The organism is Rhodococcus sp. KRD197, assembly GCF_017168235.1.
Lineage (GTDB): Bacteria > Actinomycetota > Actinomycetes > Mycobacteriales > Mycobacteriaceae > Rhodococcoides.
Map to the genome: position 1 here is coordinate 1 of NZ_JABFAO010000016.1, position 57,671 is coordinate 57,671.

The window sequence follows — 57,671 nt, forward strand, 5'->3', positions numbered from 1 at the left end:
GCAGTGGATACCGTCGGCGGCAGATATCGACGTTGCCCGGATCACCGACTTCGCTCAGCGTGTGCAGGAGCGGCATCACGTCACGTTCGAGGACTACACGGGGTTGTGGGAGTGGTCCGTGGCGAACCTCGAGCAGTTCTGGCAGATGGTGTGGGACTACTTCGGCATCACCTCGGAGACCGCACCGACTGCGGTTCTGAGCGAGTCCGGTATGCCCGGAGCGCAGTGGTTCCCGGGCGCAACGCTCAACTACGTCGATCAGATCGCCCGACACGCCAGCCGAGACACCGCAGCCATTCGCTATGTCCGTGAGGACGGGACGCGATCCCAGCTCACCTGGAGTGAGCTGTCCAGGCAGGTGGGTGCGTTGGCGCACACGCTGCGCGGCAGTGGGGTGAGCAGCGGTGACCGTGTCGTCGGCTACCTCCCCAACATTCCCGAGGCCGTGGTGGCTTTCCTGGCGACGGCGAGCATCGGTGCGATCTGGTCTGCCTGTGGACAGGACTATTCTGCCTCCGCTGCGCTCGACCGGTTGGGTCAGCTGAACCCGAAGGTGCTGATCACGGCCGACGGTTACCTCTACGGGGGCAAGTTCCGCGACAAGTCCGAGGACGTGCGGATGCTGCGCGACGGCTTGGCCACCGCGTCGACGATCCTGGTGGGCGAGCGGGTCGCCGAGGGATCGACCGATTGGGCGACGGCGACTGCGGGGGATCACGAGTGGGCCCCGGCTGCCGTACCGTTCGACCATCCGCTGTGGGTGGTGTTCTCGTCGGGCACGACAGGCTTGCCCAAGGGAATCGTGCACAGCCATGGTGGGGTGCTGCTCGAACACCTCAAAGCTGTTGCGCTGCAGTCGGACATCGGCCCAGATGACACGTTCTTCTGGTATACGAGCCCGAGCTGGATGATGTGGAACTTCCAGGTGTCGGGGTTGTTGGTGGGTTCGACGATCGTCTGCGCCGACGGCAACCCCGGTTACCCGGCGCCGGACGCTCTGTGGTCGATCGCCGCGGAGGAGGGTGTGACCTTCCTGGGTACCAGCCCTGGATACGTACTCTCGTGCATCAAGGCGGGTTCGCACCCCGCGCGCGAGCATGACCTGAGTGCCCTGCGGGCGGTCGGGATCACCGGCTCCAGCCTCCCGGCGTCCTCGTCGATGTGGTTGTCGGACCACGTGGGAGCAGACATTCCGGTGTTTTCGATCTCCGGCGGCACCGACGTCGTATCCGCATTCGCAGGGGGTGTGCGCACCATGCCGGTGTGGCCCGGTGAGCTCTCTGTGCCGTACCTCGGAGTGGCGCTCGATTCCTACGACGAGAACGGACGGCCCGTCCTCGGTGACGTCGGAGAACTCGTCGTCACGAAGCCGATGCCGTCGATGCCCGTGCGATTCTGGAACGACCCGGACGGGATTCGCTACCGCGACGCCTACTTCGACACGTTCCCGGGGATCTGGCGTCACGGCGATTGGATCACGCGCACGGAGCGGGGCAGCATCGTGGTGCACGGCAGATCCGATTCCACGCTCAACCGCAACGGTATTCGTATGGGTAGTGCCGATATCTATCAGGCGGTCGAACTGCTACCGGAGATCGTCGAATCTCTGGTACTCGGAGTCGAGTCCGAGGACGGCGGCTACTGGATGCCGCTGTTCGTCGTCCTCACCGAGGGCACCGAACTCGACGATGCCCTACGGCAGAGGATCAACGGTGTCATCCGCGAGCACGCTTCACCGCGTCACGTTCCCGACGAGATCATCGCCGCGCCGGGGATCCCGCACACCCGGACCGGAAAGAAGCTCGAAGTCCCCATCAAGCGCATCTTTCAGGGCGGGGAGAGCGCCAAGAGCCTGGACCGCAGTGCCGTCGATGTACCTGAATTGGTGGACTGGTACATCGAACGAGGACGCGATCACGACGAGGGGCGAGTCCACCGGGCCAGGTAGGCCTTCTCCTCCGCGGTGATTCTGCGCAGGGTTTCCGAGCCGACGTCGACCATCGCCATCTGCGTCGTCGCGACCACCGCGGGCGCGGAGTCGGTGGGTGCGTCTGCTGCGCGCACCTCGTATCCGATGGTGAAATCGACCGATCGGACCCGGTCGAACCACAGGGTGATGTTCAAGGGGCTGTCGCTGTGCCGAAGTGGCTTCTTGTAGGCGATGTTGACGTTCGCGATCAACGCGCTCTTGATCAGTGATTCGTTTGCATCTTCCTCGCTCAGCAGCCAGTCGATCCGAGCTTCCTCGAGGAGGGTGACCATGCGGGCGTGGTTGATATGGGCGAAGGCGTCCATGTCCGACCAACGGACCGAGACGCGGGCGGTGTAGCCGATCTGGGGGCGTGTCACCGCACCACCGTCTCACGCCGCCGGTCCCGATACGTCCTCGTGTTCTAGAGTCCGGGTGTGCTGATCAGAAATGTGATCCTGACTCCCGGCGACTGCGCGCTCGACGTGCAGACCGTCGGTGGTGCAATTGCCGAGATTTCTCCGGTGCAGCCGAACTCCCGCGCCATCGAGGGTGATGTGCTCGACGGTCGAGGCGCCGCGCTGCTCCCGTCCTTCGTCGACAGTCATCTTCACCTGACACAGTGGGCCGCGTCGCTCTCACGTATCGATGTCTCCGGGGCGGATTCCGCAGTCGATCTGGTCGACATTCTCGCGCGATCGAACGAGCGGCACGGGCACGGGATTCTCCGTGCGCAGGGTTTCCGAGACGCCCTGTGGTCGGATGCGCCGCACAAGGATCTGCTGCAGAACGCATTGCCGGGACGTCGAGCTGCCGTGACGAGCATGGATCTGCACACACTGTGGCTCAGTCCGTCCCTTCTTGCCGAGCTCGGCATCGATCACCCGACCGGGGTGTTGCGTGACCACGACTGCATGGAGGGGCTGAACGCACTCGACAAGCTGGCCGACACCGACGAGACCGACCGGGCCACGCTGGCGGCGACGGCAGAATTGGCCAGACGCGGCATCACAGCGGTGACCGATTTCGAGTACGCCGACAATCGAGCGGTGTGGAGTCGGCGATCGGAGATCGCCGCCCCGGCGGTCGACATCGACTGTGCGGTGTGGCCGGAATGGCTCGAACACGAGCTCGTCCTCGGCGCCGCCACCGGGGACATATTCGCCGAGCACGTCGCGCTCGGCCCGCTGAAAGTGATGTTCGACGGTTCGCTCAACACCCGAACAGCGTGCTGCCACGACCCCTATCCGGGCGGCGCGTCGACGGGACTGCTGCTCGAGACTCCCGAGGATCTGCACGCGATGATGGCACGGGCTCGCGGCGGGGGTATCCGTTCGGCGATCCATGCCATCGGTGACCGCGCGAACTCGCTCGCCCTCGATGCGTTCGAGTCGGTCGGAGGGGGTGGCCGCATCGAGCATGCGCAGCAGCTGCTGCCTGCAGATGTGGCTCGTTTCGCGAGGGCCGGGGTGACAGCCTCGGTGCAGCCCCAGCACGCCATGTCCGATCGGGACGTGGCCGACGAACTGTGGGGTGATCGTCGCTCGATTGCGTATCCGTACCGTTCGTTGCACCGCGCGGGTGCGCGCCTGCTCTTCGGTTCCGATGCGCCGGTGAGTCCGCCGGCGCCGTTGGCTGCCATCGCCGACGCGGTATGGCGCACCGACGACGAGCGCGCGGCGTGGCGCGCGGACGAGGCACTTGCGCTCGACGTCGCACTGACGGCCGCCTGTGGGGGCCGAGCAGCGGTCGAGGTGGGTGCGGCCGCCGACTTGGTCCTTCTGGCCGAGCACCCGGCTCTGCTGGTCAACAACGACCTCCGCGCAGTCGAAGTCCGCGGCACGATACGAGCGGGCAGGCTCACGTTCGACGGTGAAGCGCAATGACGGCGGCCGGCTCCGAGCCGGGGGACTGGCGCATCTACGACGGCACGGCTCTCCCGGCTCCGTTGGCTGCCGCGCTGGCTGCATTCGTCGAGCAGGGGTATCACGGCACATCCGTCCGAGACATTGCCGCCCGCGCAGGACTGTCGGTCCCCGGTCTCTACCACCACTACCCGTCCAAGCAGGCGCTGCTCGTCGGGCTCATGAACGCCGCCATGGACGAGTTGCTGCGGCGCTCGGAGGACGCGCAGGCGCAGGCGGGATCGTCACCTCGCTCGCGGTTCGACGCCGTCGTCGAGTCCTTGCTTCTGTTCCACATGCACAGGCGTGATCAGGCCTTCCTCGGCTCGACCGAGATACGCAGCCTCGAGCCCGAGAATCGAGAGCGCTACGTCGGCCGTCGCGACGAGCAGCAGCGCATGCTCGACGCCATCGTCCGGGCCGGGATCGACAGCGGAGACTTCGAGTTGGACGATGCCGAGGATGCCTCGCGTGCGGTGACCACCATGTGCGTCGGGGTGGCCGGCTGGTACCGACCGGACGGAGCGTTGGAACCCGATGAGCTCGTCCGCATCTATCTCGGAATCGCGCGGCGAATCGTGGGGGTCGGTGTCGGGCCCGCCGGGTAACGTTTGCGTTCATGGGATCCTTCGCTGACACCGACGTCCGGAACTTCCTCGGCCAGGGCACGCGGACCGGCAAACTCGGCTGGGTTGCCGCTGATGGACGCCCACTCGTCGCACCGGTGTGGTTCATCCTCGAGGACGAGACGATCGTGTTCAACACCGGTGCCGATACGGCCAAGGGGCGCGCGATCGCGCGCGACCCGCGCCTGGTGTTGACCGTCGATCTCGAAACACCTCCGTATGCGTTCGTCCAGGTTCAGGGGGTGGCCGAGACGTCCGAGGATCCGCAGGAGCTGGTGCGTACCGCGACGGCGATCGGCGGTCGATACATGGGTGCCGATCGCGCCGAGGAGTTCGGCAAGCGCAACGGTGTCCCCGGCGAACTGGTTGTTCGGATCCGACCGACGAAGGTGATCGCGTCACTCGACATGACCGCCTGAGGCGGCTGGCGTTTTGGTCAACCAGAAGCGGTGCCCTGTAGATTGGACCAGTGATTGCTCGGGACGATAAGGGAAGGACCGCTCCAGTGTTCGCACGCGTGCGGCGGACGTCTCGAACCAGAATCTCCGGTTCTGCAGCGCAGCCGGACCAGCCGCTATGGCGAATTCGTTGCCACCTGTAACGATCGACCTGCTCATCGAAGATATACCGAAGAGTAACTTCAATCGTCCCGGAGTGGCAGTTCGTTCCAATTGTGACAAAGACTTAGGTTTGTGTGTTCGGTGCTCGAACGGTGTCAGTGACACCGAGCGAGGGCGTGTGATTGTGGGAAAGAGAGGATTCGATTGGACCCGCTAGGTAGGGATGAATCAGCCAACGGCGGAGCTTCGGGTCACCGAGCACCGGAGTCGTCGTTTCCGCTCTCTCCCGCACAGCTGGGCATGTGGTTCGCCCAGCACGTCGATCCGTCCGTACCTGCCAACATCGCTCAGTACGTCGAGCTTCGCGGTGACCTGGACCGGGACCTTCTGCAACGGGTCTCGTCCGAGGCTGCAATGGAGATGCAGTCCGGATTCGTCCGTATCGTCGAGGTCGATTCCGAGCCGCACCAGTTCGTCGACCCCACGCTGGAAGACCCGCTGGGATACGTCGATCTGCGGAACGAGTCCGACCCCGATCGGGCAGCGCAGGAATGGATGCGCGCCGACTACAGCGCACCGATCGACATCCTCCGGGATCGGCTGATCGCTGCCACCGTTCTGCACCTCGAGGACGACCGCTACTTCTGGTTCAACCGTGTCCACCACGTGGTTCTCGACGGATTCGGTGCCGTCACGTTCATGAATCGCACGGCCGAGCTCTACACGGCCGCGGTTCAGGGGACCGAGCCCAGCGCAAACAAGTCCTCCGACCTGCGCAAGGTGTACGAGATCGACCTCGCATACCGGGATTCCACCCGCTTCGAGAGCGACCGCAAGTACTGGGCCGAGCGCATCGCCGGCATCGAGGAGGCGACCAGCCTCACCGGACGGAGCGCCGCGCCGGCGCCCGTCAGCCAGATCGACACCGTCGCCCTGGGCGAGAACACGGTCGCGCAGCTCGACGGCCTGATCTCGTCGACCGAGAGCACCTTGGCCACCGTCGTGGTGGCCGCGTTCGCGAGCTACATGGCGCAGATGACGGGCAAGGAAGACGTCGTACTGAGCCTGCCGGTGACGGCTCGAACCACCGCCGTGCTCCGGCGCTCGGGTGGCATGGTGTCCAACGTCGTTCCATTGCGACTGGCGATTGCCTCCGATACGACGGTCCAGCAGCTTCTCACCGAGGTGACCACGGCGGTATCCGGGGCTCTTCGGCACCAGCGCTACCGACACGAGGACATCCGACGCGACGCGGGCGGTGCCAGCGGGCAGGCGTCGTTCTTCGGTCCGTGGGTCAACATCATGTTGTTCTTCGGCGAGGTTCGGCTCGGCGACATGGTCGGCGGGATCAACATTCTCTCCACGGGCCTGATCGAGGATTTCGGTCTCAACCTGTATCAGAGCGTGGCCGGCAGTACGACGCACATCGATTTCGAATCGAACCCCAACCTGTACTCCTCGGAGGAGTCGGCGCGCAATCACGCGAGGTTCGTCGAGTTTCTCGACAGGTTCGTTGCGGCGCCTCCGAGCGCGCGAGTATGGGACCTCGAACTCGTCACCGCAGCCGAGCAGAAATCGGTCCTGACGCTGTGGAACGAGACCGACCACGAGATCGCTCCGCGCACGCTGCTGTCGGACTTTCACGCCCGGGTCGACGCAGATCCGGACGCGACGGCGCTGATCTACGAGAGAACCACGCTGAGCTACGGCGAACTCGGTGCCCGGGTGAGCGCGGTGGCTCGATTGCTGATCGAGCAGGGTGTCGGGCCGGAAACGCTCGTCGGGCTCTCCATCCGTCGTTCGCTCGACCTCGTCGTCGCGATGTACGGCATCGTCGAAGCGGGTGGTGCGTGGGTACCCATCGACCCCGATCACCCGGCCGAGCGCACGGGGTACATCCTCGAATCCGCGCAACCCCTCTGTGTTCTCACGGTCGCTCGGGACGGCATCGAATTGCCGGCCGGCACCGAGGTCATCGAGATCGATCGCCTGGACTACGAGTCGATGGACTCCGCCCGCGTCGAGGACTCGGACCGGGCCGGCCCGCTGCGGCTCGACAACACCGCCTACGTCATCTACACCTCGGGTTCGACCGGTCGTCCGAAAGGCGTGGCGGTCTCGCACGCTGCGATCGACAACCAGTTGCAGTGGATGCGCACCGAGTACGCCCTCGACGCGTCGGACGTGTATCTGCAGAAGACAGCCACGACGTTCGACGTGTCGCTGTGGGGCTTCTTCCTGCCGCTCCAGGTCGGTGCCAGCATGGTGCTGGCCACCCCGGACGGCCACCGCGATTCGATCTACGTGGCCGACAAGATCGCCGAACACGCAGTCACCGTCACCGACTTCGTCCCGTCGATGCTCACCGTGTTCGTCTCCAACGCTCCCGTCGGCACCTGCAGCAGTCTGCGCCACGTCTTCGTCATCGGGGAGGCGCTGCCCGCCGAAACCGCCGCTGCCTTCCGTGAGCTCACCGACGCCGGATTGCACAACCTCTACGGTCCCACCGAGGCCGCGGTCTCGGTCACCTATTACCGAAGCGGGCCTCAGGACACCCGCACCGTTCCCATCGGTGTTCCGGAATGGAACACCAAGACTTACGTCCTCGACAGTCGACTACGTCCCAGTCCCATCGGCGAGGCCGGGGAGCTCTACCTCTCGGGTGTGCAGCTCGCGCGCGGGTACGTGGGCCGCCCCGACCTCAGTGCGGACCGCTTCGTTGCCGACCCGTTCTCCAGCGTCGGCGATCGGATGTACCGAACGGGCGACCTCGTCCGGTGGCGCGCCGACGGCACCATCGACTACATCGGTCGTACCGACTTCCAGGTCAAGTTCCGCGGCCAGCGAATCGAACTGGGCGAGATCGAGACAGTTCTGCTCGCCCACGAGGCCATCTCGCAGGCGGTGGCGCTGGTGGTTCCCACCGCAACCGGTGAGCAGCTCGTCGCCTATGTCGTGCCCGGCCCCGGGGCCACGGCCACGGCCGCCGAGGCCATCGAGTTCGCCGGACGGTCGTTGCCGTCCTATATGGTTCCCGCCTCGGTGATGGTGCTGGAGGCGCTTCCGCTCAACACCAGCGGCAAGTTGGATCGAAAAGCGTTGCCGGAACCGGTGTTCACGAGCGCGAAGACCTATCGTGCCCCGCACAGTCACGCCGAGTACGTCGTGGCCGGTGTGTTCGAGGACGTCCTCGGCGCCGACCGCGTCGGACTCGATGAAGACTTCTTCGAGCTCGGTGGCAACTCGCTGATCGCCACCCAACTCGTCACCCGGGTGGGTACCGCGCTGGGCATCAGACTCGGTGTGCGCGAGTTGTTCGAGGCCCCTACGGTGGGGGCACTCGCGGCGCGTGCCGAAACTGCGCTCGAGCAGGGCTCGTCGAGCCCTGAGCTCGTGGCGGGCAAGCGTCCGGACGTGCTACCCCTGTCGCTGGCGCAGCAGCGGATGTGGTTCCTCAACCGCTTCGACCCCGAGACCGCCGCATACAACCTGCCGTTCATGGTCCGATTGACCGGCAAGGTCGACGCACGCGCGCTGTCGCAGGCGTTCGGCGACGTAGTCGCGCGGCACGAAACTCTGCGCACCATCTACCCACAGGTCGACGAGTCGCCGCAGCAGATCATTCTGCGCACCGAGGACGTGTTCTCCGAGCTGCAGGCCACGAGCGTCGACGAGGCTGCGTTGATGCCCGCTCTGGTCGAGTTGGCCCAGGGTGGGTTCGACGTGTCGAGCGAGGCGCCCTTCCGGATCGAGCTGTTCCGACTCACCGAAACAGATCACGTCCTGGCGATGGTGCTGCACCACATCGCCGCCGACGGCTCCTCGTTCGGTCCCCTCGCACGCGACATCATGGTGGCCTACGCCGCCCGCGCGAACGGTGACGCGCCCGGCTGGGAGCCGCTGGACATCCAGTACGCCGATTACGCGCTGTGGCAGCGCCGGGTGCTGGGACAGGAAAGCGACGAGGCGTCGCTGTCCGCGCAGCAGATCGGGTACTGGTTGCGGACGCTCGACGAGTTGCCCGACCAGCTCGACCTCCCGTCCGACCGGCCTCGTCCGGCTGTCGCCACGAACGGTGGAGCCAAGAGCCGTTTCGTCATCGACGCACGAATTCACAAGGGCCTGAGCGAGGTTGCTCGGTCGCATCAGGCATCGCTGTTCATGGTCGTTCAGGCCGCCTATGCCGCATTGCTCTCGCGGCTGAGTGGTACCACCGATATCGCGATGGGTGCTCCCATCGCCGGTCGAGCGCACGAGCAGCTCGACGACATCATCGGCATGTTCGTCAACACCCTCGTCTTGCGTGCTCGCGTCGAGCCGCAACATTCGTTCGACGAGTTGCTCGATCAGGTTCGCAACACCAACCTGTCGGCATTCGCGCACGCAGACATCCCCTTCGAACGCCTCGTCGAGGTACTCAACCCGGCGCGCTCGTCAGCCCGTCACCCCCTGTTCCAGGTTGCTCTGTCGTTGGAGCGGGCCCGCGAACGCGAACTGAACTTCGCCGGCCTGCGGGCCTCCGCGGAGGAGCTGGACGTACCGATAGCCAAGTTCGATCTGCAACTGTGGCTCACCGAGAACCACGACGAGTCGGGGCGGCCAGCCCAGATCGACGCAACCTTCGAATACGCGACGGATCTGTTCGACGCCGCCACGATCGAGGGCTTCGCCGACCGATTCCTGCGCATCCTCGATGCCATCGTGACGGATTCCTCGGTGCCCCTCGGTGCCATCGACATTCTTGCGCCCGACGAGGCCGACAGGTTGACTTCCGTGCACGGCGGAGTAGTGCAATCGCAACGTTTGCTGCCGGAGTTCCTTGCCGCAGGTGTGAGCACCAATCCTGGCGGAGTGGCGGTCCGAACCGCGGACGGCGAGTTGAGCTACCGCGAGCTCGACGCGATCACCGATCGACTCGCCCGCTATCTCGTCGACCGCGGTATCGGCCCAGAGAAGGTCGTTGCGCTCGCATTTCCACGTTCGATGGAAATGGTCGTCTCGATCTGGGCCGTCGCGAAGTCCGGGGCCGCATGGGTTCCGGTCGATCCGGAGTACCCCGTCGACCGGGTGCGTCACATCCTCTCCGACTCGGGAGCGGTCGTCGGCATCACCTCCTCGGCGCGCATCGAGGAACTGCCGGGCACCTGCGACTGGTGGGCCATCGACGATGCCGCTCTCGGCAAAGCGGTGGAGAGTTACCCGGCCGAGACGGTCTCCGATGCCGATCGAACCACGCCGCTCCGGTTCGATCATCTCGCCTACGTCATCTACACCTCCGGGTCCACGGGCCTACCCAAGGGTGTCAGTGTCACCCATCGCGGGCTTTCCGGTCTGGTGGATCAGTCCCGCGAGCTCTACCGGGTGACGCCGCAATCGCGCTTCCTGCACGTCATTTCACCCAGCTTCGACCCGTCTGTGCTCGAATGGGCACTGACCGCCTCGGCCGGCGCAACACTCGTCGTAGCGCCGCCGTCGATCATCGGTGGCCCCGAGCTACGCACGTTGTTCGCCGATGCCGGTGTCACCCACGCCATCATCACCCCGGCGGTGCTCGGGTCGATGGACCCCGCCGGCCTCGACGACCTGGAACTGCTCTCGGTCGGTGGCGAGGCCTCGGCGCCCGATCTGGTCTCACGCTGGGCCCGTGGTCGACGCTTCTTCAACGCGTACGGGCCGACCGAGACAACGATCGTCTCCACCCGAGCCGAGCTGTTCGTGGGCGAGCCGATCACGGTCGGCTCGCCCGTTCCCGGCGTCGGTGCCCTCATTCTGGATTCGCGCCTGCAGCCCGTCCCCACAGGTGTCGCAGGTGAGCTCTATCTGTCGGGCGAAGCCGTCGCTCGCGGCTACTACCAGCGCGAGAAGCTGACAGCGGAGCGCTTCGTCGCGGATCCGTACGGGCCCGCCGGTAGTCGCATGTATCGCACCGGAGACGTCGTCCGGTGGACGAAGGATTTCGCGATCGAGTACGTCGGTCGCTCCGATTTCCAGGTCAAGGTCCGCGGGTTCCGCATCGAGCTCGGTGAGATCGACGCGGCCCTGGAAACATTCCCCGCAGTCACGTTCGCGGCGACGCTCGGTCACACGATGGCCTCGGGGCAGACGGCCCTGGTGTCCTATGTCCACGGATCAGTCGGCATCGACAGTGACGAGCTGACGAAGTACGTCGCGCGGATTCTGCCGAGCTACATGGTTCCGTCGTCGGTCATCGTTCTCGACGAGGTGCCGCTGACGCCGATCGGCAAGCTCGATCGGCGGGCGCTGCCGGAACCGGAACTGGGCATCAGCTTCCGCCAGTTCCGGGCTCCGACCACGCCCATCGAGGAGACGGTCGCGAACGTGTTCGGCGACGTCCTCGGTGCACCCGTCGTCGGCCTCGACGACGACTTCTTCGAACTCGGCGGTAACTCTCTGATCGCCACGCAGGTGGTCGCTCGACTGGGGGCCGCTCTCGACGCCCAGGTGCCGGTGCGCGCGATCTTCGAATCGCCCACGGTGGCTCAGCTGGCGATCCGGGTCGAGCAGGAAGCCGGCCGGGGCGCGCGCATCGCGCTGTCCAGGAGCGTTCGCCCCGAACGTATTCCGCTGTCGCTCGCGCAGCAGCGCATGTGGTTCCTCAACCGGTTCGACACCGAGTCGGCGACGTACAACCTGCCGATCGCGCTGAGGCTGTCGGGTGTATTGGACGTGCCTGCACTGCAGGTCGCGATCATGGACGTCATCGATCGGCACGAATCGCTGCGCACGGTGTTCCCCGACTCGGCGGAAGGCCCGCATCAGGTCATTCAGGACGCGGCGCAGATCGTACCGAATCTGATGCCGGTGGAGACGACGGCGCGAGACCTGCAACGTGCCATAGCGCAGATCGCCTCGGGCGGATTCGACGTCACCGCCGATGTTCCCGTGCGAGCTCAGCTGTTCGAGATCGCCCCCACTGAGCATGTGTTGACGATTGTCGTGCACCACATCTCTGCGGACGGCTGGTCGTTGGGGCCGCTGGCACGCGATGTGATGGTCGCCTATGCCGCCCGTACGGAATGGGAATCTCCGGGCTGGGTGCCGCTTGCGGTGCAGTACGCGGATTACACCCTGTGGCAGCGCGCGACGCTCGGATCCGAGGACGACGCGCACTCGTTGATCTCGCAGCAGGTCGAGTACTGGAAGAATGCTCTGCGCGGTGTTCCGGACCAACTGGATCTGCCGACCGATCGGCAGCGGCCCGCGCGTCAGTCGTTCGTCGGTGGCACAGTCGGTTTCGAGATCGAGCCGCGCATTCACCGTGGTTTGTTGGACCTGGGGCGCGAGCGAAATGCGTCACTGTTCATGGTGGTCCATGCGGCACTGGCAGTTCTGCTGGCCCGCTTGTCGGGCACCGATGACATCGTCATCGGTACGCCGGTCGCAGGCCGAGGCGAGCAAGCGCTCGACGATGTCGTCGGCATGTTCGTCAACACGCTCGTGCTGCGGACCGAGGTGGACGGGCACGAATCGTTCAACGAGCAGTTGGCGCTCGCCCGTGAGGCCGCGCTCGGTGCCTTTGCGCACTCGGACATTCCGTTCGAGCGACTCGTCGAGGTGCTCAACCCGGCGCGGTCGACGGCCCGTCACCCGTTGTTCCAGGTGATGCTCTCGTTCGAGAATCTCGGTCCGACTCATCTCGACCTGCCTGCGCTGAGCATCGACAGCGTCGATCTCGATGTCGCCGTGGCGAAGTTCGATCTTCAGTTGACGTTGACCGAGCAGCTGACCGGCAGCGGTCACGCCGACGGTCTGGCTGCCGAATTCACCTACGCCACAGATCTGTTCGACGAATCGACGGTTCGAGCCTTTGCTGATCGATTCCTGCAGATACTCGATGCGGTCATCGAGGACTCGTCGGTGCCGGTCGGAGACATCGAGCTCTACGATGCGGTCGAGCGTGGCCTGATTCTCAAGTCCTGGAACAACACGGCCCACGATCTCGATTCCAGCGCAACAGTTCTCGATGCATTCGATGCGCAGGTGGCCGCGCAACCCGACGCCGTAGCCGTGGTGTTCGACGGCGTGTCGATCACCTACGCCGAGCTCGACGCACGAGTCAACCGTCTCGGGCGATACCTGGTGACGCTGGGTGCTGGACCCGAGGTTTCGGTTGCGGTAGCAATGCGCCGTTCGCTCGACATGATCGTGGCGCTCTACGCGGTTCTGCGTTCAGGTGCCGCGTACGTCCCGGTCGATCCCGACCAGCCACTCGAGCGCAACGACTACATTCTCTCCGTCGCGGTCCCCGTGGCCGTACTCACCACCGCCCACGAGAATTTCGCTGCGCCGAGCGGGGCGGATGTCGTCGCGGTGGACCGAATCGAGCTCGGCGGGTTCTCTGCCGAGGCCTTCACCGCGAGCGACCGTCGTGCGCCGCTTCGCGGAGACAATCTTGCCTACGTCATCTTCACCTCCGGCTCGACAGGCCGACCCAAGGGTGTCGCAGTCTCACACGCCGCCGTGGTGAACCAGGTGTCCTGGCTGGTGGCCGAGTACGGCCTCGACTCGAGCGATGTCGTCCTGCAGAAGACACCGTTCACCTTCGACGTCTCGGTCTGGGAGCTCTTCGGCGCTCTCGCCTGCGGCGCGCGACTGGTGGTCGCCGAGCCCGACGGTCACCGAGATCCGGGCTACCTCGTCTCGGTCATCGAGTCCCAGGGTGTAACCGCGACATCGTTCGTTCCGTCGATGCTCTCTGCTTTCGTCTCCTCGGTCGGTGCCGGTGGGTGCGCTTGCCTGCGGTCGGTGCTGGTGGCGGGTGAGGCTCTGCCGGTATCAGTGGTGGAGTCCGCCGCTGCGGCGCTACCCGGTGCCGTCATTCACAACCTCTACGGGCCGACGGAGTTCGCGGTGCACGCCACCGCCCGCCCGGTCGCCGGTGTGGACGGATGGTCCGTCACAGGTGTTTCCGTGCCGATGGGTACGCCGGTCTGGAATGCGCGTGTGCTGGTGCTGGATTCGCGGCTGCGGCCCGTGCCCATCGGTGTCGCAGGTGAGCTGTACCTGAGCGGTGCGCAGGTGGCGCGCGGCTACTTCGGTCGGGCAGACCTGTCGGCTGATCGATTCGTGGCCTCGTTGTTCGACGATGGTGCGCGGATGTATCGCACCGGTGACCTCGTTCGATGGACCGCGGCAGGGGAGCTGGAGTACCTGGGCCGGACCGATTTCCAGGTCAAGCTGCGCGGTCTGCGGATCGAGCTCGGCGAGATCGAATCGGCGCTGAACGGGCACGATTCGATCGCTCAGGCGGTGGTGCTGGTTCGCTCGGAGCAGTTGGTCGCGTACGTCGTTCCTGCCACTGGCACGGCAATCGACACAGGCGCCTTGCAGAGCGCGGTGGGCCGCGGCCTGCCGTCCTACATGATCCCGTCTGCGTTCGTGGTGCTGGGTGCTTTGCCGGTGGGCGCTTCCGGCAAGCTCGACCGGGCTGCTCTGCCCGACCCGGTCTTCGAATCCAAAGAGTTCCGTGCTCCGCGCACACCGGTCGAGGAGATCGTCGCAGGCGTCTTCGCGCAGGTCCTCGATGTGCCGCGCGTGGGACTCGACGACGACTTCTTCGAACTCGGTGGCAACTCACTGGTCGCTACGCAGGTTGTCTCCCGCGTCGGCGCAGCCCTCGGCGCACGCGTGCCGGTTCGAGTTCTGTTCGAGGCCTCGACTGTCGAGGCGCTGGCCTCGCGCGCGGAATCGCACATCGGCGGCGGTCGAGTTCCGCTCGTTGCCGGTACTCGTCCGGACCGCATTCCGCTCTCGCTCGCTCAGCAGCGCATGTGGTTCCTCAATCGCTTCGACACCGAATCGGCGGCCAACAATCTCCCGGTCGCCATCCGGCTGTACGGGGCCCTGGACGTGTCGGCTCTGCAGGCCGCCATCGCGGACCTGCTCGAACGGCACGAGTCTCTGCGTACCGTCTACCCGGAATCGGATGGTGTTGCCGCGCAGGTGATTCTGCCGACCAACGCGGCAGTGCCTGTCCTGACGCCGGTGTCGGTGACCGAGAGCGAACTACCCGCTCGCATCGTCTCCGTCATGTCGCGAGGATTCGACGTGACAACCGAAGTGCCGCTGCACGCCGAATTGTTCGCGATCTCCGACCAGGATTTCGTGCTGGTGTTCGTTGCGCACCACATCAGCGCCGACGGTTGGTCCATGGGTCCGCTCACCCGGGATGTGATGCTGGCGTACGCGTCCCGCACTGTGGGCGAGGCACCGGGCTGGCCACCGCTGCCCGTGCAGTACGCCGACTACACCCTTTGGCAACGCGAGGTTCTCGGCGATGAGAACGACTCGGCTTCGCTGATTTCGACGCAGGCTGCGTTCTGGAAGAAGGAACTCGCCGGCCTCCCCGAGGAACTCGTGTTGCCCTTCGATCGGCCGCGCCCCGCCGTCCAATCGTTCGAAGGTGGGACGAGTCGGTTCCGCATCGACGCTGAGCTCCATCGCGATCTCGTCGCCATGGCACGCCGAACCGGAACCACACTGTTCATGGTGGTTCACTCAGCCCTCGCGGTACTGCTCGCGCGGTTGTCCGGCACCTCGGACATCGCCATCGGCACACCGATCGCGGGCCGCGGCGAGGCCGAACTCGACGATGTCATCGGCATGTTCGTCAACACGCTCGTGTTGCGGTCGGATGTGGAGAGCAGCCGAAGCTTCGTCGAGCTGCTCGACGCCAACCGCGAGAGCGACCTCAAGGCGTTCGGCCACGCAGACATCCCGTTCGAGCGACTGGTCGAGATTCTCAACCCGGAGCGGTCCACGGCCAGACACCCGCTGTTCCAGGTCGCACTCTCGTTCCAGAATCTGCCCGAGACCAGTTTCGAGCTACCGGGTTTGAAGATCAGTGCTGTCGATTTCGACGTCGACGTGGCCAAGTTCGACCTCTCGCTGCTGTTGTCCGAACACACCGACGACACCGGTGCGCAAACGGGCATCTCGGCCGAGTTCACATATGCGAGCGCTCTGTTCGACGAGGACACGGTCGAGGTCTTCGCTCGACGGTTCGTACGCATCCTGCGCGCCGCGGTCTCGACGCCACAGCGCCCGGTCGGAGATCTGCCGATTCTCGGCGACGAGGAATACGACTGGTTGACGCATGTGCACGGTGACGCGGTCACCCACGGTGGAACGCTGCCCGAGATCTTCGGTCGCGGCGTCGCGATCAATCCGGACGGCGTGGCGGTGCGCGCTGACGGCCGCTCGATCACCTACCGCGAACTCGACACGGCGTCGACTCGTCTGGCACGAGCATTGATCGCGCGTGGGGCCGGCCCGGACAGTATCGTCGCGCTCGCTTTCCCTCGGTCGTACGAGATGGTGCTCTCGGTCTGGGCCGTTGCCAAGTCCGGTGCTGCGCATCTGCCCGTCGACCCGTCCTATCCCGTCGGTCGCGTCGAGCACATGCTCGCCGATTCCGGCGCGATCCTCGGAATCACCTCCACCGAATATGTCCACGCTCTCCCGGCGACAACCGACTGGATGTCGATCGACACGACCGAATTCGCGGCAATGGTGGGCGCGCAATCCGAGGCGCCCGTCACGGACTCGGACAGGACCTCGCCGCTGGCCATCGATCATGCCGCCTACATGATCTACACCTCCGGTTCGACCGGGCTGCCGAAGGGCGTCGTGGTGACGCACAGTGGACTCGGCGGTGTTCTCGATGCAGCCACCGATCTCTACCACCTCGATGCGACCTCGCGTTTTCTGCACATCTGTTCACCGAGCTTCGACCCGTCGGTGCTCGAATGGATGGCGGCCTTCTCCGAGGGTGCAACCCTTGTGGTGGTGCCCTCGAGGATCATCGGCGGCGACGATCTCGCCGACCTGCTCAAAGCGGAGCAGGTCAGTCACACGATCATCACTCCGGCCGTTCTCGGAACGATGGATCCGTCCGGTATCGACAGCCTGAAGGTGGCCTCCGTCGGTGGCGACGTCACCACCCCCGATCTGCTTGCCCGCTGGTCGGCGGGGCGCAAGTACTTCAACGGTTACGGCCCCACCGAGACGACCATCATCTCGACATTCGCCGAGTTACGACCAGGTATGCCGATCACGGTCGGACGCCCGATCCACGGAATGTCCGCGCTCGTTCTCGACAACCGTCTCAATCCGGTGCCGGTCGGTGCCGCGGGTGAGCTCTATCTCGCCGGTGGAGCGTTGGCGCGTGGCTATCACGCACGCGAGGATCTGACTTCTTCTCGCTTCGTGGCCAATCCATACGGTGCTCCGGGAGCCCGGATGTACCGGACCGGTGACATCGTGCGGTGGACGTTCGGATCCGACGCCGTGCTCACCGACCCGAGCACAGTGAACATCGAATTCGTCGGCCGATCCGACTTCCAGATCAAGGTGCGCGGATTCCGCGTCGAGCTCGGTGAGATCGACGCGGCACTGGTGCAGCACCCGGACGTTTCCTTCGCGGCTACCCTGGGCCGCGAGCTACCCAACGGCACAACAGGACTCGTCTCGTACGTGTTGCCTGCCCGCAACTCCACTGTCGACACAGCCGAGCTCGCGTCCTTCGTTGCGCGCATGCTCCCGAGTCACATGGTGCCGTCCTCGATCATCGTTCTCGATTCGGTACCGCTGACACCGGTCGGCAAGCTCGACCGGGCCGCGCTGCCGGAGCCGGTATTCGAGCAGCAGGAATTCCGCGGCGCGAGCAACGAGATCGAGTCGATCATCGCCGAGGTGTTCGCCGATGTTCTGAACATCGAACGGGTCAGCGTCGACGAGTCGTTCTTCGCGCTCGGCGGTGACAGCATCGTTTCCATTCAGCTGGTGTCGCGGGCTCGGGCTCGGGGCATTTCGTTCACCCCGCGCGATGTCTTCGAACGTAAGTCGGTCGTCGGTCTCGCCGAGGTAGCGACCGTGCTCGGTGAGACGCTCGAACGCCCGACGGTGGAGGAATTGCCGGGCGGGGGAGTCGGCCCGCTGGCTCTGACTCCGATCATGAGGTCGATCGTGGAGGGCCCGGGAGGCTTCGGACGCTTCGCGCAGTCCGTGGCCGTCGTACTTCCCACCGGCATCGAACACGGACTGCTCACCCGAACGCTCGCAGCCGTGGTCGATCACCACGACGTGCTGCGTTCGGTGGTCGAGCGAGCAGCGGGCGGTGAGTGGACGTTCCGTGTCCGCGAGTCCGGCACCGTCGATATCGACGCCCTGCTGGTCCGTGTGACCTCGGATCCGTCGATCGACGACGCCGCACTTCGCGCACGCGCCGAGGAAGCGCTCGACTCGGCGAAGGGTCGCCTGGATCCGGAATCGGGACGGATGCTCGAAGTTGTTTGGTTCGACTTCGACGACAATGGCGGGGCGCCGCGGCCGGGAATTCTGCTCGTCGTCGCGCACCACTTCGTCGTCGACGGCGTGTCGTGGCGAATTCTCCTGCCCGATCTGGCGATCGCGTGGGGACAGGGAGCCGCCGAACAGGCCATTGCACTGGCTCCGGTCGGCACCTCCATGCGTCGATGGGCGCACGGGCTCGTCGACGCGGCGCACGAGCGCACACGCGAGGCCGAGGTCACGCTGTGGACCGAGATTCTCGCGGGCGCCGACCCACTGCTGGGTGCGCGTGCGTTCGACCCACGCGTCGATACGTTGTCGACCACCGACCGTGTCGATGTCGAACTGTCGGAATCGGTCACCGAGGCCGTTCTGACGCGTGTCCCCGGCTCGTTCAACGGTGGCGTGAACGACGGTCTGCTCGCAGCTCTTGCGCTGGCACTGACGAAGTGGCGTGCGCGCAGAGGCACCGAATTCGCCGAGGTGCTCATCAAACTCGAGGGGCACGGCCGCGAGGAGGACATGGTGCCCGGCGCCGATCTCTCCCGCACGGTCGGGTGGTTCACCAGCGCTTTCCCCGTCCGCCTCGACCTGAACGGAATCGACGTTCGCGATGCGTTCGCCGGCGGCCCGGCAATGGGCTCGGCCGTCAAGGCGGTCAAGGAACAGTTGCTCGCCATCCCCGACAAGGGCATGGGCTTCGGACTGCTTCGGTATCTCAATGGTGAGACCGGGAAGATTCTCGAATCAGCGGCGAGCCAGCCTCAGGTCAGCTTCAACTACCTGGGACGTGTTTCCACCGAGGGCATCTCGGAGGAACTCACCGGGGGTGCGTGGCTGCCGTCCAAGATTCTCGCCGACGTCGGCGCGCCGGGTGATCCCGATATGCCGGCCAACGCCGGTGTCGATATCAACTCGGCAGTGGTGGATACGGTGGACGGGCCACGGCTGACCGCGAGTCTCACCTTCCCGCAGGGCTTTCTGTCCCGTGAAGACGTCGCCGAACTCGCCGACCTGTGGAGCGAGGCTCTCACGGCACTGACCGAACACGTCGTCGGCGGTGATGCCGGAGGTCTCACGCCCTCGGACGTGCCGTTGGTTTCGGTGTCGCAGAACGACATCGACACGTGGGAAGCGAATTTCGAGCGTGTCGCGCAGTCGCGTCTCTCCGACATCTGGTCGCTCGCCCCGCTGCAATCGGGTCTGCTGTTCCACGCACTGATCTCGGCCGACTCGGTGGACGTCTACACCATGCGGGTGTTGCTGAAACTCAGTGGCATCGTCGACCATGACCGGTTGCGTGCAGCCGCGCAGGCGTTGCTCGACCGGTACGAGAATCTGCGGACCGCGTTCGTACAGAATGCCGACGGCACGTCGGTGCAAATCGTCCTCGAACGCGTCGACGTTCCCTGGCGCGAGGTGGATCTGAGCGATCGGACTGTCGACGAGCGGGAAGCGGCTTTCGACGAGCTTCGTATCCGCGACAAGGCCGAGCACTTCGATCTGACCGCTGCGCCGCTGATGCGGTTCACGCTGGTGAAGATGTCCGAGTCCGAACACCGGTTCCTCGTGTCGAGCCACCACCTCCTGCTCGACGGCTGGTCGACCCCGCTGCTGATGCGGGACCTGTTGGCGCTCTACGCCCTTCGTGGAGACGCCGCAGCGCTGCCGCGGGTGCGGTCGTACCGCGCTTTCCTGGCCTGGGTTGCCGAGCAGGACGCCGAGGCGTCCAAGCAGAAGTGGATCGACACCCTCGCTGGTGTCGAAGAACCGACAATGTTGTCCTCGGTCGATCAGAACCGCGCCGTCTCCGCCGTTGCCGCGAAGATCGAGCTCGATCTGAGCACGCAGCTGACAGCGTCACTGCAGTCGGTGGGTGCACGCCTCGGCGTCACCCTCAACACGATGGTGCAGGCAGCGTGGGGTCTGCTGCTGGGACGCTCGGTCGGCAGCGAAGACGTCGTGTTCGGCGCAACCGTCTCCGGTCGCCCTGCCGGTCTCGCCGGTGTCGAGTCGATGGTCGGGCTCTTCATCAACACCCTGCCCGTGCGGGTTCGCTACGACGGTCACGAGTCGATCGAATCGATGCTGCTGCGCTTGCAGGGTGAGCAGGCAGATCTGCTCGAGCACCATCACGTGGGTCTCAACGAGATCCAGCGAGCAGCCAACCTCGGAGCACTCTTCGACACGTTGACCGTGTTCGAGTCCTACCCGGTCGATCAGGCTGGTCTCGCCGAACAAGCGAAGAACATCGACGGCATGTCCGTCGCCGACGTGGCCCTCGAAGACGCAACGCACTACCCGCTCACGCTGCTCATCGCCGCGGATACCCGCGTGCATCTGCAGCTGAAGTACCTGACCGACGTGTTCGCTGCCACGGACGTTGCCGCCATGATGGACCGGTTGGGGCGCATCCTCGAGGCCTTTGCCTCCGATCAGAGTGTCCCCGTTGGCGACATCGATCTGTCGGGTCCGGGGGAGCGGGCGTTGGTGGCGGGGGTCAATGATACTGGTTTCGAGGTTGATGGTTCGGCGACGTTGGTGTCGTTGTTTGCTGCGCAGGTGGCGGTGTCGCCGGATGCGGTGGCGGTTGTCGGGTCCGGGGGAGCGGGCGTTGGTGGCGGGGGTCAATGATACTGGTTTCGAGGTTGATGGTTCGGCGACGTTGGTGTCGTTGTTTGCTGCGCAGGTGGCGGTGTCGCCGGATGCGGTGGCGGTGACTTTCGAGGGTGTGTCGTTGACGTATGCGGAGTTCGATTCTCGGTCGAATGTGGTGGCGCGTGCGTTGATTGCGCGGGGTGTGGGTGTGGAGTCGTTGGTGGGGTTGGCGGTTCGGCGGTCGTTGGATTTGATGGTGGGGTTGTATGGGGTGGTGAAGGCTGGTGCGGGGTATGTGCCGGTGGATGTGGATCAGCCTGCGGATCGGGTGCAGTACATTCTCGAGACTTCGGGTGTTGGGTTGGTGTTGACGACCTCTCGTGATGGTTTCGGTGTTGATGGCGGTGCCGATGATGTGTCGGTGTTGTGTGTGGATGAGATTTCGGGGGGTTCGTTTTCCGATGCTGCTGTTTCCGATGGTGATCGGATCGGTGTGTTGCGGCCGGGGAATGTGGCGTATGTGTTGTTCACGTCGGGGTCGACGGGTCGGCCGAAGGGGGTGTCGGTCAGTCATGGGGCGATTGTGAATCGGTTGGTGTGGATGCAGGAGCGGTATGGGCTGGATGCGCGGGATGTGGTGGTGCAGAAGACGCCGGTGACGTTCGATGTGTCGGTGTGGGAGTTGTTTTGGCCGTTGCAGGTGGGTGCGCGGTTGGTGGTGGCGAGGCCTGATGGTCATCGTGATCCGGTGTATTTGGCTGAGTTGATGGGTGTGGAGGGTGTGTCGGTGGCGCATTTTGTGCCGTCGATGTTGGCGGTGTTCGCGGCGGAGGAGGCTGCGGTTGGGGTGGGGTCGTTGCGGTGGGTGTTTGCTTCGGGTGAGGCGTTGCCGGTGTCGACGGCGCGGGCGATCCAGGTTGCGTTGCCGGGGGTTCGGTTGGTGAATTTGTATGGTCCGACTGAGGCTGCGGTGGATGTGACGTTCCATGAGTTCGATGGTGCGGTGGATGTTTCGTCTGTGCCGATTGGTCGGCCGGTGTTCAATACGCGGGTGTTGGTGTTGGATTCTCGGTTGCGTGTGGTGCCGGTGGGGATGGTGGGGGAGTTGTATTTGGCGGGTGTGCAGTTGGCGCGGGGGTATCACGGTCGTGCGGAGTTGACGGCGGATCGTTTTGTGGCGGATCCGTTCGATTCTGCTGGTGGTGGTCGGTTGTATCGGACGGGTGATGTGGTTCGGTGGTCGGCTGAGGGTGAGTTGGAGTAGGCGTCAACCATCGCATGGGGCTGGGCGACGCCGCCCTGATCAAGGACAACCATGTCGTCGCGGCCGGATCGGTGGTGGCAGCGCTGAAGGCGGTGCGCGCAGCTGCGCCCGATATCGAGTGCGAGGTGGAGGTCGACAGCCTCGAGCAGCTCGACGCTGTGCTCGCGGAGGACGTCGAGCTGGTTCTGCTGGACAACTTCGCTCTCTGGCAGACGCAGATGGCCGTACAACGCCGCGACAAGCTGTCTCCGATGACGCGCCTGGAATCCTCCGGCGGACTCACGCTCGATGTGGCACACGACTACGCGAGGACCGGAGTGGACTTCCTGGCGGTCGGTGGCCTCACACATTCGGTGCGGGCGCTCGATCTCGGGCTGGACATGTGAAGACCGGGTTCGCGCGCAGTTCGGCGTGATCTTGTAGGTTGGACGGTCGATGTCCGAAATGCAGAGTGTCCGCCTCGACAGCTGGATCTGGGCGGTCCGATTGTTCAAGACCCGCTCCGCTGCTGCCGCGGCCTGCCGAGCGGGACACGTTCGGGTCAACGGGACACCTGCAAAGGCCGGCCAGCGGATCGGACCCGACGACGAGATCAGGATGCGCGTCGGCGGACTCGAGAAGATCGTCGTGGTGACGCGGATAGTCGGCAAGCGCGTCGGAGCCGGCGTTGCAGCCGAGTGCATGATCGACCGGAGCCCACCACCCCCACCGAAGGAGATCCTCGCCTCTGTGCCGCGCCGCGATCGGGGAGCCGGGCGGCCGACGAAGCGGGAGCGGCGCGAACTCGACAAGCTGCGTGGCCTGGGTACCTGACCTCCGTCAGCGATTCGGGCGTTTTCCGCGGGTAGTCGTGCGGGCCTGTTTTCCCCCGCCTGTCGTCTTTTTCGCGCCGGTGGTCTTCTTCGCGGGCGCGCCCGATTTCGGCTTCTTGGTCGGCGGTGTGCTCGACGCGGTCGGGGAGGTGCCACGCGAACTGCGCACCGATCTACCGCGGACGATTCCGAAGAACTCCTCGACGTGTGCGCTGGCGCGCCCGGTCGGCCACGCGATGGCGATCGGCGAACCAGCTACACCGTCGACCGGCCGGTAGAGGAGATCCTTGCGTGCATGCAGACGCGCGATCGACTGCGGGACGATGGCGATGCCGAGACCTGCAGCGACGTACTCGATCAGCTCCTCGTTCGAACCGGTCGGCGGCAGGGGCGCAGCCGAACCGTCGGCGACCTCGGTGGCGATCGATGCCCACTCCGGCACGATCTCCGGGGCCTGCAGCAGGTGCTCGTCGGCCAGATCGACGACACCGATGCGATCGAAGGCAGCTACCGGATGCTCCTTCGGGACCACCACCACCGGAACCTCCTCGTAGAGACCGACCACGTCGAGCCCGTCGCGTTCGATCGGCAACCGCACGAAGCCGATGTCGACGGATCCGTCGTGAATCAGCTTCAGTTGGGTCCCGACCGTGGTCGGAACGAGGTCGAGAGCGACGTCCGGGAATCGTTCGTTCCAGATTCGTGCCCACTTCGTGGGAGTGACGCCCTCGGTGAAGCCGACGGTCAGAGTGTGGGTCTGCGTCGACGCTTCTGCGGCCTGGATGCGTGCACGTTCGTCGTCTTCCGCTACGAGGATCCGCGCGGAGGAGAGCAACTCGGCGCCGCGCTCGGTCAGTTGCGTCGGCGACGCTCCGGGAACGAACAGCGAGTAGCCGAGCTGCGCCTCCATGTCGATGATGGCGCCACTGAGCTTGGTGCGCGCGATGTTCAGCGACTTGGCAGCGCGTGCGAAGTGCAGTTCCTCGGCGACAGCGACGTACCAGCGGAGGGTCTGCACGTCGAAGTTCACATGGCTCACAGTAGGCGAGGAGATGGCCGTGGCGTACTTCGGCGTCGGAGCCGGATAGGCTGTCGGGGTGAGCCCGGAGAAGAAGCAACAGCACCTCAAACCCCTGACCGCGGCGAACAAGCTCGGCATCTACCTCCCTGCAGCACCGGAGGAGTTCCAGTCCACCCCGATCACCCGTGCCGAACTGGACGCCCTACGTAGTGATCCGCCGCAATGGCTGTCCGATCTGCAGCGCAGCGGGCCGTTCCCCAAGGACGCCATCGCCCGCAAGCTCGGAGTGTCCATCGCCGGTCTCGCTCGCGGCGGCGTCACCGAGGCCCTCACCACGGAGCAGATCGACGCTCTGCTGGCGGACATGCCCGAGTGGTTGGTCAAGGAGCGCCGCACCCAACAGCAGGTGCGTGAGGAAGCAGAGCGAGTCAAGGCAAAGGTCGAAGCCAGGCGAACGGCGACGAACCGGCCGCAGAAGCTGCGGTAGTACCGACTCCAATCCTCACGAGCTGCCGGCGACCGTCCCGTCGAGGTACAGCCAGCGGCCGTTCTCGCGAACGAAGCGAGATGCCTCGCGGAGAACTCCGTTGCCCTCGGGGTGTCGGTAGTACGCGCTGAACTCGACGCCACCGGTGCGATCCACCAGGCCACCGGCCTGCACACGGTGGATGTCGAGGCGATACCACCTCTGCTCGGGGTCCAGGTCGATCCCCTCCGGCGAGGTGTCGGGATGCCAGGACGCCAGCAAGTACGCCTCGTCGGCAACTGCGAATGCACTGAATCGGGACCGCATCAGCTGTTCGGCTGTGGCGGGATTCACCTCGCCGTGCAAGATCCGCCGACAGCAGTCGTCGAATTGTTCGCCGCTCGAGCACGGGCACCGGGAGCTCATGCGCCGCCCCGCGGATTCTTCCTCACGATGAAACCTCTCGTTCAGGCTGGGCTTGCCCGTCGAACCGTGGCCAGGAACGTCGCGGCGACGAAGAACATACCCGCGAACGCTCTGTTGGTCGCCACCTGTTGACGATGTGAACGCATCAGTGTGAGGACCCGCGCCGCGAGCGATGTGTAGCCGGTCATCACCAGCAAGTCCACCGCCACCATCGTCGCAGCTATGGCCAGATACTGGGGCAGAAGTGCGTCGGCCGGGGTGAGGAACTGCGGCAGCACCGCAAGCATGAAGACGACGGCTTTGGGATTGCTGGCGTTGATGAGAAAGCCCCGCCCCAGCATCGCGATTCCGCGATCGGCAACGGGCAGTCCGTCGGCGAAATCGGTGGGCGCCGCGCGCCACTGCCGAATGCCGAGGTAGGCCAGGTACGCGACGCCGAACCACTTGATCGCGGTGAACGCCAGCGCAGAGTTGGCGAGCACCGCACCCAGGCCGACCGCAACGATGGCGATCTGCAGCAACAGGCCGAGCTGCAGCCCGAAGATGTTCCAGTAGCCGCGGCGCAGACCGTAGCGCAGGCCGGTCGACATCGACGCGATCGCGCCGGCGCCGGGGGACAGGCTGATCACGACGCTCGCTCCGAGAAATGCCAGCCAAACATGCCAGTTCATGGATTCATTGAACAACGAGGGGTTGCTGTATGCCCAATGGTTTTCGCTGAATGGATCTGTCCCGATCGGGTACAAAGCAGGCATGGGTTCAATACGCAAAGTAGACATGGGCAGCCGAGTGGTTGCTCGCCAGACCGACGTCAACGCAAGCGCGGATGCACTGTTCGCCATCGTCTCCGATCCGCGCCGACATGGCGAACTCGATGGCTCCGGGACGGTCAAGGACACGGTCAAGGGCCCCGAGCGACTTGAACAGGGCGCGAAGTTCTCGGTGGGCATGAAGCAGTACGGCGTCCCATACCGCATCACGAGCACGGTCACCGATTTCCGCGACGACGACGGCTCGAAAGTCATCGAGTGGCAGCATCCACTGGGACACAGCTGGCGCTGGGAGTTCGAGGAGACGCAGCCAGGTGTGACAACAGTCACCGAAGCCTTCCGCTACGACACCGCGAAGTCGCCGAAGGCGCTCGAGCTCTTCAAAGTGCCGCAACAGAACGCGAAGGGAATCAGCAGCACTCTCGAACAGCTCGCCCTGAAGTACGCCTGAGTCGCCGCGCACGCAACCTCATCCGTCGTCTCTGGGACGTGCGGCGCTAGTCCCTGCCTCGGGCCACTATCCTGAAGGTTCGGCAGAACACCGTTGTCGAGAAGATTTCAGCTCACCGCTTTGTCGAAGGGAAAACTATGCCTGCCCGCATCGAGCTCGCCCGCGTTGATTTGCGTGGTCGAACTCCATCCACCGCCGAACTACGCGGCGCTCTCCCTCGAGGTGGAGTGGATGTCGATGCGGTGCTGCATCAGGTACGTCCGGTGGTCGACGCGGTGCGCGATCGGGGAGTGGACGCTGCCCTCGAATTCTGCGAGCAGTTCGACGGCGTACGGCCCGATCGTGTCCGCGTTCCCGCAGCCGCCCTCGTCGAGGCGCTCGACAATCTCGATCCCGCTGTGCGTACGGCGCTCGAGGTGGCGATCGAACGAACCAGAAAGGTGCACGCGGATCAGCGTCGCACCGACTCCACCACGCAGGTCGTCCCCGGCGGGACCGTCACCGAGCGCTGGGTCCCCGTCGAGCGAGTCGGGCTTTACGTTCCCGGCGGAAATGCGGTCTATCCCTCGTCGGTGGTGATGAACGTGGTGCCCGCACAGACGGCACGTGTGGGTTCGCTCGTCGTCGCATCGCCGCCGCAGGCAGCTTTCGGGGGACTGCCGCACCCCACCATTCTGGCCGCAGCGCAATTGCTCGGTGTCGAGGAAGTATGGGCGGTCGGCGGGGGCCAGGGGATCGCCCTGCTGACCTACGGCGGCACCGACACCGATGGAACCGAGCTCGAGCCGGTCGATCTCATCACCGGACCGGGGAACATCTACGTCACCGCGGCCAAACGACTGTGCCGTTCGCTCATCGGCATCGACTCCGAGGCCGGACCCACCGAGATCGCGATTCTCGCCGATTCCACGGCCGATCCGATTCACGTCGCCGCCGACATGATCAGCCAGGCCGAGCACGATGTCATGGCCGCAAGTGTGCTGGTCACCACCAGCGAGGAACTCGCCGATGCGGTCGACCGCGCCCTCGAGGCTCAGCTGGAGTTCACCAAACACGCCGAGCGTGTGCGCACGGCCTTGTCGGGGGCGCAGTCCGGCACAGTCCTCGTCGACGACGTCGATCAGGGTCTGGCGGTGGTGGACGCCTACGCGGCCGAGCACCTGGAAATCCAAACCGAGAACGCGTCCGAGGTGGCGGCACGTGTGCGCAGTGCGGGCGCGATCTTCGTGGGGGCCTACTCTCCGGTCAGTCTGGGCGACTACTGCGCCGGTTCCAACCATGTGCTGCCGACCGCGGGGTGCGCGCGGCACTCGTCCGGGCTGAGCGTGCAGACCTTCCTGCGCGGCATCCACGTCGTGGACTACTCGGAGGCAGCGTTGAAGGACGTCGCTCCGCACGTCATCGCGCTCGCCGATGCCGAGGATCTCCCCGCCCACGGCGAAGCTGTCCGGTTGCGTTTCGAGAGGCTGTCCTCATGAGCGCCGTCAGTGTTGTCGGGGGTGACACCACGCTCGCCGATCTCCCACTGCGCGAGAGCCTGCGGGGCAAGACTGCCTACGGCGCTCCGCAGCTCACGGTGCCGGTTCAGCTGAACACCAACGAGAACCCGCATCCCCCCACGCAGGCCCTCGTCGACGATGTCGCCGAGTCGGTACGCCAGGCGGCGACACAGCTGCACCGGTATCCCGACCGCGACGCCGTCGAACTGCGCACTGCGTTGGCGAAGTACCTGACCGGCCAAACCGGATTCGACGTCGATGTGTCGAACGTCTGGGCGGCCAATGGATCCAACGAAATTCTGCAGCAGCTGATGCAGGCGTTCGGTGGACCGGGGCGGACATCGCTGGGCTTCGTGCCCTCGTACTCGATGCACCCCATCATCGCCTCCGGCACGCAGACCGACTGGATCGAGGCGAACCGTCGGGCCGACTTCTCCCTGGATGTCGACGTTGCTGTCGCTGCCATCTCCGAACGCAACCCCGACGTCGTGTTCGTCACCAGCCCCAACAACCCGACCGGACACAGCATCGCGACGGGCGACCTGCGACGCATCCTCGACGTAGCACCGGGGATCGTCGTGCTGGACGAGGCGTACGCCGAGTTCTCTGCGCTACCCAGCGCGATCGGACTGATCGGGGAGTACCCGAACAAGCTCGTGGTCAGCAGGACGATGAGCAAGGCCTTCGCTTTCGCCGGTGGACGGCTCGGCTATCTCGTCGCCGCGCCCGCGGTCGTCGACGCGATGTTCCTGGTGCGTCTGCCGTACCACCTGTCCGTCGTCACCCAGGCCGCTGCCCTCGCGGCGCTGCGCCACGCATCCGACACGCTCGGTAGCGTGGCCCACCTGTCCGCGGAGCGCGATCGAGTGTCGGCGCGCCTGACCGAACTCGGATTCGACGTCGTTCCCAGCGACGCCAACTTCGTCCTCTTCGGCAGGTTCGTGGACGCGCCGGCCACGTGGAAGCGCTACCTCGACGAGGGGGTGCTGATCCGCGACGTCGGTATCGACGGCTACCTGCGAACGACCATCGGCCTCGACTCCGAGAACGACAGGTTCCTCGACGTCAGCGCGCTCCTCGTGCGAAGCGAACTCGACACCACCAGTGCAGCGGAGACAATCTCATGACAACAGCGAACACACCGAGGATCGCGCGGATCGAACGTGCGACCAAGGAATCGGACATCACCGTCGAGTTGAATCTGGACGGCACCGGCGTCGTCGACATCTCCACCGGGGTGCCGTTCTACGACCACATGCTCACCGCGCTCGGAACACACGCTCGGTTCGACCTGACCGTGCACGCGAAGGGCGACATCGAGATCGACGCCCACCACACCGTCGAGGACACCGCGATCGTTCTCGGCCAGGCGCTCGGTCAGGCGCTTGGCGACAAGTCCGGCATCACGCGCTTCGGTGATGCGTTCATTCCGATGGACGAGACGCAGGTGCACGCATCGGTGGACGTGTCGGGTCGGCCATACTGCGTGCACACCGGAGAACCCGACTACATGGTGCATTCCATCATCGGCGGATACCCGGGTGTCCCGTATGCCACCGTCATCAACCGACATGTCTTCGAATCGTTGGCGATGAACGCGCGGATCGCGTTGCACGTGCGTGTTCTGTACGGCCGCGATCAGCATCACATCACCGAGGCGGAGTTCAAGGCCGTGGCCCGCGCGCTGCGGCAGGCAGTCGAATTCGACCCCCGCGTCACCGGAGTTCCGTCGACCAAGGGAAGCCTGTGAGCCAGGCTTGACCCCGCTGCTGTCCATCAGGGGACTGCCGGCAGCAATGATGATGGGCGCTGCCGCCTTCGGTGGGTGGGGGCTGCTTCTGCCTGTGGTGCCCCTTGCGATCTCGGTCGGCGGGGGTTCGGACGCGGTCGCGGGCGCGAGCACTGCGATCTTCATGGCGACGACAGTTCTGACGCAGTTGTGGGTGCCGCGATTGCTGGTGCGGCTCGGACATCGCAAGGTGTTAGCCCTCGGCTGCGCGTTTCTGGGGCTCCCGGCCGCGTTGTTCGTGCTGTCGGTGGCGGTCGTGCCTGCGCTGACGGTATCGGCGGTTCGCGGAATCGGTTTCGGCATGCTGACCGTCGCCGGTTCGGCTTTGGTGGCAGAGCTGGCACCAACCGGACAACTCGGTCGGGCCACTGGAGCGCAGGGCATTTCCATCGCGTTGTCCCAGACGGTCACCCTGCCGCTGGGTCTCGCATTGTTCGCCGTATCGCCGGCTTCGGTGTTCGTGCTCGGTGCGATCGTGCCGATGCTCGGTCTGATCGCCATCGCCTTCCTGCCCCCGATTCACCCGACCGCACCCCCGGCACGTGCGTCCGGTGAGAACTCGGCGGCAAAGCAGCTGCTGATTCCATGTCTTGCGATCGCTGCCGCGTCGGCCTCGTTCGGTGGGCTGTCGAGCCTGCTGCCCATCGCCGAAATCGGACGAGAGACGATGATCGGCATCGCGTTGGCTGTGATCAGCGGCGCGATGCTGGTGGGCCGATACGGGGCAGGTGCGATCGCGGACCGCGTCGGAGTGGGCAGGGCGCTCGCCCCAGCCCTGATTCTCGTCTCCGGGGGTGTTGCGCTGTTCGCGTTCGCGGTTGCTGGATCCAATCCCGGCTACGTGTTCTTCGGTGCAGCTGCGGTCTTCGGGCTCGGCTACGGAGCGACGCAGAACGACAGCTTGGTCATGGCTTTCCGAGCGGCGGGACCGCGGCGCTACAGTCAGGCCAGCGCGTCCTGGAACATCGGCTTCGACGCCGGAACCGGGGCAGGTGCGATGGCACTGGGCCTCGTGGTCGGCACGGTCGGTTACTCGGCGGGGTTCGTCATGGCGTCTGCGCTCGCGGTGATGATGGCGGTGGCGGTGGCGATCGCGGCCCGTACCCGGCCCGATAGACTCCGGTCATGAAATCTGTGGCGTTGCTCGATTACGGCTCGGGCAATCTGCACTCGGCGAAACGAGCGCTCGATCGCGTCGGCGCCGACGTGACACTCACCTCCGATGCCAAGGTTGCACTGGCTGCGGACGGTCTCGTTGTGCCGGGCGTCGGTGCGTTTGCCGCCTGCATGGAGGGTCTGCTGGGAGTCAAAGGCGATCGCATCATCGGCCAACGCCTCGCCGGGGGGCGTCCTGTGCTCGGCATCTGCGTCGGAATGCAGATCATGTTCGAACGCGGCGTCGAGTTCGGTGTGGAGGCTGCCGGCTGCGGCGAGTGGCCGGGCACCGTCGAGCGACTGCAGGCGGACGTGTTGCCGCACATGGGGTGGAACACGGTGCGCGCGCCGAAGGAGAGCGTGCTCTTCGACGGGTTGGATGCCGACACGCGTTTCTACTTCGTGCATACCTACGCAACCCAGAGGTGGGAGATGGAGCCGTCCGACGTGCTCCCACCTCCGCTGCTGACGTGGGCCGATCACGGTGGTGACTTCCTTGCCGCCGTCGAGAACGGCCCGCTCTCGGCCACCCAGTTCCACCCGGAGAAGTCCGGTGACGCCGGAGCTGCTCTGTTGAAGAACTGGGTCGACTCCCTGTGACCGCAACGCTGTGACCGCCGCGCTGTGACCGCAACGCGGTGACCGATCGCGAGTTCTCGTTCGGCCGTCTGGCGGTCTTCGCACTGGGATCTGCGACGACGGTGCTGCTGCTGACGACCGTGATCGTCGCAGTGCTGGCGCCCCCGCCGGGATGGGGGCTTCTCATCGTGGCGGTCGGGATCGCCAGCGCGATCACCGCGATGGGTGTGGTGTCGACTCGAATGACGCGCCGTCTGGGCGAGACAGAGTCGGACGACACATGAGTTCGGCGCCCGCGGGCGCCGAAACACCCTGGCGGTTTCCGCATTCGTCGGTGGCAGTAGCATAAGCGCACGTGAGCCTGGTCCTATTGCCTGCTGTCGATGTCGCAGGCGGCGAAGCTGTACGTCTCGTTCAGGGAGAGGCGGGGAGTGAAACCAAATACGGATCTCCCCGTGATGCTGCACTGACTTGGCAGAACGACGGTGCCGAATGGGTGCACCTGGTCGATCTCGACGCCGCGTTCGGTCGTGGATCCAACCGCGAACTTCTTGCCGAGGTGGTCGGTGAGCTCGATGTGAAAGTCGAACTGTCCGGCGGTATCCGCGACGACGAGTCACTCCGCGCGGCGTTGGCAACCGGCTGCGCCAGGGTGAACCTCGGCACCGCTGCGCTGGAGAATCCGCAGTGGTGCTCGCAGGCCATCGGCGAGTTCGGCGATCGGGTGGCCGTCGGTCTGGACGTGCTCATCGTCGACGGGCAACCCCGCCTACGGGGACGCGGTTGGGTCAGCGACGGCGGCGATCTGTGGGAGGTGCTCGAGCGTCTCGAGCGCGATGGCTGCTCGCGGTACGTCGTCACCGACGTGACCAAGGACGGGACGCTGACCGGTCCGAACCTCGAACTGCTTGCCCAGGTGTGCGAAAAGACGGACCGGCCGGTCATCGCGTCCGGCGGTGTGTCGACCATCGACGATCTGCGGGCGATCGCCGGACTGGTGGATGTGGGAGTGGAAGGGTCGATCGTGGGCAAGGCGCTGTACGCGGGACGGTTCACGCTGCCCGACGCGCTCGCGGCAGTGTCCGGGTAGCACGCCGAAGATGAGCCTGCCCGAGGATCCACAACGGTTGCTGGAGATCGCCGGTCGTTTGCTCGACGGTATCCACGGCCGTTTCGTCACCGGAGTCGGCGCCCCCAGTGCCGTGCAGAAGGGGCCCGACGATTTCGCGACAGCGGTTGACTTGGAACTCGAGAAGCGGCTCACTGCAGAGTTGTTCGACGAGACCGGTATCGCCGTGCACGGCGAGGAGTTCGGCGGGCCGGATTTGCACGAGGGCCCGGTGTGGGTGCTCGATCCCATCGACGGGACGTTCAACTACTCGGCCGGGTTGCCCTCGGCGGGGACACTGCTGGCACTGCTCGACGACGGGGTGCCGGTGCTGGGTTTGACGTGGCTTCCACTGGTGGGACAGCGATTCACTGCAGCACGCGGTGGGCCCGTGCGACTCAACGGTGAGGCCCTGCCGAAACTGACAGAGCGGCCTCTGTCCGACTCGATGATCGGTTTCGGAGCGTTCAACATCGCAAGCCGAGGACGGATTCCGGGGCTCTTTCGGGTGCGCATCCTCGAAGAGCTCTCGCGCGTCTCCTCCCGCCTGCGCATGCACGGCGCCACCGGTGTCGACCTCGCCTACACCGCCAACGGTGTTCTCGGCGGATGTGTTGTGTTCGGCCACCGAGCCTGGGACAACGCCGCGGGTGCACTCGCCGTGCAAGCTGCGGGCGGAGTCGTCACCGATCTGTTCGGTAATCCGTGGACCATCGACTCCGGGTCGGTTCTTGCGGGTTCACCCGGCGCGCACGAAGAACTCCTTGCGGTGATCGCCGAACTCGGCGATCCCGCCGATTTTCTGGAAGGACGTGTCCGATGACGGTGGCTGTACGTGTGATCCCGTGTCTCGACGTCGATGCCGGGCGTGTGGTCAAGGGCGTGAACTTCGAGAATCTGCGCGACGCCGGTGACCCGGTGGAGCTGGCCGCGGCCTATGACGCGCAGGGCGCCGACGAGCTGACGTTCCTCGACGTCACCGCCTCGACTTCCGACCGCGGCACGATGCTCGATGTGGTGAGCAGGACAGCCGAGCAGGTCTTCATCCCACTCACCGTCGGCGGCGGCATCCGGACTGTTGCCGATGTCGATACGTTGCTTCGCGCGGGTGCCGACAAGGTCAGCGTCAACACGGCCGCCATCGCCCGGCCCGAGTTGCTGCGTGAGCTGTCCGAGCGCTTCGGCTCGCAGTGCATCGTGTTGTCGGTCGACGCCAGAACCGTTCCCGATGGTCAGCAGGACACGCCATCAGGGTGGGAGGTCACCACGCACGGAGGTAGGCGCGGAACGGGCATCGACGCGATCGAGTGGGCGCGCCGCGGAGCTGAACTCGGTGTCGGTGAGATCCTGCTGAACTCCATGGATGCGGACGGGACCAAAGCCGGCTTCGACCTGCCCATGATCGCTGCGGTGCGTGCCGCGGTGCACGTTCCAGTGATCGCCAGCGGGGGAGCGGGAGCAGTCGAGCATTTCGCGCCGGCCGTGGGCGCGGGCGCCGACGCCGTGCTCGCTGCCAGTGTCTTCCACTTCGGAGATTTCACCATCGCCGATGTGAAGGATGCGATGCGCGCCGACGGCATCGTCGTCCGCTGAATTTCTAGGAGTAGAACGGTCTTATGAGTCTCGACCCGACGATCGCCGCACGCCTCAAACGCAACGAGGCGGGCCTGTTCAGCGCGGTCGCCCAGGAGCGCAGCTCCGGCGACGTGCTGATGGTGGCGTGGATGGACGACGAAGCGCTCGCGCGCACCCTCGAGACCCGCAAGGGAACGTACTATTCGCGGTCGCGTCAGGCGTATTGGGTGAAGGGCGAGACGTCGGGCCACACGCAGTACGTGCACGAGGTCCGGTTGGATTGCGACGGCGATACCGTCCTCCTCGTCGTCGACCAGGAGGGCGCGGCCTGTCATACAGGTCGCCACACGTGCTTCGATGCGGACGTGCTGCTGAGCTGACGTTCGGTGTCAGGCTCTGCCGGTGCCGTCCGCGATGCCCCGGTCGAGTTGCGTCAGCATGACCGAGCTGAGCTCGCTCAGGTGTGTCACCTGATCCTCGTTCAGCCCTTCGAAGAGCAGTGCCTGGACAGTGGCCACGTGCCCGGGCGCTGCGTCGATGACCTTGTCCATCCCGGCGTCGGTGAGAACGGCGAATGACCCGCGGCCACCGGCGATGGATTCCCGGCGAACCCACCCGGCCTTCTCGAGTTTGGTGACCACGTGCGACAGCCGAGACAGCGAGGCGTTGGCGTACGTCGCCAGGTCCCTGAGCTGAATCCGCCGATCCGGATTCTCCGACAGTCCCGAGAGCACGAAGTACTCGAAGTGTGTCAGTCCCGAGTCCCGTTGCAGCTGCGTGTCGAGCGCTGCAGGCAGGCGCGTGACGATGGCAACGACCGAGCGCCACGCGGCCTGCTGGCTGTCGGTCAACCAGAGTGGTTCGGAGCTTTCCGTCGATTCGTCCACGGGGATTAGGCCGTGGAGCGGTTGCGGAGAAATTCGAGCGCGTGATCCGCATGCGCTTCGAAACGGAACTCGCTGGTGAACACTTCCAATACCGTCCGATCCACGTCGATGACGAACGTCGCCCGCTTCACCGGCGACAGCTTGCCCAGCAGTCCACGCTTGACGCCGAACTGCGTTGCCACAGCGCCACTCTCGTCGGAGAGCAATGGGTAGTCGAAGGCTTTCACATCGGCGAACTCTGCTTGCTTGTCGACGGTGTCGGTGCTGATGCCTGCGCGAGATGCGCCGGCTTCGGCGAATTCCGACGCGAGGTCACGGAAGTGGCAGGCTTCGACGGTGCATCCCGGGGTCAGCGCGCCCGGGTAGAAGAACAGCACCAGCGGCCCGTCCTGCAGGAGGCTGTCCAACGAACGGGGATTGCCGTTCTGGTCGGGCAGCGTGAAGTTCTCGACGCGGTCACCTGGTTTCATTCTCGTGAGGCTACCGCGCGCACTCGAGTGCGCACAGCACCTGGGAGGATGGGCGCATGCATGGCGAGACCACCACCAGTCCGGGTGTACCGATCGACGTCGGCGCCGAGTCGACGACCAGTCGCGAAACGTTCACCTCGTTGGCCGCAGAGCACCGAGTCGTTCCGGTCATCCGCAAGGTCCTCGCGGACTCGGAGACACCGTTGTCCGCGTACCGGAAGCTGGGCGGTGATCGGCCCGGCACGTTCTTGCTCGAGTCGGCGGAGAACGGACGGTCATGGTCTCGGTGGTCGTTCATCGGCGCTGGAACCCCTGCGGCGTTGACCACCTCGGACGGTGAGGCGGTGTGGCGCGGAAACGTCCCCGCAGGTGTCCCGTCGGGTGGCGATCCCCTCGAGGTACTTGGCCGGACGCTCGAGTTGCTGCATTCCGAGCGGCTCCCCGGGCTGCCACCGCTGACCGGTGGCATGGTCGGTTACCTCGGCTACGACGCGGTCCGAAGAATCGAGAAGCTCCCCGAGCACGCCCAGGACGACCTGCACGTCCCCGAGATGGTCATGCTCCTCGCCACCGATCTCGCCGCCGTCGATCACCACGAGGGAGCGATCACGCTCATCGCCAATGCGGTCAACTGGGACGGCACCGACGACCGGGTCGACGAGGCCTACGACGACGCTGTCCGCCGGCTCGACCGGATGTGCGCCGATCTGGCAGCTCCTGCCCACTCCACCGTCTCGACCATGGCACGGCCCAAGCCGGAGTATCGACGACAGCGCACGTCCGAGGGATTCGGCCGAGATGTCGAACGCCTCGTCGGAGAGATCGAGGCCGGTGAGGCGTTCCAGGTGGTGCTGTCACAGCGTTTCGAGATGGACACCGAGGCAACCCCGTTGGATGTGTATCGGATGCTGCGGGCATCGAATCCGAGTCCGTACATGTACCTGATGCACGTTCCGGGTGACGACGGTGAGACCGCGTTCTCGATCGTGGGCTCGAGCCCCGAGGCGTTGGTGACGGTGGTCGACGGCGTAGCGACGACACACCCGATCGCGGGAACACGTTGGCGGGGAACGTCCGAGGAAGAGGACGTACTGCTCGAGAAGGATCTGCTGGCCGACGAGAAAGAGAACGCCGAGCACCTGATGCTGGTCGATCTCGGCCGCAACGATCTCGGCCGCGTCTGCGCTCCCGGAACCGTCCGTGTCGGGGACTATCGGCACATCGAACGCTACAGCCACGTGATGCATCTGGTGTCCACGGTGTCCGGTCGTCTCGCCGACGGCAAACAGGCGCTGGATGCGGTCAAAGCGTGCTTCCCGGCGGGCACGCTGTCGGGCGCTCCGAAGGTGCGGGCTATGGAACTGATCGACGAGCTCGAACCCACGCGGCGTGGAATCTACGGCGGCATCGTCGGGTATCTCGACTTCTCGGGCGACGCCGACACCGCGATCGCCATCCGGACGGCGTTGATGAAGGACGGAACCGCCTACGTTCAGGCGGGCGCCGGCGTCGTCGCCGATTCGGTCGCCGAATACGAGGACGCCGAGGCGCGGAACAAGGCGATGGCCGTCCTGGGAGCGGTCGCGGCAGCGGAATCGCTACGCGCCGTGGACAGTCTGTGACAGCAGAGGGACAGGCGGTGACGGAGGAGGCGCAACCGCCACGTCGGTCGAGGGTTGCCGCGATTCCGGTTGCCCTGTTGCTTGTGGCGGCGGCGTGCCTGTGGGGTAGTTCGCGGATGACGTGGATCCGGGTCGTGTCCTTCGACGGCTTGGGGGAGGCGCGATCGACGGATCTCGACGGTGGTACGTGGGCTGCGGCGACCACTCCGCTGGCGTTGGCTCTGGTGGCTGCAGTCGCGGCGTCGTTCGCAGTTCGGGGATGGGCGTCGCGCATTCTCGCGGCGCTGGTCGGCCTGGTTGCCGTTGCCGCCGCGATTCCCGCCGTCGATGCGCTCTTCGGCGAGGTATCAGCGGGCAAGGCAGCCACTCTCGCCGAGCTCCCCGGCCGGGCGGAAGTGGTTTCCACCAGTGTCTCTGCGACGCCGGCGATCCTCGCTGTGGTCGGTGCGGTGTGCGCGTTCGGTGCGGCGGTGACGTTGGCTCGGAAACCGACCACACGGAAGGTACTGTCTTCCAAGTACGACGCCCCGGCCTCGCGACGGGATGAGGTTGCCAAGCGCGCGAAGACCGCGTCGGAGCGTGCGGCCGAAAATGGAGAGGGGGAAGACTTGACCGAGCGGATGTTGTGGGATGCCCTGGATGCGGGCGAAGACCCCACCGATCGGTCCGGCCCCCGGAGTTCGGAAGACTGAAAGCGCCCACTACGCTAGGGATGGCCTCGATGAGTTTCCTCACATCAGGTCACCGATGGAAAGGACTCGGGTCACCATGACTGTTCTCGATTCGATTCTGGACGGTGTGCGCGCCGACGTTGCTGCACGCGAATCGGTGATCGATTTCACGGCCGTCAAGGCCGCGGCCGCCAAGGCGCCCGCCCCGCTCAATGCGACGGCGGCGCTGCACGAAGACGGCATCGGCGTGATCGCCGAAGTCAAACGCGCGAGCCCGTCGAAGGGTGCGCTTGCCGATATCGGCGACCCGGCAAAGTTGGCTCAGGCCTACGAGCAGGGTGGGGCGCGAATCATCAGCGTTCTCACCGAGGAGCGGCGTTTTCACGGTTCGCTCGCTGACCTCGACGCTGTTCGCAAAGCGGTGAACATACCTGTATTGCGCAAGGACTTCATTGTCGGGCCGTACCAGATCCACGAAGCTCGTGCGCACGGTGCCGACGTCATCCTGCTGATCGTGGCGGCGCTGGAGCAGGATGCGCTCGCGTCGCTGCTGGACCGAACCGAGTCGCTCGGCATGACCGCGCTGGTGGAAGTACACACCGAGGCCGAAGCCGATCGCGCGCTCGAAGCGGGCGCCAGCGTCATCGGTATCAACGCGCGCAATCTCAAGACTCTCGAAATCGACCGTGACAGTTTCGGCCGAATCGCTCCCGGGTTGCCCAGTGAGGTCATCCGAGTCGCCGAGTCGGGTGTGCGCGGTACAGCGGACCTGCTTGCGTATGCGGGCGCCGGAGCCGACGCTGTTCTCGTCGGTGAAGGCCTGGTCACCAGTGGTGATCCGCGTACGGCGGTATCGGACTTGGTGACGGCGGGCACCCATCCGTCCTGCCCCAAACCTGCTCGCTGACATAGTTCCCCAGCCGGGGTCGCCGGTTGCTGCCCCGAACGCCGATGCTGGGGGCTGTTGGGGCAGACTGGATGGGTGAGCAGCGACCTATCGACACCTCTTTCCAAAGGCGGCGATCTTCCTCGGGCGAGCCTGGGGCTGACCGACCGTAGCCCGCACGATCCCGACGTCGGCGGCCATTTCGGAGTCTACGGCGGACGTTTCGTACCGGAGGCGCTGATGGGCGTCATCGAAGAGGTCACCGCCGAGTACGACAAGGTTCGAAGCGACAGCGAGTTTCTCGCCGAGCTCGACCGGTTGCAGCGCGACTACACCGGTCGGCCGTCGCCGGTGTTCGAAGCTACGCGTCTGTCGGAGCACGCGGGTGGAGCCCGCATCCTGCTCAAGCGGGAAGATCTCAATCACACGGGTTCGCACAAGATCAACAATGTTCTCGGGCAGGTGCTGCTCGCGAAGCGAATGGGTAAAACGCGGGTCATCGCCGAAACAGGTGCCGGTCAACACGGTGTTGCCACCGCAACTGCGTGCGCATTGCTCGGACTCGAATGTGTCGTTTACATGGGCGAGGTCGACACCGAGCGTCAGGCGCTCAATGTCGCCCGCATGAGACTGCTCGGATCGTCCGTCGTCGCGGTCAAATCCGGCTCGCGCACCTTGAAGGACGCAATCAACGAAGCGCTCCGCGACTGGGTTGCACACGCCGACGACACCTACTACTGCTTCGGCACAGTGGCAGGTCCGCATCCCTTCCCGGCAATGGTCCGCGACTTTCAGCGCATCATCGGCCTGGAGGCGCGAGCGCAGGTCTTGGCCTCGACCGGTCGTCTACCTGACGCGATCGCGGCGTGCGTCGGCGGCGGATCGAATGCGATCGGAATCTTCCACGCATTCATCGACGATCCGTCCGTACGCCTCGTGGGATTCGAAGCTGCCGGCGACGGCGTCGAAACCGGTCGGCACGCGGCCACCATCAGTGGGGGCTCGCCCGGCACGCTGCACGGAACGTATTCCTACCTGTTGCAGGACGAGGACGGGCAAACCGTGGAAAGTCACTCCATCTCTGCCGGTCTCGACTATCCAGGGGTCGGTCCCGAGCACTCTCACCTGCACGACATCGGTCGGGCCGAATACCGGGGTATCACCGATACCGAGGCAATGGAGGCATTCCGGCTGCTGAGCCGGACCGAGGGAATCATTCCTGCGATCGAATCCGCCCACGCCGTGGCCGGAGCATTGAAGCTGGGACAGGAGATGGGTCCGGACGCGATCATCCTCGTGAACCTCTCCGGACGTGGTGACAAAGACGTGGACACCGCCGCCGAGTGGTTCGGGCTGGTGGACGCCCGCGGCGAAGCCAAGGTCGACGACGAAAAGGGTGAGCCAGCATGACCGAACGGCGTTCCAGGCTCGCGGATACATTCGACAAGTGCCGTGCCGAAAACCGCGCTGCACTGGTCGGATATCTCCCTGCGGGGTTCCCGACCGTCCCCAAGTCCATCGAGGTGTTCGAGACGATGGTCGCGAACGGATGCGACATCGTCGAGGTCGGAATTCCCTACTCGGACCCCGTGATGGACGGCCCGACGATCCAAGCCGCAGCCGACACAGCCTTACGTGCAGGGGCGCGGGTGCGCGATGTGTTCACCGTCGTCGAGAAGGTGTCGGCCGCAGGTGGCAAGGCCGTCGTGATGACGTACTGGAATCTGGTGATGCACTACGGGGTCGATGCGTTCGCGCGCGATCTGGCTGCAGCAGGTGGGCTGGGGATCATCACGCCCGACCTCATTCCGGACGAGGCCGGCGCGTGGATCGAGGCGTCGGATGCTCACGATCTCGACCGCATCTTTCTCCTCGCCCCGTCCTCGACGGAGGAGCGAATCGCGAGCACTGTCGCGGCGAGCCGCGGCTTCGTCTACGCCGCATCGACCATGGGTGTCACCGGTGCGCGTGACGCGGTGTCCTCCGCGGCACCGGAATTGACCGAGCGGATACGCCGTCACTCGGACATTCCGGTCGGTGTCGGTCTCGGTGTCCGGTCCGGTGCACAGGCAGCCGAGATAGCGCAGTACGCCGACGCGGTCATTGTCGGATCCGCGCTGGTCACCGCCGTGGACAACGGTCTGGGCGCGGTCGCCGAACTCACGAGCGAACTCGCCGAGGGTGTTCGTTCGGCTAGCCTGGCTTCGTGATCACCGGCATGTCGCCTTCGACGGCAATTCTCGCGTACATTCCAAGCCCGCCACAGGGCGTCTGGTACATAGGGCCGATCGCATTGCGGGCCTACGCACTGTTCATCATCGCCGGTATCGTCGTCGCCGTCGTCTGGGGTGATCGACGATGGGTCGCCCGTGGGGGAACAAAGGGCACAGTTCTCGACGTCGCGGTGTGGGCAGTGCCGTTCGGTCTGCTCGGTGGCCGTCTTTACCATGTCGCAACAGACTGGAGCACCTACTTCGGTCCGGGCGGTGATCCGGTGCAAGCTCTGGCGATCTGGAACGGCGGTCTCGGGATCTGGGGTGCGGTCGCGCTCGGTGGCGTCGGAGCCTGGATTGCATGTCGCCGACGAGGAATCCCGCTACCGGCCTTCGGTGATGCCGTAGCGCCGCCGATCTTGCTTGCGCAAGCCATCGGTCGCCTCGGCAATTACTTCAACCAGGAACTGTACGGCCGCGAGACCACCAGGCCGTGGGGTCTCGAGATCTACCAGCGCGTCGACGACTCCGGTCGAGTCGACTCCCTGGCCGGGGTATCGACCGGTTTCGTGGACAAAGTCGTGCACCCGACGTTCCTGTACGAGATGCTGTGGAGCCTCGCTGTCGTTGTGCTGCTGGTGATCGTGGACCGCCGCTACGCCATCGGGCACGGCCGGTTGTTCGCGCTGTACGTGGCGGGCTACTGCGCCGGCCGATTCTGGGTCGAGCTGCTCCGCGACGACTACGCGACCGAGATCGCCGGCATCCGCATCAACACCTTCACTGCGGGCATCGTGTTCGTCCTCGCTGTCGTGTACATCGTGCTGGCGAAGAAGGGACGAGAGGACCCGGAAACTCTGCGGTCGAACGACGACGTCCGCGAAACCGAAGACAGTGTGGACACCGATTCGGTAGAAGGCGATTCCGTGGACACCGGTTCCGTGGACACCGAGGCCGTGGACACCGATTCCGTGGACACCGAGGCCGTCGGGAGCAACGTAGTCAACGGCACTCCGGGAGCAGCCGACCCGGATGAAAAGTCGAAACGCAACGAGGAGCACACATGACCGAGTCAGGTGACAAGTCAGGATCCGACGATACGTCGCGGTTCGAGGACAGCTCTGGTTCCGCCAACCCGTCGGAATCCGACCCACAAACGCGGCCCGAGTTCGGTTCCGCATTCGACTACGACGCGACCGCAGAGGCGTCGTTGTCGGCGCCACCCGCGACCTCCGACGTCGGACCCGTCACCGGCGCTACAGGTTCCGGTTCCGGATCCGGCCCGGGTTGGGACGTGCACTCCGGAGTAGGTAACGGTCCCGGATGGGGCGAAACTCCGAGCTATCCGCCGCCCAGCGCATCCGAGACGGCGCCGATCTCCGACAAGGGGCAGGGCGCGGACGACACCGATCAGACGGGACCGCAGCAGGCATCGTCGATCAGCTTCGACAAGCCCGGCCGCGATGACAGCAACCGTGACGACACCCCCGGCGGCTACGGGGGAGGGTGGACCGGTTCGGCCCAGGGCCCGGTGTACGGGCCGCCGGATCCGAATTACTCGCAGAGCGAGCAGCAGCAGGGATACCCGCCTCCGGGAGCTGGCTACAGCGGTCAACAGGGTTACAGCGGCCAGCAGGGTTACAGCGGCCAGCAGGGCTATGGCGGTCAGCAGGGTTACAGCGGTCAGCAGGGCTATGGCCCACCACCCGGGTATCCGGTGCCCGGCGGCTACCCGGGTGGGCCATACGCAGTGGATCCGGCAGCGCCCTACGGCCGTCACCCCATGACCGGCGAACCCTACTCCGACAAGTCCAAATTGACCGGCGGACTTCTCGGGATTCTGCTGGGTCCCTTCGGTGCAGGACGCTTCTACCTCAATCAGCCCGGAATCGCGGTCGCTCAAATCGCGGTTACCTGGCTCACGTGTGGCATCGGCGGTATCTGGCCGATCATCGACGGAATCATGATGCTCACCGGGAACATTCGCGACGAGCATGGTCGTCCCCTGCGTGACTGATCGCCCGCAACGAGGCTGTTGATTTACTGCTGCATCGGACGCTGCGGTACGCTGCAAATATTCGGCCACGTCGGCCGGATTCCTTCGCGGGCCAGAGCTGTCCCGGTAAGACCCGTTCGTTTCGAAAGTTCACTTGCGACCGTCGATTTTCGCAGGTGAACGTCAGCGGAGTCGCCGAGGACGCGTGGTGGCCCCGAACTGGTGCCGGACGATCCGTGAGCGCCTTCCTGGCCAAGAGGGAGGTGGCTGACTTGCTGTTCTCACAACTGCCTGCGAAGCAAGGCCTGTACGACCCTGCCCAGGAAAAGGACTCCTGTGGCGTCGCCATGATCGCCGACATCGCGGGGCGCCGGTCGCACGGGATCGTCGCCGACGGAGTGCTCGCGCTGGAGAATCTGGAACACCGAGGCGCAGCAGGAGCCGAGCCGAACAGCGGAGACGGCGCCGGGATTCTCATCCAGTTGCCCGTCGAGTTGCTGGCCTCACTGGTCGATTTCGCGCTGCCGAGCCCAACCGACGACGGTGAGAATACTTACGCTGCGGGCATCTGTTTCCTTCCGCAGGGAGTCCGTGAGAGGTCTGCCGCCGTCGAGCGAGTCGAGTCCATCGCCGTCGAGGAGGGTCTGGAGCTACTCGGCTGGCGCACTGTGGACGTCGACCCGGACGCCGCCGATGTGGGTGTCACCGCGCTCGGTTGCATGCCGCACATGTCGTATCTCTTCGTCGCTGCTCCCGAACGCGATGGACAGCGCCCCGGCGGTCTCGAACTGGATCGTCTGGTGTTCGGTCTACGCAAGCGCGCCGAACGGGTGACGCCCGAGATCGAGGCTGCCGGAACGGGCCTGTTCTTCCCGTCGCTGTCTGCTCGCACCATCGTCTACAAGGGCATGCTCACCACGATGCAGCTGCCCCTGTACTTTCCGGACCTACGAAACCCGTTGTGCAGTAGCGCGATCGCAATCGTGCACAGCCGCTTCTCGACCAATACCTTTCCATCCTGGCCGCTTGCGCATCCGCACCGCTACCTCGCCCACAACGGCGAGATCAACACCGTCAAGGGCAATCGAAATCGGATGCGAGCACGGGAGGCGATGCTGGCCAGCGACCTCATCCCGGGTGATCTGCGGCGTCTGTTCCCGATCTGCAATCCCGAGGGCTCCGACTCGGTCTCGCTCGACGAGGTTCTCGAGCTTCTGCATCTCGGTGGCCGCAGCGTGCCGCACGTGGTGATGATGATGGTGCCCGAGCCCTGGGAGAACCACCGAAGCATGGATCCGCAGGTGCAGGCGTTCTACCAGTTCCATGCCTCGATCATGGAGGCGTGGGACGGTCCTGCGTGTGTGACGTTCACCGACGGCGCCTATGTTGGTGCGGTCCTCGACCGCAACGGGCTTCGGCCGGGGCGTTGGTGGAAGACCGTCGACGGTCGAGTCATTCTCGCCAGCGAAGCGGGCGTGCTCGACGTCCCACAGGCCGAGATCGTCGCCAAGGGGCGGTTGGAGCCGGGCAAGATGTTCCTCATCGACACCGCGGCGGGCCGGATGGTTCCCGACGAAGAAATCAAGATGCAACTCGCGCTCGAACACCCGTACCAGGAGTGGCTGCATGCGGGTCTGCTCGATGTCGCGAGCCTGCCCGAGCGTGCACACGTTCAGTACAACCACGATTCGGTGGTCCGCCGGCAGGTTGCGTTCGGATACACCGAGGAAGATCTGCGTGTCGTACTGACCCCGATGGCCGCATCGGGCGGCGAACCGCTCGGTTCGATGGGAAGCGACACACCCACGGCTGTGCTCTCGCAGCGCTCGCGTCAGCTCTACGACTACTTCGTCGAGCTGTTCGCGCAGGTGACCAATCCGCCGCTCGATTCTATTCGCGAGGAAGTCGTCACCTCACTTGCTCGCGTGATGGGCCCGGAGCAGAACCTGCTCGAGCCCACCGCCGCTTCGTGCCGCCAGATCGTGCTGTCGCGGCCGGTGCTCGACAACGACGAGCTCAACAAGATCATCCACATCGACGAGGACGGCGAGCACCCAGGACTGTCGGCGACAGTGCTGCGCGGCCTCTACGAGGTCGAGCGCGGCGGTGAGGGTCTGGCCGAGGCCATCGAGGAACTGCGGCGCAGTGCCAGCGACGCGATCGCCTCGGGCTATCGCACCCTTGTCATCTCCGACCGAGACTCCGACCACACCTACGCACCGATTCCGTCGCTGTTGGCGACCGCCGCGGTACACCACCATCTGGTGCGCACCAAGGAACGCACCAAGGTGGCGCTGGTGGTGGAATCGGGCGACGCTCGCGAGGTTCACCATCTCGCGCTTCTCATCGGCTACGGCGCTGCGGCAGTCAACCCCTATCTCGCCATGGAATCGATCGAGGACCTCGTGGCAGAGGGAGAGCTCACCGGCGTCGAATCGACTGTTGCGGTGCGCAATTACCTGTATGGGTTGGGCAAAGGCGTGCTGAAGGTGATGTCGAAGATGGGCATCTCGACGGTGGGTTCGTACACCGGAGCGCAGGTGTTCGAAGCCATCGGTCTCGACAAGGAAGTCGTACGGGAGTACTTCAAGGGCACGGTGAGCACGCTCGGCGGTGTCGGGCTGGACGTGCTGGCCGAAGAGGTCAAGGTTCGGCACCGTCGTGCCTACCCGGAGAACCCGACCGATCGCGTGCATCGTCGACTCGACATCGGGGGCGAATACCAGTTCCGCCGTGAGGGCGAGCTGCATCTGTTCACACCGGAAACGGTGTTCCTCTTGCAGCACGCGACGCGGACCGGCCGCTACGACGTGTTCCAGAAGTACAGCAGCGAGGTCGATCGACTCACCCGCGAAGGCGGAGCGCTGCGTGGACTGTTCGGATTCAAGGACGGTGTGCGTGAGCCCGTGCCGCTGGACGAGGTCGAATCGGCGGAGGCGATCGTCACCCGGTTCAACACGGGTGCGATGAGCTACGGTTCGATCTCGGCCGAAGCCCACGAGACCATGGCTGTGGCGATGAACAGGCTCGGTGGACGCTCGAATTCGGGCGAGGGCGGTGAGGACACGGATCGGCTGTACGACGACGAGCGTCGAAGCGCGGTCAAGCAGGTCGCGAGCGGTCGTTTCGGTGTCACCAGCGACTACCTCGTCAATGCGACCGATATTCAGATCAAGATGGCGCAGGGAGCCAAACCCGGTGAGGGCGGCCAATTGCCGGGCTTCAAGGTCTACCCCTGGGTTGCGAAGACACGCCATTCCACGCCCGGAGTCGGCTTGATCTCGCCGCCACCGCATCACGACATCTATTCGATCGAGGACCTCGCGCAGCTCATTCACGATCTGAAGAACGCCAACGACAAGGCCCGGGTTCACGTCAAGCTCGTCAGCTCGGTCGGTGTCGGAACCGTCGCCACCGGCGTCAGCAAGGCTCACGCCGACGTGGTACTCATCTCCGGTTACGACGGTGGCACCGGCGCAGCGCCACTGACCTCGCTCAAACATGCCGGCGCGCCATGGGAGATCGGTCTCGCCGATGCGCAGCAGACCCTGGTGCTCAACGGTTTGCGCGACAGGATCACCGTCCAGTGCGACGGCGGGCTGCGAACGGGCCGCGACGTCATCATCGCTGCCCTCCTCGGCGCCGAGGAGTTCGGCTTCTCCACAGCACCGCTCATCGTGTCCGGCTGCATCATGATGCGCGTCTGCCACCTCGACACCTGCCCGGTGGGGGTGGCTACCCAGAATCCCGAACTGCGAAAACGATTCACCGGCAAGCCCGAGTTCGTGGAGGACTTCTTCCGATTCGTGGCCGAGGATGTGCGTCGCTATCTGGCTCAGCTGGGCTTTCGCAGTATCGACGAGGCGGTCGGCCACGCGGATGCCCTCGAGACCGCCGAAGGGGTCGCGCACTGGAAGAGCAAGGGACTGGACCTGTCTCCGATCTTCGCGATGCCCAAGGATCCACACGGCGCGCCGATGACTCAGCGTCGTCGTCTACGCGGACAGGACCATGGACTCGACCTGGCGCTGGACCGGACGCTGATTCAGCTCGCCGAGGGCGCGCTCGAAGACGCGCACCCGGTCAAGCTCGAACTGCCGGTGCGCAACGTCAACCGCACCGTCGGAACGTTGTTGGGCTCCGAGGTGACTCGCCGGTACGGGGGAGCGGGATTGCCGGATGACACGGTCCGCATCGAACTCACCGGTTCCGCGGGGCAGTCGCTCGGAGCTTTCCTACCTCCGGGCATCACCATCGATCTTGTCGGCGACGCCAACGACTATGTGGGCAAGGGTCTTTCCGGCGGTCGACTGATCGTGCGGCCGTCTCCCGATGCGACGTTCGTCGCCGAGGACAACGTCATCGCCGGCAACACCATCCTCTATGGTGCGACCGCAGGAGAGGTGTTCCTTCGTGGACGTGTGGGAGAGCGCTTCGCGGTGCGCAACTCGGGCGCGACAGCGGTCAACGAAGGCGTCGGTGACCATGCGTTCGAGTACATGACGGGTGGCCGTGTGGTGGTGCTCGGGCCCACCGGGCGAAACATGGCGGCAGGGATGTCGGGCGGCATCGCCTACGTCCTCGGTTTGGACGAGAGCCAGGTCAACATGGCCATGGTGTCGCTGCAGAAGCCGAATCCCGACGACCTAGCGTGGCTCAAGGACACCGTCGGCGATCACCTTGCCTGGACGGGTTCGGCAGTGGCTGCGTCGCTGCTCGCCGACTGGCCGCGGCGGTCGGCATCGTTCACCAAAATCATGCCCGTCGATTACCAGCGGGTGCTGGAGGCGACATCGATGGCGCGCGCCGAAGGGCGCGACGTCGATTCTGCGATCATGGAGGCAGCACGTGGCTGATCCGCGAGGTTTTCTCGAAGTTGCACGGCAGGAGGCCGCGAAGCGGCCGGTCGCCGAGCGTGTCAAGGACTGGAACGAGGTCTACTCCCAGCAGCCCGCTTCCGAGCGTGCCGAGGATGTATCGGTTCAGGCGCGTCGGTGCATGGACTGCGGAATCCCGTTCTGTCACTCCGGAACTGCAGGTTGCCCGCTGGGCAATCTGATTCCCGAGTGGAACGATCTCGTTCGGCGTGGCCGGTGGGATGCGGCCAGCGATCGCCTGCACGCGACCAACAACTTTCCCGAATTCACCGGCCGGGTCTGTCCTGCGCCGTGCGAGTCTGCGTGCGTGCTCTCGATTTCCGAGAGTGAGACCGGTGGCAGCGTGACGATCAAGCGCATCGAGCAGACCATCGCCGATCTGGCGTGGGATTCGGGCTCGGTCGTGCCGCAGGCGCCGACGATCAACACGGGCAAGCGCGTGGCCGTCGTCGGTTCCGGGCCGGCCGGCCTGGCTGCCGCGCAACAGCTTACCCGCGCGGGCCACGATGTGACCGTCTACGAGCGCGACGATCGGCTCGGTGGTCTGCTCCGGTACGGGATTCCTCAGTTCAAGCTCGAAAAGTCCGTGCTGGATCAGCGGTTGATGCAGATGCGGGCCGAGGGAACCCATTTCGTCACCGACTGTGAGGTGGGCGTCGATTTCACCGTCGAGCAGCTGCAGCAGACATACGACGCGGTCATCTTGGCGGTAGGGGCTCTGCGGGCGCGGGACAACACCGAGGTCGAGGGACGCGAACTCGACGGTATTCACTTGGCGATGGAGCACCTGGTGCCCTCGAACAAGGAGTGTGAGGGCGACGGTCCGACGTCCATCACAGCTAAGGACAAGCACGTCGTCATCATCGGTGGCGGTGACACCGGGGCCGATTGCCTCGGAACGGCGCATCGACAAGGTGCGGCGTCGGTGACTCAGCTCGACTACAACCAACCGCTGCCGGACATGCGCGACGATTCGACATCGCCGTGGCCTGCGTGGCCACTGGTGCTGCGAACCTCGCCCGCGCACGCCGAGGGTGGCGTGGTCCGTCATCAGGTTGCGGTGCAACGGTTCTTGGGTGACGGCAACGGCCACGTTCGCGCGATGGTGCTGGCGGAGGTGGAGGTGCAGCGCGACGAGGACGGTCGGCGGATCATCACCCCGATCGGGGAGGAGATCGAACTTCCCTGTGACCTGGCACTGTTCGCGATCGGTTTCGAGGGTGTCGAACACGGACAGCTGCTCGATGATTACGGGCTGACGCTGACACGTCGGGGCTCGCTCTCGTGCGGGACCGACTGGCAGACGAGCGCGCCCGGCGTGTTCGTCTGCGGTGACGCGCACCGAGGTGCCTCGCTCGTGGTGTGGGCTATCGCGGAGGGGCGGTCCGCCGCGCACGGCGTCGACGCCTTCCTCACCGGACGGTCGGATCTGCCGTCTCCGGTGCACCCGACGGCACTGCCGCTCGCGGTGGTCTGACTGTTCTCCGGAAGCGCCGGAGTCTGAACCGATCCAGGATCGTTGAGCAGTGGCTTCTCGAGGCTACTGATCGGTAGTGTGTCGTCGGACCCCTCTGCCATAGAGAAGCAGCGGGGTACCGGCTACGCTCGTGTCCGTGAGCCGACGTACTAAGATCGTTTGCACCCTTGGACCTGCGACCGCCACCAGTGAGCGCATCCGCGAACTCGTCGAGAGTGGCATGGATGTCGCCAGATTGAACTTCAGCCATGGTGACCACCCGGATCACCAGGCGAACTACGAAAGAGTCCGCGAAGCATCGAATGCCACCGGCAAAGCCGTTGGCATTCTTGCCGACCTTCAGGGACCGAAGATTCGCCTCGGACGATTCGCCGAGGGCAAGACCATCTGGGCCACCGGCGAGTCGGTGCGCATCACCGTCGACGAATGCGAGGGCACTCACGACCGCGTCTCCACCACGTACAAGGAGCTTGCTCAGGACGCCAGCGAAGGCGACCGTCTCCTCGTAGACGACGGCAAGGTCGGCCTCGTCGTCACCGGCGTCGAAGGAAACGACGTGGTGTGCCGTGTCACCGAGGGTGGTCCGGTCAGCAACAACAAGGGTCTGTCCCTGCCCGGGATGAACGTCTCCGTCCCGGCGATGTCCGGAAAGGACATCGCCGACCTCGAGTTCGCACTCGCGCTCGGAGTCGACTTCATCGCACTGTCCTTCGTTCGCTCACCCGCCGACATCGAGCTCGTGCACGCCATCATGGACCGTGTCGGGCGCCGGGTTCCGGTCATCGCCAAGCTCGAGAAGCCGGAAGCCGTCGACAACCTCGAGGCGATCGTGCTGGCCTTCGACGCGGTCATGGTTGCCCGCGGTGATCTCGGCGTGGAGCTGCCGCTCGAACAGGTGCCCCTGGTGCAGAAGCGTGCCATTCAGATTGCGCGCGCCAACGCCAAGCCGGTCATCGTCGCGACCCAGATGCTCGAATCGATGATCGAGAACTCCCGTCCCACCAGAGCCGAAGCATCCGACGTCGCGAACGCTGTGCTCGACGGCACCGACGCGGTCATGTTGTCCGGCGAGACCTCCGTGGGCAAGTACGTCATGGAAACGGTTCGAACGATGGCCCGCATCGTCGAGACCGTCGAGACCGAGGGCGACAGGGTCCCTCCTCTCCCTCATGTCCCGCGCACCAAGCGAGGCGTCATCTCCTACGCCGCGCGCGATATCGGCGAGCGTTTGAATGCGAAGGCTCTCGTGGCCTTCACGTCGTCCGGTGACACCGTACGAAGGCTCGCCCGACTGCACACATCGCTGCCACTTCTCGCCTTCACCTCCATACCCGAGGTGCGTTCGCAGCTCGCGTTGAGCTGGGGGACCGAGACCTTCCTCGTGCCCGAGGTGGCCACCACCGATGCGATGGTGCTCGAGGTGGACAAGGCGCTGTTGCAGCTCGGTCGATACAGCAAGGGCGATCAGGTCGTGATCGTGGCCGGTGCGCCTCCCGGCACAGTAGGCTCGACCAACTTGATCCACGTGCACCGAATAGGAGAAGAGGACCGGTAAGTGAGCGATGCGGGGGGAACAGGGGCTGCCACAGTCCCGAGCGAGACGCCACGGTTGGGCGGTGCTGAGGTGAAGACGGATCTGCAGACACTTCTCGGATTGCTCGAACTCGAGGAGACCGGCGAGGACACGTTCCTGGGGGTACATCCTCGTCAGGTCGGCAGTCGCACCTTCGGCGGTCAGTTGGTGGCGCAGGCGCTCATCGCCGCTGGCCGTACCGTCGCCGGGACGACCCGCGACGTGCACGCGATCAACGCTCACTTCATCAGAGGTGGCGATGTCAAGAAGCCCATCGAGTATCACGTCGCCAGGCATCGCGACGGTCGTGCGTTCGCGAACCGTCAGGTCACCGCGTACCAGGACGGTCACGAGGTGTTCGTGATGCTGGCCGCGTTCCAGGATTTCGGTAAGGGGCTCGAGCACAGCGTCGAGGTTCCGGACGTGCCGTATCCCGACGCCCTCCCGCCGCTCGGGGATCACTTCGTGGGGTACGAGGATCGGCTGCAGATGTTCGTCGATGCGCTCAAGCCGATCGACATGCGCTACGCCAACGATCCCGCCTGGATCTTGCAGGGAACAGGGGAGAGGCTCAATCACAACCGGGTGTGGATGAAGGCCGACGGTGCTCTTCCCGACGACCCCATCTTTCACGCCGCCACGATGGGCTACGCCTCGGATACGACGGTGCTCGATTCCATCATCACCACCCACGGTCTGTCGTGGGGATTCGACCGCATCGTCGCGGCCACGGTCAATCACTCCATCTGGTTCCACCGACCGTTTCGGTTCGACGATTGGGCGCTGTACGCAACCGAGTCCCCGGTCGCGGCCGGTTCACGCGGGCTGGCGACCGGGCGTTTCTTCTCCATGGACGGCCTGTTGCTGGCGACCGTCGTTCAGGAGGGTCTCATCCGCCATTTCCCGAGGAAAACGGCCGGCAAGCCGGTGGAGCAGTAGCTCAGAACACCTGAGCGGCGAGCCCCTAACGATCAGGTCTCGAAACGGAACGACTGGTTCGTGTCGGCCGGTGATTTCCGCAGCATCGTCGTAGCGTGTCGAAACATGACGAGCGTCATTGCGCCAGCTCCTGTTGGTGGGGCTAGGAGGCACGGCCGTGGCGCGGCAGCAGCAGCTGTCGCTGCCGCCGCGCTCGCGCTTGTCGCTCATCTGTACTTTCTCGGTTTTCTCACGCACTTCGGGTTGTTCGGCAATGGCGTCGATGCCGTGGTCTACCGGCACGGCGGTAGCACGGTGCTCAGCGGTGAGGACCTCTATACGTTCTCGCTGTTCGATACGAACCTTCCGTTCACGTATCCGCCGTTTGCGGCGCTTGCGTTCGTCGGGTTGGCGCTGCTGCCTGTAGCGGCGACGATCGTCGTGGTCGACGTCGTGAACGTCGTGCTCCTGTACGTCGCGGTCTTGCTCAGCTGGCGGTTGCTCGGCTACCGAGGCGGCAACACCCACGTCGTCAGTATCTGCTTGGCGATTGCGGCGTCCTGGCTCGAACCGGTGCGCATGACTCTGTGGCTCGGTCAGATCAATCTGCTGCTTCTCGTGCTGGTGCTGTGGGATCTCGGTCGTCCAGAGGGAAGCCGATTGAGGGGCGTGGGCGTAGGGCTCGCTGCGGGGTTCAAGCTCACCCCGGCGTTCTTCATCGTGTACGCAGTGGCCCTGCGGCAGTGGCGCACCGCCGTCGTCGCTGCCGCGACGTTCGCGGGCACCGTGCTCCTGGGGTTCGTGGTGCTGTTCGAGCAGGCATGGTCGTACTGGACCTCTGCGCTGTTCAACTCCGACCGGATCGGTCTGCTGCAATCACCGGCGAACCAGTCTGTGCGCGGCATGCTTGCGCGCGCGTGGCCCGACGGGTCCCCGCCGCTGCTGGTGTGGGTGATCGGCTCGCTGGCGGTCGCTTGCCTCGGCATGTGGGCCGCTGTTCTTGCGCACCGCCGTGGCGCGCGCCTGATGTCGCTGACACTGTGCGGGTTGACAACCCCGATGGTCTCGCCCTTCTCCTGGGGGCATCACTGGGTGTGGTGTGTTCCTCTGACCGTTCTTGCTCTCGATCAGGCATGCCGTGCGTCGTGGCGGTGGCGCTGGGTGCTGCCCGTCGTGGTGATCGCCCCGTTCATTGCCTGGTACTGGACCGCCCCTGAGGGCTTCGCGGTGATCGGTACGTTCATGCTCGCGAAACCGGGAGTGATCGGGCTGCTGTGCAGCAATGCCTACCCCCTGGCATTCGTCATGGTGCTGGCCGGTGTTGTCGCAGCCGCTATTCGTGCGCGATCACTGCGCGGCGACGGCCTGCCACGCCTGCAGCTTCTGTTCGAACGTCATCGACGCGTGCGCCGGGCTCGTCGACGGCAGACGCACGAGAGCGAGGGAAGTCTGTCGAAGCGGCGCCACGTACCTAGAGAAACTGCTCTCGGCCTTGGCGCCGTTGAAGAAGATGCGGTCGATGGCCGGGTGCGCGTCGAGGAACTCAGGAAAGTCGTTGGGCTCGATGGACGATTCGACGATCGCAGAATCCAGACTCCCGTCCCGGGTGCACAGCTTCAGCACGTCCCACACGGCGATCCCGTGGTGTAGAAGCGTCTCCGTCCGCTTCGCGTAGGGCACGGAGAGGCCGGCGCCGAACAGGGCACCCATGATCGGCCAGAATGCGTTGCGCGGATGGGCGTAGTACTCGTCCGCCTGCAGTGAAACTACTCCCGGCATCGAACCGAGGACGAGGGTGTGCGCCGAGTCGTCGGCGATCGGAGGGAAGCTGTGCACCGTGGTCATCGGTCGAGACTCTCACTGATTTCGTACATGTTGTGCGAGGCGGGGCGGGACAATGAACCCATGTTGAATCCACGCGTACTCGACAATCATGAACTCGAAGCGGAACTCGCGGCGCTACGCCGGGGTAGAGATGCGTCGATGGACGAGGGTGCGAGCGAGGCATCCGTCGCCGAGACCGACCTTCTCATCGAGCGTTTCGAGGCGGAGATTCGTGCCCGACACCAGGAGCCGACGGCAGAGGACTGACATCAGGACGCAATGGTGAACAGCACGCACGCCGCGAAGGCCGCGCCCGTTCTGGCGTGGTTCCAGCGTGTCCAGCGGACAAGATAGTTCGACCAAACGTCTGCGTCCGCTTGGTTGCTCGGGTCGACGGCGGCGAGCGCATCGTTGAGCGGAACGTTGATCGCGACAGTGACCAACACACACCCGATCACGTACAACAGTGCGCCTGCCACGATCAGTACTGGTGATCTACTTGCCGAGATCAGTGCGCCGACCGCCGCAGTCGACGCGGCGACCGCAGCGCCGAGGAACAGCGTCAGGAATACAGGCGAAACTATCGCGACGTTGATTCTCTGCATCGTCGCGATTGCGTCCGGCGCGGAGCGAGAACTCAGCGCAGGCATCACGCTGATCGAGAACGCGAGCAGAACGCCTGCGATCGATCCGCAACCTACCGCCGCGACGGTCGTGGCGACGGTGGCGGCCCTGTCGATCACGACGGTGGGCCGACCGGAAGGAGCAGCGAGGACGCGAACTGTTCGAAGCTGGTCGAGGTGGTGTTGACGGCGGTTCGAGGGACGGGGTCGGTCAGTTCCACCGAGAATCCGATCTCGGTGAGCAGCTCGATCATGTTCTCGTACGGCAACTGGACGTAGCTCGCAGTCGCGATCGCCAGGTGCTTAGGTGTAGCGCGTCGGTCACTCCCGCCGCATCGGGGCGGTCCGCACCCAGACTGCTCAACGCTACGACGGAGCGTACTTCACTGTTCTTCAGTGCAGCACAGATGGATTCACCGAGCCGGTCCTGTTCGTCCGAGTACTGCCCGGTGAACGGGTTGCTCGGGACCATCGCGAAAACGGCGTCGCTTCCTTCGAGTGCAGCGGTGAGCCACGTGGTGTCTGCGATGTCGCCGATGCGCACATCTGCGCCGTGTTCGACGAGATGGTCCAGCGCCCCGGCGCCACGCCCGAGGACCCGCACGCGGTGACCCGACTCGACGAGCTCCTGTGCAACCTTGCCATTTACGTGCCCAGAGGCACCGATGATGGTGATCACGATGATGTCCTTTCCTTGTCCTGCGTCCAGCATTTCAACCATGATCAGGACTATCTATGACTATCGGTCGCAGTTTCATGCTTGTTCGTCCAGATTGTCGTACGCTCGGACCATGCGCGGACAGGACCCGTGGGCGTCCGAGGACCCACTCGGTGAAGCTCTGCATTTTCTCCGAATGACGGGTGCCTTCTACTGCCGCTCGGAGTTGTCGGAGCCTTGGGGGCTGGCGATGCCGGAGATGCAGGATTGTCTCTGGTTTCATGTCGTGACCAGCGGACGATGTCGCATCGAGGTGGAGGGCACGGCGACGAGATATCTCGTCCCTGGTGAATTCGCGCTGGTGCCACACGGATTGGGCCATACAGTGTCGAGCGACACCCTGTTGAGCGACAATGAGGCGGGACGCTCGGCGCCGATGGTCCACGACCTACCCCATCACTACATTTCCGATCGTTATGCGGTGCTCGAACACGGCGGCGACGGGCCATCGACGACGCTGATGTGCGGAGCAGTGCGGCTCGATCACCCGTCGGCGACGCAACTCATCTCCTCACTGCCGTCGCTGATCGTCGTCGAATCCGCCCCCGCGCCGCATCTGTCTTGGATGCACAGCACCCTTGGCCTCGTCGCCGAGGAGGCCAAGTATCTGCGCCCCGGAGGCGAAGCAGTCATCACGCGGCTGTCGGACATTCTCGTCATTCAAGCGCTCCGGTCGTGGATCGAGCATGATCCCGCAGCAAAGGTCGGATGGTTGGGCGCTCTACAGGATCCGGCCATCGGCCCCGCCTTGGCTCGGATCCACCGCCAGCCGGACAACCCGTGGACCGTGGCCTCGCTGGCCGCGGAGGTAGCGATGTCGCGTTCGGCATTCTCGGCGCGGTTCACCGCGATGGTCGGGGAGACGCCGATGCGGTATCTGGCCCAGTGGCGGATGCGAACTGCCCAGGAACTCCTCAGATCAGGTGACATGACCGTCGCGGACATCGCAAAGCGGAGTGGCTACCTGTCCGAGGCCGCATTCGCGCGCGCGTTCAAGCGACTACTCGGTGTTTCACCTGGCAGTGTGCGCACGCGCGTCGATGCCTCGGCGATGTCGTGACACTCGGTCGCGGGAGTCAATCGAGCAGGTGGCGCAGATACGATCCGGGATCGTCGAGATAGCGGCGCCAGTGCGCGACGATCTCGAGTCGATCCCACGTGGTTCTGCGTAGTCCGTGGTCGCCGACCTCGATGATGTCTGCGCCGGGGAGCGAGGCGAGGATGGGGGAGTGCGTCGCACACACGACCTGTGAACCGGACTCGGCGAGTTCGTCCATCAGCGCCACCAGGTGCAGGCAGGCGGTGAACGACAATGCGGACTCCGGTTCGTCCAGTACATAGAAGCCGGGGTCTTGGAACATGGCTCGAAAGACCGCGAGGAAGCCTTCGCCGTGGCTCATCGACGCGGTGTCCTCTTCCCAATAACCCGGTACACCTCCGAGATTTTCGGTCATCTCGAACGCCGTCTCGGCGCGCAGGAAGAATCCCTTCTTCTGCAGCCTCGGCCCACGAAGCATTCGAGCCCCACGCGGGGTGGTCTCCAACTCGATCGCCTCGCCTAGCAGTGTCGATATCGTCTCCGAGCGCGGCGGGCGTGACGCTCTGCCGCCACGGGAGTCGAGCTGAAAACCCTCGGCGACCGCCTCGACGATCGTCGACTTACCCGAGCCGTTGTCACCGACGAGAATGGTCACCGGGGTGTCGAACTCCATACCCTCGAGGGCGAGTTGCCGTACCGCCGGCACGGTGAAAGGCCAGTCCGCGGTGAGGTTTTCGGGTCGGACGTAGGCGCGTTCGACGAACACGAATCAATCGGTCACTGGGCGATCGACATATCCCGTCACGTGCTGAGCATCGGCGCTGCACTCATAGAACACCCAGGTGGAGTCCGGGAGATCCGTAGCATCTCCGAACCGGTGGTTGACACGTTGCGCGCACAAAGTGCCTGCGCCCGTGTCGTGGCATCGAAGACTGCTGGGTATGTACATGCCTCCACTGTAGGCGCCCGAGGGGAGTCGGGGTTTTGTGCTGTCTCGCCTTGCGGAGGTTGATTGTAATGGAGAGCTGTATTGATTAATTGCCAAAATACGCAACTGCTAACATAGCAACATACGCCTGGTGTGCACATCCGGGCTGGGAGGTGCACACCAAGCGTTCCTGCCTTGCACTGTCGGTACCCCATGACGAAAGAGTGATGTTGAGTTCCTCTGAGATGGCGTAGTCGAGCAAAGGGAGGCGAGGATTGACGGCGTCCTACCGAGGTGCCTCGCTCACCAAAGGCTCCATGTGCATGGTTTCTTCCAGCATTTCGGCCTGACCAGCGACGACTGTGGTCAAGATCGATCGTGCTATCGCCAGGAGTTCCGCGATGTGCGGAGAAGTGAGGGCATACGACACGGACAGGCCCTCGCGGCGAGCGGTGACCAGACCGGCTCGTTTGAGGATCGACAACTGCTGGGAAAGATTGGCCGGCTCGATCCCGACTTCGGGCAGCATCTCCGAGACCGCGTATTCGCGCGCGCTCAGTAGTTCGAGTACACGGATTCGTGCGGGATGACCCAGAGTCTTGAAGAAGTCGGCCTTCATCTGATAAAGCGGTTGACGCGAGTTGAGAGCCACATCGTTCTCCTGCACTTTGTGATCGGTGATGCTGCCGATTCCCTCAACGCTGTATATATTTGCTGCCTTCCCAACTTCGGACGGTGCAGCGATCGGAAAGCAGATACTTTCTTATCTTAGCAAGAATCTGACTCGGCAGAAGTTCATGACGACGGTGTCCCGCGTCGGGTCGGCAGGCGGACCGAGCTCGCCCGTCGCCGACTGGAAGCGTTCGCCGTGACTGCGGGTCAATACCGGGCGAACGCCAGAGCAACGTTGTGGCCTCCGAAACCGAAGGAGTTGTTGACGGCGTAGTCGATCGTGCCGTATCGGGGTTCACCGGAGACGATGTCGAGTCCGACCGCTGGATCCTGGTCGGTCAGGTTGAGGGTGGGAGGGATGACGCCCTCGCGTACGGACAGGACGGTCAGCGCT

The 57,671-nt window shown here is 64.9% G+C and carries 45 protein-coding genes and 2 pseudogenes (1 of these 47 running past the window's edge); 34 read left to right on the top strand and 13 right to left on the bottom strand.

The features are described 5' to 3' along the window. Positions 1–1,948, top strand: a 1,948-nt coding sequence (locus tag J1M86_RS21960) for an acetoacetate--CoA ligase (protein ID WP_206511368.1), incomplete at its 5' end; no start/stop codon positions are given. On the opposite strand, the gene J1M86_RS21965 is transcribed toward J1M86_RS21960, so the two are convergent. Next, on the bottom strand, positions 1,915–2,349 hold the full coding sequence (locus J1M86_RS21965) for a thioesterase family protein (protein ID WP_307786712.1): 435 nt from the start codon (positions 2,347–2,349) through the stop codon (positions 1,915–1,917). The two genes, J1M86_RS21960 and J1M86_RS21965, sit on opposite strands and share 34 nt — an antisense overlap. Before the next feature lie 57 nt (positions 2,350–2,406). On the opposite strand from J1M86_RS21965, the gene J1M86_RS21970 reads away from it, so the two are divergent. The 7 genes and pseudogenes from J1M86_RS21970 (at position 2,407) to J1M86_RS22000 (ending at position 23,045) form a co-directional block, all read left to right on the top strand. Further along, entirely contained in the window at positions 2,407–3,855 is a 1,449-nt protein-coding gene (locus J1M86_RS21970) for an amidohydrolase (protein ID WP_206511369.1), read from the top strand. Next, on the top strand, positions 3,852–4,481 hold the full coding sequence (locus J1M86_RS21975) for a TetR/AcrR family transcriptional regulator (protein WP_075839709.1): 630 nt from the start codon (positions 3,852–3,854) through the stop codon (positions 4,479–4,481). Before J1M86_RS21970 ends, J1M86_RS21975 begins: the two co-directional genes overlap by 4 nt. A gap of 11 nt (positions 4,482–4,492) precedes the next feature. Continuing rightward, complete coding sequence (locus J1M86_RS21980) at positions 4,493–4,918, top strand: PPOX class F420-dependent oxidoreductase (protein ID WP_206511370.1); 426 nt, start codon at positions 4,493–4,495, stop codon at positions 4,916–4,918. Between the two features lie 345 nt (positions 4,919–5,263). Next, the gene (locus J1M86_RS21985; protein WP_206511371.1) at positions 5,264–21,004 is read left to right on the top strand and encodes a non-ribosomal peptide synthetase; all 15,741 of its coding nucleotides are present in this window, start codon (positions 5,264–5,266) and stop codon (positions 21,002–21,004) included. Beyond that, complete coding sequence (locus J1M86_RS21990; RefSeq protein ID WP_241260524.1) at positions 20,949–22,232, top strand: amino acid adenylation domain-containing protein; 1,284 nt, start codon at positions 20,949–20,951, stop codon at positions 22,230–22,232. Before J1M86_RS21985 ends, J1M86_RS21990 begins: the two co-directional genes overlap by 56 nt. Beyond that, positions 22,223–22,618, top strand: a pseudogene (locus J1M86_RS21995) (nicotinate-nucleotide diphosphorylase); the annotation flags it as partial. The gene J1M86_RS21990 and the pseudogene J1M86_RS21995, both read left to right, overlap by 10 nt. A 49-nt stretch (positions 22,619–22,667) precedes the next feature. Beyond that, positions 22,668–23,045 carry an RNA-binding S4 domain-containing protein gene (locus J1M86_RS22000; RefSeq protein WP_075840582.1) on the top strand — a complete coding sequence of 126 codons (378 nt, stop codon included), beginning with the start codon at positions 22,668–22,670 and terminating at the stop codon, positions 23,043–23,045. Positions 23,046–23,051: 6 nt separating this feature from the next. Here J1M86_RS22000 and J1M86_RS22005 read toward each other — a convergent pair whose 3' ends face one another. Further along, a complete protein-coding gene (locus J1M86_RS22005) occupies positions 23,052–24,074 on the bottom strand; it encodes a LysR family transcriptional regulator (protein WP_206511373.1) in 1,023 nt (340 codons plus the stop codon). A gap of 67 nt (positions 24,075–24,141) precedes the next feature. On the opposite strand from J1M86_RS22005, the gene J1M86_RS22010 reads away from it, so the two are divergent. Next, positions 24,142–24,552 (top strand): DUF5997 family protein, encoded by a 411-nt coding sequence (locus J1M86_RS22010; RefSeq protein WP_206511374.1) that lies wholly within the window; start codon positions 24,142–24,144, stop codon positions 24,550–24,552. 15 nt (positions 24,553–24,567) lie between these two features. Here the strand turns inward: J1M86_RS22010 and J1M86_RS22015 are convergent, their stop codons facing one another. After that, positions 24,568–24,957 (bottom strand): YchJ family protein, encoded by a 390-nt coding sequence (locus J1M86_RS22015; RefSeq protein WP_206511375.1) that lies wholly within the window; start codon positions 24,955–24,957, stop codon positions 24,568–24,570. A gap of 41 nt (positions 24,958–24,998) precedes the next feature. Beyond that, positions 24,999–25,628 (bottom strand): LysE family transporter, encoded by a 630-nt coding sequence (locus tag J1M86_RS22020; protein WP_206511376.1) that lies wholly within the window; start codon positions 25,626–25,628, stop codon positions 24,999–25,001. Positions 25,629–25,710: 82 nt separating this feature from the next. On the opposite strand from J1M86_RS22020, the gene J1M86_RS22025 reads away from it, so the two are divergent. From J1M86_RS22025 to hisI, 11 genes are all read left to right on the top strand, one after another. Then, positions 25,711–26,178, top strand: coding sequence for an SRPBCC family protein (locus tag J1M86_RS22025; RefSeq protein WP_206511377.1), 468 nt, complete (start codon positions 25,711–25,713; stop codon positions 26,176–26,178). A gap of 137 nt (positions 26,179–26,315) precedes the next feature. Then, positions 26,316–27,656 (top strand): histidinol dehydrogenase, encoded by a 1,341-nt coding sequence (hisD, locus tag J1M86_RS22030; RefSeq protein ID WP_075840586.1) that lies wholly within the window; start codon positions 26,316–26,318, stop codon positions 27,654–27,656. Beyond that, on the top strand, positions 27,653–28,804 hold the full coding sequence (locus tag J1M86_RS22035) for a histidinol-phosphate transaminase (RefSeq protein ID WP_075840588.1): 1,152 nt from the start codon (positions 27,653–27,655) through the stop codon (positions 28,802–28,804). The genes hisD and J1M86_RS22035 overlap by 4 nt, the downstream gene beginning before the upstream one ends. After that, positions 28,801–29,427 carry an imidazoleglycerol-phosphate dehydratase HisB gene (gene hisB, locus J1M86_RS22040; RefSeq protein WP_206511378.1) on the top strand — a complete coding sequence of 209 codons (627 nt, stop codon included), beginning with the start codon at positions 28,801–28,803 and terminating at the stop codon, positions 29,425–29,427. Before J1M86_RS22035 ends, hisB begins: the two co-directional genes overlap by 4 nt. A 46-nt stretch (positions 29,428–29,473) precedes the next feature. Further along, positions 29,474–30,595 carry an MFS transporter gene (locus tag J1M86_RS22045; RefSeq protein ID WP_206511509.1) on the top strand — a complete coding sequence of 374 codons (1,122 nt, stop codon included), beginning with the start codon at positions 29,474–29,476 and terminating at the stop codon, positions 30,593–30,595. Further along, complete coding sequence (gene hisH, locus J1M86_RS22050; protein WP_075840589.1) at positions 30,592–31,221, top strand: imidazole glycerol phosphate synthase subunit HisH; 630 nt, start codon at positions 30,592–30,594, stop codon at positions 31,219–31,221. The genes J1M86_RS22045 and hisH overlap by 4 nt, the downstream gene beginning before the upstream one ends. 38 nt (positions 31,222–31,259) lie before the next feature. Continuing rightward, entirely contained in the window at positions 31,260–31,484 is a 225-nt protein-coding gene (locus tag J1M86_RS22055) for a hypothetical protein (protein WP_075840590.1), read from the top strand. 71 nt (positions 31,485–31,555) lie between these two features. Further along, positions 31,556–32,290 carry a bifunctional 1-(5-phosphoribosyl)-5-((5-phosphoribosylamino)methylideneamino)imidazole-4-carboxamide isomerase/phosphoribosylanthranilate isomerase PriA gene (priA, locus tag J1M86_RS22060; RefSeq protein WP_075840592.1) on the top strand — a complete coding sequence of 245 codons (735 nt, stop codon included), beginning with the start codon at positions 31,556–31,558 and terminating at the stop codon, positions 32,288–32,290. Between the two features lie 10 nt (positions 32,291–32,300). Continuing rightward, complete coding sequence (locus J1M86_RS22065; protein ID WP_206511379.1) at positions 32,301–33,131, top strand: inositol monophosphatase; 831 nt, start codon at positions 32,301–32,303, stop codon at positions 33,129–33,131. After that, complete coding sequence (gene hisF, locus J1M86_RS22070; protein WP_206511380.1) at positions 33,128–33,901, top strand: imidazole glycerol phosphate synthase subunit HisF; 774 nt, start codon at positions 33,128–33,130, stop codon at positions 33,899–33,901. The genes J1M86_RS22065 and hisF overlap by 4 nt, the downstream gene beginning before the upstream one ends. A gap of 23 nt (positions 33,902–33,924) precedes the next feature. Then, the gene (gene hisI / locus J1M86_RS22075; protein WP_075840593.1) at positions 33,925–34,263 is read left to right on the top strand and encodes a phosphoribosyl-AMP cyclohydrolase; all 339 of its coding nucleotides are present in this window, start codon (positions 33,925–33,927) and stop codon (positions 34,261–34,263) included. Between the two features lie 9 nt (positions 34,264–34,272). Here hisI and J1M86_RS22080 read toward each other — a convergent pair whose 3' ends face one another. Together J1M86_RS22080 and J1M86_RS22085 are read right to left on the bottom strand one after the other, a co-directional pair. After that, complete coding sequence (locus tag J1M86_RS22080; RefSeq protein ID WP_206511381.1) at positions 34,273–34,770, bottom strand: MarR family winged helix-turn-helix transcriptional regulator; 498 nt, start codon at positions 34,768–34,770, stop codon at positions 34,273–34,275. Between the two features lie 5 nt (positions 34,771–34,775). Beyond that, positions 34,776–35,240, bottom strand: coding sequence for a peroxiredoxin (locus J1M86_RS22085; RefSeq protein WP_075840594.1), 465 nt, complete (start codon positions 35,238–35,240; stop codon positions 34,776–34,778). Between the two features lie 56 nt (positions 35,241–35,296). Between J1M86_RS22085 and J1M86_RS22090 the strand changes: the two genes are divergently transcribed. The 12 genes and pseudogenes from J1M86_RS22090 to J1M86_RS22145 form a co-directional block, all read left to right on the top strand. Then, entirely contained in the window at positions 35,297–36,862 is a 1,566-nt protein-coding gene (locus J1M86_RS22090; protein WP_206511382.1) for an anthranilate synthase component I, read from the top strand. Between the two features lie 17 nt (positions 36,863–36,879). Beyond that, a complete protein-coding gene (locus tag J1M86_RS22095) occupies positions 36,880–37,554 on the top strand; it encodes a TIGR02234 family membrane protein (RefSeq protein ID WP_206511510.1) in 675 nt (224 codons plus the stop codon). Between the two features lie 76 nt (positions 37,555–37,630). Beyond that, positions 37,631–38,440 (top strand): indole-3-glycerol phosphate synthase TrpC, encoded by an 810-nt coding sequence (gene trpC / locus J1M86_RS22100; protein ID WP_075840708.1) that lies wholly within the window; start codon positions 37,631–37,633, stop codon positions 38,438–38,440. A gap of 75 nt (positions 38,441–38,515) precedes the next feature. Beyond that, the gene (gene trpB, locus J1M86_RS22105; RefSeq protein ID WP_075840596.1) at positions 38,516–39,829 is read left to right on the top strand and encodes a tryptophan synthase subunit beta; all 1,314 of its coding nucleotides are present in this window, start codon (positions 38,516–38,518) and stop codon (positions 39,827–39,829) included. Next, positions 39,826–40,629 (top strand): tryptophan synthase subunit alpha, encoded by an 804-nt coding sequence (gene trpA, locus J1M86_RS22110; protein WP_206511383.1) that lies wholly within the window; start codon positions 39,826–39,828, stop codon positions 40,627–40,629. The genes trpB and trpA overlap by 4 nt, the downstream gene beginning before the upstream one ends. Positions 40,630–40,637: 8 nt before the next feature. After that, a complete protein-coding gene (gene lgt, locus J1M86_RS22115) occupies positions 40,638–41,699 on the top strand; it encodes a prolipoprotein diacylglyceryl transferase (protein ID WP_206511511.1) in 1,062 nt (353 codons plus the stop codon). After that, the gene (locus J1M86_RS22120) at positions 41,696–42,649 is read left to right on the top strand and encodes a TM2 domain-containing protein (protein WP_206511384.1); all 954 of its coding nucleotides are present in this window, start codon (positions 41,696–41,698) and stop codon (positions 42,647–42,649) included. Before lgt ends, J1M86_RS22120 begins: the two co-directional genes overlap by 4 nt. Positions 42,650–42,900: 251 nt before the next feature. Beyond that, entirely contained in the window at positions 42,901–47,484 is a 4,584-nt protein-coding gene (gltB, locus tag J1M86_RS22125; RefSeq protein ID WP_206511512.1) for a glutamate synthase large subunit, read from the top strand. Further along, positions 47,477–48,982: a glutamate synthase subunit beta gene (locus tag J1M86_RS22130; protein ID WP_075840597.1), complete on the top strand. Its 1,506-nt coding sequence runs from the start codon at positions 47,477–47,479 to the stop codon at positions 48,980–48,982. The genes gltB and J1M86_RS22130 overlap by 8 nt, the downstream gene beginning before the upstream one ends. A 136-nt stretch (positions 48,983–49,118) precedes the next feature. Continuing rightward, entirely contained in the window at positions 49,119–50,537 is a 1,419-nt protein-coding gene (gene pyk, locus J1M86_RS22135; protein WP_206511385.1) for a pyruvate kinase, read from the top strand. 54 nt (positions 50,538–50,591) lie between these two features. After that, positions 50,592–51,494: an acyl-CoA thioesterase II gene (locus J1M86_RS22140; protein WP_206511513.1), complete on the top strand. Its 903-nt coding sequence runs from the start codon at positions 50,592–50,594 to the stop codon at positions 51,492–51,494. 105 nt (positions 51,495–51,599) lie between these two features. After that, a pseudogene (locus tag J1M86_RS22145) lies at positions 51,600–52,532 on the top strand (glycosyltransferase 87 family protein); the annotation flags it as partial. Positions 52,533–52,820: 288 nt separating this feature from the next. On the opposite strand, the gene J1M86_RS22150 reads toward J1M86_RS22145, so the two are convergent. Continuing rightward, positions 52,821–53,318, bottom strand: a complete 498-nt coding sequence (locus tag J1M86_RS22150) for a DNA-deoxyinosine glycosylase (RefSeq protein ID WP_206511386.1) — start codon at positions 53,316–53,318, stop codon at positions 52,821–52,823. A gap of 60 nt (positions 53,319–53,378) precedes the next feature. Between J1M86_RS22150 and J1M86_RS22155 the strand changes: the two genes are divergently transcribed. After that, the gene (locus J1M86_RS22155; RefSeq protein WP_139318270.1) at positions 53,379–53,564 is read left to right on the top strand and encodes a hypothetical protein; all 186 of its coding nucleotides are present in this window, start codon (positions 53,379–53,381) and stop codon (positions 53,562–53,564) included. A gap of 2 nt (positions 53,565–53,566) precedes the next feature. Here J1M86_RS22155 and J1M86_RS22160 read toward each other — a convergent pair whose 3' ends face one another. Genes J1M86_RS22160 through J1M86_RS22170 form a run of 3 tightly spaced genes read right to left on the bottom strand, consistent with a single transcriptional unit; the run spans position 53,567 to position 54,641 of the window. Beyond that, positions 53,567–54,040 carry an anthrone oxygenase family protein gene (locus J1M86_RS22160; RefSeq protein ID WP_206511387.1) on the bottom strand — a complete coding sequence of 158 codons (474 nt, stop codon included), beginning with the start codon at positions 54,038–54,040 and terminating at the stop codon, positions 53,567–53,569. Beyond that, the gene (locus J1M86_RS22165) at positions 54,037–54,174 is read right to left on the bottom strand and encodes a hypothetical protein (RefSeq protein WP_206511388.1); all 138 of its coding nucleotides are present in this window, start codon (positions 54,172–54,174) and stop codon (positions 54,037–54,039) included. Before J1M86_RS22165 ends, J1M86_RS22160 begins: the two co-directional genes overlap by 4 nt. Next, positions 54,171–54,641, bottom strand: a complete 471-nt coding sequence (locus J1M86_RS22170; RefSeq protein WP_206511389.1) for an NAD(P)H-binding protein — start codon at positions 54,639–54,641, stop codon at positions 54,171–54,173. The genes J1M86_RS22165 and J1M86_RS22170 overlap by 4 nt, the downstream gene beginning before the upstream one ends. 70 nt (positions 54,642–54,711) lie before the next feature. Between J1M86_RS22170 and J1M86_RS22175 the strand changes: the two genes are divergently transcribed. Further along, a complete protein-coding gene (locus J1M86_RS22175) occupies positions 54,712–55,698 on the top strand; it encodes an AraC family transcriptional regulator (RefSeq protein WP_206511390.1) in 987 nt (328 codons plus the stop codon). 16 nt (positions 55,699–55,714) lie between these two features. Here the strand turns inward: J1M86_RS22175 and J1M86_RS22180 are convergent, their stop codons facing one another. The 3 genes from J1M86_RS22180 to J1M86_RS22190 all read right to left on the bottom strand — a co-directional run. Further along, positions 55,715–56,443 carry an AAA family ATPase gene (locus J1M86_RS22180; RefSeq protein ID WP_075840611.1) on the bottom strand — a complete coding sequence of 243 codons (729 nt, stop codon included), beginning with the start codon at positions 56,441–56,443 and terminating at the stop codon, positions 55,715–55,717. A gap of 448 nt (positions 56,444–56,891) precedes the next feature. Further along, positions 56,892–57,257 carry a helix-turn-helix transcriptional regulator gene (locus J1M86_RS22185; protein WP_139318284.1) on the bottom strand — a complete coding sequence of 122 codons (366 nt, stop codon included), beginning with the start codon at positions 57,255–57,257 and terminating at the stop codon, positions 56,892–56,894. A gap of 227 nt (positions 57,258–57,484) precedes the next feature. After that, positions 57,485–57,671: the 3' end of a KasA/KasB family beta-ketoacyl-ACP synthase gene (locus tag J1M86_RS22190; RefSeq protein WP_206511514.1), read on the bottom strand. The gene runs 1,061 nt beyond the window's last position; only the last 187 of its 1,248 coding nucleotides appear in the window; its start codon lies beyond the right edge, outside the window; the stop codon is at positions 57,485–57,487.

Coding starts and splice junctions, on each gene's coding strand:
- hisD (WP_075840586.1), top strand. CDS start 26,316: ATGCCTGCCCGCATCGAGCTCGCCCGCGTTGATTTGCGTGGTCGAACT.
- J1M86_RS22065 (WP_206511379.1), top strand. CDS start 32,301: ATGAGCCTGCCCGAGGATCCACAACGGTTGCTGGAGATCGCCGGTCGT.
- hisF (WP_206511380.1), top strand. CDS start 33,128: ATGACGGTGGCTGTACGTGTGATCCCGTGTCTCGACGTCGATGCCGGG.
- J1M86_RS22035 (WP_075840588.1), top strand. CDS start 27,653: ATGAGCGCCGTCAGTGTTGTCGGGGGTGACACCACGCTCGCCGATCTC.
- hisH (WP_075840589.1), top strand. CDS start 30,592: ATGAAATCTGTGGCGTTGCTCGATTACGGCTCGGGCAATCTGCACTCG.
- J1M86_RS22175 (WP_206511390.1), top strand. CDS start 54,712: ATGCGCGGACAGGACCCGTGGGCGTCCGAGGACCCACTCGGTGAAGCT.
- J1M86_RS22085 (WP_075840594.1), bottom strand. CDS start 35,240: ATGAAACCAGGTGACCGCGTCGAGAACTTCACGCTGCCCGACCAGAAC.
- J1M86_RS22090 (WP_206511382.1), top strand. CDS start 35,297: ATGCATGGCGAGACCACCACCAGTCCGGGTGTACCGATCGACGTCGGC.
- J1M86_RS22120 (WP_206511384.1), top strand. CDS start 41,696: ATGACCGAGTCAGGTGACAAGTCAGGATCCGACGATACGTCGCGGTTC.
- J1M86_RS21990 (WP_241260524.1), top strand. CDS start 20,949: ATGCGGTGGCGGTTGTCGGGTCCGGGGGAGCGGGCGTTGGTGGCGGGG.
- hisB (WP_206511378.1), top strand. CDS start 28,801: ATGACAACAGCGAACACACCGAGGATCGCGCGGATCGAACGTGCGACC.
- J1M86_RS22045 (WP_206511509.1), top strand. CDS start 29,474: ATGATGATGGGCGCTGCCGCCTTCGGTGGGTGGGGGCTGCTTCTGCCT.
- J1M86_RS22150 (WP_206511386.1), bottom strand. CDS start 53,318: ATGACCACGGTGCACAGCTTCCCTCCGATCGCCGACGACTCGGCGCAC.
- J1M86_RS21975 (WP_075839709.1), top strand. CDS start 3,852: ATGACGGCGGCCGGCTCCGAGCCGGGGGACTGGCGCATCTACGACGGC.
- trpA (WP_206511383.1), top strand. CDS start 39,826: ATGACCGAACGGCGTTCCAGGCTCGCGGATACATTCGACAAGTGCCGT.
- J1M86_RS21980 (WP_206511370.1), top strand. CDS start 4,493: ATGGGATCCTTCGCTGACACCGACGTCCGGAACTTCCTCGGCCAGGGC.
- trpC (WP_075840708.1), top strand. CDS start 37,631: ATGACTGTTCTCGATTCGATTCTGGACGGTGTGCGCGCCGACGTTGCT.
- lgt (WP_206511511.1), top strand. CDS start 40,638: ATGTCGCCTTCGACGGCAATTCTCGCGTACATTCCAAGCCCGCCACAG.
- J1M86_RS22155 (WP_139318270.1), top strand. CDS start 53,379: ATGTTGAATCCACGCGTACTCGACAATCATGAACTCGAAGCGGAACTC.
- J1M86_RS22165 (WP_206511388.1), bottom strand. CDS start 54,174: ATGATCGAGCTGCTCACCGAGATCGGATTCTCGGTGGAACTGACCGAC.
- J1M86_RS22170 (WP_206511389.1), bottom strand. CDS start 54,641: ATGGTTGAAATGCTGGACGCAGGACAAGGAAAGGACATCATCGTGATC.
- hisI (WP_075840593.1), top strand. CDS start 33,925: ATGAGTCTCGACCCGACGATCGCCGCACGCCTCAAACGCAACGAGGCG.
- J1M86_RS22025 (WP_206511377.1), top strand. CDS start 25,711: ATGGGTTCAATACGCAAAGTAGACATGGGCAGCCGAGTGGTTGCTCGC.
- J1M86_RS22020 (WP_206511376.1), bottom strand. CDS start 25,628: ATGAACTGGCATGTTTGGCTGGCATTTCTCGGAGCGAGCGTCGTGATC.
- J1M86_RS22000 (WP_075840582.1), top strand. CDS start 22,668: ATGTCCGAAATGCAGAGTGTCCGCCTCGACAGCTGGATCTGGGCGGTC.
- J1M86_RS22015 (WP_206511375.1), bottom strand. CDS start 24,957: ATGAGCTCCCGGTGCCCGTGCTCGAGCGGCGAACAATTCGACGACTGC.